Source organism: Streptomyces sp. NRRL S-1813 (genome assembly GCF_000719605.1).
Classification (GTDB): domain Bacteria; phylum Actinomycetota; class Actinomycetes; order Streptomycetales; family Streptomycetaceae; genus Streptomyces; species Streptomyces decoyicus.
Map to the genome: position 1 here is coordinate 283,855 of NZ_JOHB01000009.1, position 57,671 is coordinate 341,525.

At 71.2% G+C, this 57,671-nt stretch carries 43 protein-coding genes and 3 pseudogenes (2 of these 46 only partly in view); 22 read left to right on the plus strand and 24 right to left on the minus strand.

Annotated features, from left to right (window positions below; all coding sequences use genetic code 11):
- Nucleotides 1-1,655, plus strand: the 3' portion of a protein-coding gene (locus IF67_RS0116385) for a PQQ-binding-like beta-propeller repeat protein (RefSeq protein ID WP_063754356.1). Its footprint begins 976 nt before the window's first position; only the last 1,655 of its 2,631 coding nucleotides appear in the window; the start codon falls outside the window, past its left edge; its stop codon occupies nucleotides 1,653-1,655.
- 43 nt (nucleotides 1,656-1,698) lie between these two features.
- Here IF67_RS0116385 and IF67_RS45985 read toward each other — a convergent pair whose 3' ends face one another.
- Complete coding sequence (locus tag IF67_RS45985) at nucleotides 1,699-2,655, minus strand: hypothetical protein (protein WP_030986279.1); 957 nt, start codon at nucleotides 2,653-2,655, stop codon at nucleotides 1,699-1,701.
- Between the two features lie 188 nt (nucleotides 2,656-2,843).
- On the opposite strand from IF67_RS45985, the gene IF67_RS0116395 reads away from it, so the two are divergent.
- Entirely contained in the window at nucleotides 2,844-3,401 is a 558-nt protein-coding gene (locus tag IF67_RS0116395; protein WP_078889465.1) for a hypothetical protein, read from the plus strand.
- A gap of 1 nt (nucleotide 3,402) precedes the next feature.
- Here the strand turns inward: IF67_RS0116395 and IF67_RS0116400 are convergent, their stop codons facing one another.
- The 3 genes from IF67_RS0116400 to IF67_RS0116410 are packed head-to-tail and all read right to left on the minus strand — an operon-like array spanning nucleotide 3,403 to nucleotide 5,882.
- Complete coding sequence (locus IF67_RS0116400) at nucleotides 3,403-4,197, minus strand: enoyl-CoA hydratase/isomerase family protein (protein ID WP_030986283.1); 795 nt, start codon at nucleotides 4,195-4,197, stop codon at nucleotides 3,403-3,405.
- Nucleotides 4,194-4,676, minus strand: a complete 483-nt coding sequence (locus IF67_RS0116405) for a Zn-ribbon domain-containing OB-fold protein (RefSeq protein WP_051818147.1) — start codon at nucleotides 4,674-4,676, stop codon at nucleotides 4,194-4,196. Before IF67_RS0116405 ends, IF67_RS0116400 begins: the two co-directional genes overlap by 4 nt.
- Nucleotides 4,677-4,730: 54 nt before the next feature.
- The gene (locus IF67_RS0116410) at nucleotides 4,731-5,882 is read right to left on the minus strand and encodes a lipid-transfer protein (RefSeq protein ID WP_030986286.1); all 1,152 of its coding nucleotides are present in this window, start codon (nucleotides 5,880-5,882) and stop codon (nucleotides 4,731-4,733) included.
- A 105-nt stretch (nucleotides 5,883-5,987) separates the two neighbouring features.
- Between IF67_RS0116410 and IF67_RS0116415 the strand changes: the two genes are divergently transcribed.
- Complete coding sequence (locus IF67_RS0116415) at nucleotides 5,988-7,625, plus strand: FadD3 family acyl-CoA ligase (RefSeq protein WP_030986288.1); 1,638 nt, start codon at nucleotides 5,988-5,990, stop codon at nucleotides 7,623-7,625.
- 35 nt (nucleotides 7,626-7,660) lie between these two features.
- On the opposite strand, the gene IF67_RS0116420 is transcribed toward IF67_RS0116415, so the two are convergent.
- The 5 genes from IF67_RS0116420 to IF67_RS0116440 all read right to left on the minus strand — a co-directional run bounded on the left by IF67_RS0116420 (nucleotide 7,661) and on the right by IF67_RS0116440 (nucleotide 13,975).
- Nucleotides 7,661-8,251 (minus strand): TIGR03086 family metal-binding protein, encoded by a 591-nt coding sequence (locus tag IF67_RS0116420; protein WP_030986290.1) that lies wholly within the window; start codon nucleotides 8,249-8,251, stop codon nucleotides 7,661-7,663.
- A gap of 140 nt (nucleotides 8,252-8,391) precedes the next feature.
- Nucleotides 8,392-9,942, minus strand: coding sequence for a class I adenylate-forming enzyme family protein (locus tag IF67_RS0116425; RefSeq protein ID WP_030986293.1), 1,551 nt, complete (start codon nucleotides 9,940-9,942; stop codon nucleotides 8,392-8,394).
- 167 nt (nucleotides 9,943-10,109) lie between these two features.
- Complete coding sequence (locus tag IF67_RS0116430) at nucleotides 10,110-10,304, minus strand: hypothetical protein (protein WP_030986295.1); 195 nt, start codon at nucleotides 10,302-10,304, stop codon at nucleotides 10,110-10,112.
- A 214-nt stretch (nucleotides 10,305-10,518) separates the two neighbouring features.
- Nucleotides 10,519-10,821, minus strand: a complete 303-nt coding sequence (locus IF67_RS0116435) for a hypothetical protein (RefSeq protein ID WP_051818112.1) — start codon at nucleotides 10,819-10,821, stop codon at nucleotides 10,519-10,521.
- 211 nt (nucleotides 10,822-11,032) lie between these two features.
- A complete protein-coding gene (locus tag IF67_RS0116440) occupies nucleotides 11,033-13,975 on the minus strand; it encodes an AfsR/SARP family transcriptional regulator (RefSeq protein ID WP_030986299.1) in 2,943 nt (980 codons plus the stop codon).
- 356 nt (nucleotides 13,976-14,331) lie between these two features.
- Between IF67_RS0116440 and IF67_RS0116445 the strand changes: the two genes are divergently transcribed.
- From IF67_RS0116445 to IF67_RS0116455, 3 genes are all read left to right on the plus strand, one after another.
- On the plus strand, nucleotides 14,332-15,564 hold the full coding sequence (locus tag IF67_RS0116445) for an amidohydrolase family protein (protein ID WP_030986302.1): 1,233 nt from the start codon (nucleotides 14,332-14,334) through the stop codon (nucleotides 15,562-15,564).
- A 157-nt stretch (nucleotides 15,565-15,721) separates the two neighbouring features.
- On the plus strand, nucleotides 15,722-16,972 hold the full coding sequence (locus IF67_RS0116450; RefSeq protein WP_030986303.1) for a helix-turn-helix domain-containing protein: 1,251 nt from the start codon (nucleotides 15,722-15,724) through the stop codon (nucleotides 16,970-16,972).
- Nucleotides 16,973-17,408: 436 nt separating this feature from the next.
- The gene (locus tag IF67_RS0116455; protein ID WP_030986305.1) at nucleotides 17,409-17,741 is read left to right on the plus strand and encodes a hypothetical protein; all 333 of its coding nucleotides are present in this window, start codon (nucleotides 17,409-17,411) and stop codon (nucleotides 17,739-17,741) included.
- Between the two features lie 40 nt (nucleotides 17,742-17,781).
- Here IF67_RS0116455 and IF67_RS0116460 read toward each other — a convergent pair whose 3' ends face one another.
- Nucleotides 17,782-20,595: a toll/interleukin-1 receptor domain-containing protein gene (locus IF67_RS0116460; RefSeq protein ID WP_158713106.1), complete on the minus strand. Its 2,814-nt coding sequence runs from the start codon at nucleotides 20,593-20,595 to the stop codon at nucleotides 17,782-17,784.
- A gap of 215 nt (nucleotides 20,596-20,810) precedes the next feature.
- On the opposite strand from IF67_RS0116460, the gene IF67_RS0116465 reads away from it, so the two are divergent.
- The 6 genes from IF67_RS0116465 (at nucleotide 20,811) to IF67_RS0116490 (ending at nucleotide 28,300) form a co-directional block, all read left to right on the plus strand.
- Nucleotides 20,811-21,704: a DUF4231 domain-containing protein gene (locus IF67_RS0116465; protein WP_051818114.1), complete on the plus strand. Its 894-nt coding sequence runs from the start codon at nucleotides 20,811-20,813 to the stop codon at nucleotides 21,702-21,704.
- A 157-nt stretch (nucleotides 21,705-21,861) separates the two neighbouring features.
- Nucleotides 21,862-22,773, plus strand: a complete 912-nt coding sequence (locus IF67_RS0116470) for an LLM class F420-dependent oxidoreductase (RefSeq protein WP_037839465.1) — start codon at nucleotides 21,862-21,864, stop codon at nucleotides 22,771-22,773.
- 122 nt (nucleotides 22,774-22,895) lie between these two features.
- Nucleotides 22,896-23,681 (plus strand): SDR family NAD(P)-dependent oxidoreductase, encoded by a 786-nt coding sequence (locus IF67_RS0116475; RefSeq protein WP_030986312.1) that lies wholly within the window; start codon nucleotides 22,896-22,898, stop codon nucleotides 23,679-23,681.
- A 122-nt stretch (nucleotides 23,682-23,803) separates the two neighbouring features.
- A complete protein-coding gene (locus tag IF67_RS0116480) occupies nucleotides 23,804-24,928 on the plus strand; it encodes an LLM class flavin-dependent oxidoreductase (RefSeq protein ID WP_030986314.1) in 1,125 nt (374 codons plus the stop codon).
- A gap of 74 nt (nucleotides 24,929-25,002) precedes the next feature.
- Entirely contained in the window at nucleotides 25,003-26,742 is a 1,740-nt protein-coding gene (locus tag IF67_RS0116485; RefSeq protein WP_030986316.1) for an N-acyl-D-amino-acid deacylase family protein, read from the plus strand.
- A 100-nt stretch (nucleotides 26,743-26,842) separates the two neighbouring features.
- Entirely contained in the window at nucleotides 26,843-28,300 is a 1,458-nt protein-coding gene (locus IF67_RS0116490) for an aldehyde dehydrogenase family protein (protein WP_030986318.1), read from the plus strand.
- A gap of 354 nt (nucleotides 28,301-28,654) precedes the next feature.
- On the opposite strand, the pseudogene IF67_RS46270 reads toward IF67_RS0116490, so the two are convergent.
- From IF67_RS46270 to IF67_RS0116505, 3 genes and pseudogenes are all read right to left on the minus strand, one after another.
- Nucleotides 28,655-28,813: pseudogene (locus tag IF67_RS46270) on the minus strand (NADPH:quinone oxidoreductase family protein); the annotation flags it as partial.
- A 545-nt stretch (nucleotides 28,814-29,358) separates the two neighbouring features.
- A complete protein-coding gene (locus tag IF67_RS0116500) occupies nucleotides 29,359-30,264 on the minus strand; it encodes a zinc-binding dehydrogenase (RefSeq protein WP_030986322.1) in 906 nt (301 codons plus the stop codon).
- Between the two features lie 179 nt (nucleotides 30,265-30,443).
- A complete protein-coding gene (locus tag IF67_RS0116505; RefSeq protein ID WP_030986324.1) occupies nucleotides 30,444-31,964 on the minus strand; it encodes a CehA/McbA family metallohydrolase in 1,521 nt (506 codons plus the stop codon).
- A gap of 173 nt (nucleotides 31,965-32,137) precedes the next feature.
- Between IF67_RS0116505 and IF67_RS0116510 the strand changes: the two genes are divergently transcribed.
- The 3 genes from IF67_RS0116510 (at nucleotide 32,138) to IF67_RS0116520 (ending at nucleotide 36,543) form a co-directional block, all read left to right on the plus strand.
- Nucleotides 32,138-32,962, plus strand: coding sequence for a TIGR03619 family F420-dependent LLM class oxidoreductase (locus IF67_RS0116510; protein WP_030986326.1), 825 nt, complete (start codon nucleotides 32,138-32,140; stop codon nucleotides 32,960-32,962).
- Between the two features lie 368 nt (nucleotides 32,963-33,330).
- Nucleotides 33,331-33,729 carry a VOC family protein gene (locus IF67_RS0116515; protein WP_030986327.1) on the plus strand — a complete coding sequence of 133 codons (399 nt, stop codon included), beginning with the start codon at nucleotides 33,331-33,333 and terminating at the stop codon, nucleotides 33,727-33,729.
- Nucleotides 33,730-33,996: 267 nt separating this feature from the next.
- On the plus strand, nucleotides 33,997-36,543 hold the full coding sequence (locus tag IF67_RS0116520) for a bifunctional FO biosynthesis protein CofGH (RefSeq protein WP_030986329.1): 2,547 nt from the start codon (nucleotides 33,997-33,999) through the stop codon (nucleotides 36,541-36,543).
- Between the two features lie 214 nt (nucleotides 36,544-36,757).
- On the opposite strand, the gene IF67_RS0116525 is transcribed toward IF67_RS0116520, so the two are convergent.
- Nucleotides 36,758-37,021 (minus strand): hypothetical protein, encoded by a 264-nt coding sequence (locus tag IF67_RS0116525; protein ID WP_037839439.1) that lies wholly within the window; start codon nucleotides 37,019-37,021, stop codon nucleotides 36,758-36,760.
- 251 nt (nucleotides 37,022-37,272) lie between these two features.
- Nucleotides 37,273-37,506, minus strand: a pseudogene (locus IF67_RS44960) (D-2-hydroxyacid dehydrogenase family protein); the annotation flags it as partial.
- A gap of 430 nt (nucleotides 37,507-37,936) precedes the next feature.
- On the opposite strand from IF67_RS44960, the gene IF67_RS0116540 reads away from it, so the two are divergent.
- Nucleotides 37,937-39,058, plus strand: a complete 1,122-nt coding sequence (locus tag IF67_RS0116540) for an ADP-ribosylglycohydrolase family protein (RefSeq protein ID WP_030986335.1) — start codon at nucleotides 37,937-37,939, stop codon at nucleotides 39,056-39,058.
- 107 nt (nucleotides 39,059-39,165) lie between these two features.
- Here the strand turns inward: IF67_RS0116540 and IF67_RS0116545 are convergent, their stop codons facing one another.
- From IF67_RS0116545 to IF67_RS0116555, 3 genes are all read right to left on the minus strand, one after another.
- Nucleotides 39,166-40,746 carry a sodium:solute symporter family protein gene (locus IF67_RS0116545; protein WP_030986337.1) on the minus strand — a complete coding sequence of 527 codons (1,581 nt, stop codon included), beginning with the start codon at nucleotides 40,744-40,746 and terminating at the stop codon, nucleotides 39,166-39,168.
- A gap of 480 nt (nucleotides 40,747-41,226) precedes the next feature.
- On the minus strand, nucleotides 41,227-42,012 hold the full coding sequence (locus IF67_RS0116550) for an SDR family oxidoreductase (protein WP_030986339.1): 786 nt from the start codon (nucleotides 42,010-42,012) through the stop codon (nucleotides 41,227-41,229).
- Between the two features lie 110 nt (nucleotides 42,013-42,122).
- A complete protein-coding gene (locus tag IF67_RS0116555) occupies nucleotides 42,123-43,346 on the minus strand; it encodes a PLP-dependent aminotransferase family protein (protein ID WP_030986341.1) in 1,224 nt (407 codons plus the stop codon).
- A gap of 224 nt (nucleotides 43,347-43,570) precedes the next feature.
- On the opposite strand from IF67_RS0116555, the gene IF67_RS0116560 reads away from it, so the two are divergent.
- Entirely contained in the window at nucleotides 43,571-44,446 is an 876-nt protein-coding gene (locus IF67_RS0116560) for a hypothetical protein (protein WP_051818116.1), read from the plus strand.
- Nucleotides 44,447-44,616: 170 nt separating this feature from the next.
- Here IF67_RS0116560 and IF67_RS0116565 read toward each other — a convergent pair whose 3' ends face one another.
- The 3 genes from IF67_RS0116565 to IF67_RS0116575 all read right to left on the minus strand — a co-directional run bounded on the left by IF67_RS0116565 (nucleotide 44,617) and on the right by IF67_RS0116575 (nucleotide 46,941).
- Nucleotides 44,617-44,826 carry a DUF397 domain-containing protein gene (locus IF67_RS0116565; RefSeq protein WP_030986344.1) on the minus strand — a complete coding sequence of 70 codons (210 nt, stop codon included), beginning with the start codon at nucleotides 44,824-44,826 and terminating at the stop codon, nucleotides 44,617-44,619.
- Nucleotides 44,827-45,024: 198 nt separating this feature from the next.
- Entirely contained in the window at nucleotides 45,025-45,891 is an 867-nt protein-coding gene (locus tag IF67_RS0116570; RefSeq protein ID WP_030986346.1) for a helix-turn-helix domain-containing protein, read from the minus strand.
- A 288-nt stretch (nucleotides 45,892-46,179) separates the two neighbouring features.
- On the minus strand, nucleotides 46,180-46,941 hold the full coding sequence (locus IF67_RS0116575; RefSeq protein ID WP_030986347.1) for a GOLPH3/VPS74 family protein: 762 nt from the start codon (nucleotides 46,939-46,941) through the stop codon (nucleotides 46,180-46,182).
- A 612-nt stretch (nucleotides 46,942-47,553) separates the two neighbouring features.
- Here IF67_RS0116575 and IF67_RS0116580 point away from each other — a divergent pair.
- Together IF67_RS0116580 and IF67_RS0116585 are read left to right on the plus strand one after the other, a co-directional pair.
- The gene (locus tag IF67_RS0116580; RefSeq protein WP_234341123.1) at nucleotides 47,554-50,277 is read left to right on the plus strand and encodes a D-alanyl-D-alanine carboxypeptidase family protein; all 2,724 of its coding nucleotides are present in this window, start codon (nucleotides 47,554-47,556) and stop codon (nucleotides 50,275-50,277) included.
- Nucleotides 50,278-50,628: 351 nt separating this feature from the next.
- Nucleotides 50,629-52,047, plus strand: a complete 1,419-nt coding sequence (locus tag IF67_RS0116585) for a glycosyltransferase family 39 protein (protein WP_420708672.1) — start codon at nucleotides 50,629-50,631, stop codon at nucleotides 52,045-52,047.
- 24 nt (nucleotides 52,048-52,071) lie between these two features.
- Here the strand turns inward: IF67_RS0116585 and IF67_RS39230 are convergent.
- Nucleotides 52,072-52,460, minus strand: a pseudogene (locus IF67_RS39230) (ADP-ribosylation/crystallin J1).
- 558 nt (nucleotides 52,461-53,018) lie between these two features.
- Between IF67_RS39230 and IF67_RS0116600 the strand changes: the two are divergent.
- Complete coding sequence (locus IF67_RS0116600; RefSeq protein WP_030986353.1) at nucleotides 53,019-53,855, plus strand: isocitrate lyase/PEP mutase family protein; 837 nt, start codon at nucleotides 53,019-53,021, stop codon at nucleotides 53,853-53,855.
- A gap of 26 nt (nucleotides 53,856-53,881) precedes the next feature.
- Here the strand turns inward: IF67_RS0116600 and IF67_RS0116605 are convergent, their stop codons facing one another.
- Nucleotides 53,882-54,166, minus strand: coding sequence for a hypothetical protein (locus tag IF67_RS0116605; protein WP_030986355.1), 285 nt, complete (start codon nucleotides 54,164-54,166; stop codon nucleotides 53,882-53,884).
- A gap of 350 nt (nucleotides 54,167-54,516) precedes the next feature.
- Here IF67_RS0116605 and IF67_RS0116610 point away from each other — a divergent pair, with 350 nt between their 5' ends.
- Nucleotides 54,517-55,230, plus strand: a complete 714-nt coding sequence (locus tag IF67_RS0116610) for a hypothetical protein (protein WP_030986357.1) — start codon at nucleotides 54,517-54,519, stop codon at nucleotides 55,228-55,230.
- A complete protein-coding gene (locus IF67_RS0116615) occupies nucleotides 55,227-56,501 on the plus strand; it encodes a sensor histidine kinase (protein ID WP_037839442.1) in 1,275 nt (424 codons plus the stop codon). Before IF67_RS0116610 ends, IF67_RS0116615 begins: the two co-directional genes overlap by 4 nt.
- 183 nt (nucleotides 56,502-56,684) lie before the next feature.
- On the opposite strand, the gene recQ is transcribed toward IF67_RS0116615, so the two are convergent.
- Nucleotides 56,685-57,671, minus strand: partial view of a DNA helicase RecQ gene (gene recQ / locus IF67_RS0116620; protein WP_030986361.1) — the final stretch only. It continues 1,137 nt past the right edge of the window; 987 of the gene's 2,124 nt are visible here — the last part of the coding sequence; the start codon falls outside the window, past its right edge — the gene reads right to left on this strand; the stop codon is at nucleotides 56,685-56,687.

Below are 57,671 nucleotides of genomic sequence, written 5' to 3' on the forward strand. Positions count from 1 at the left end.
CGCCGTCCCCGCCCGTGTCGCCCCCGATGCCCGCATCACAGCCCGTCCCGGCGCCGCCGCGCCCGGAGAGCGCACCGGTCGGCGCGGAGTCCGGCTGGCCGGGCCAGATGGGCGCGGGCCCCGGCGCGCACCGCGGCGGCGATCCGCGCGGCGCCAACCCGGGCCCGATGCCGCAGCCCGCGGTGCTCGGCCCGGATGCCTCGACGGCCCGGGTGACCCCGGTCTCCGCCGCCCCGCCCGCCGCCGCGCTGTCCGCCGCGCCGCCGGCCGTTTCCGTGGACGGCGCCGCCGGTCCCGTACGCCTCGGTGGCTCGCCCGCCCCGATAGGGCCGGGGCCGCGCGCCGACTCCCCCGGCGCCCAGCCGCGCGGGCAGGCCGGTGCCGCGACGAACTGGGTGCGGCCGCCCGGTACCGGACCGGTCACCGGTGTGCCGCCGCAGGGCTCGGCCAATGGTGCCGGGGACGGTCCGGCCCGTGGCGAGGCCGCACCGCCCGCTCCGCCCGAGGCGCCGCCCGCCGAGCCGGGCCGCTGGCGCCCCTGGCGGTTCCGGATGTCGAACGATGTGTGGGGCACCCCCGCCGTCGCCGACGACCTGCTGTACGTCACGTCCTTCGAGGTGCATGCGCTCGACGTGGCCAGCGGGCGCCGTAAGTTCAAGACCCGTGACGTCGCCTGGGCGATGGCGGTCGCGGACGGCCGGATCCATGCCTCGGACGGCCCGAGCCTGTACGCGCTGGACGCCGACGACGGCACCGAGCGCTGGCGGCTGCACACCGAGGGCTGGGTCTACGCCCTCAAGGCCGACCGCGGGACCGTCGTCACCAGCACCCGTGGTGGCGGCGTCCAGGCATGGGAGGCCGCCAACGGCGAACTGCTGTGGGAGATCGGCGGCGTCCAGACCGACTTCGAGACGGCCGACGCCGGGCCCGTGGTGCACGACGGCACGGTGTTCGTCTGGGCCGACGCGCGGCTGAAGGCGCTGGAGGCGCGCACCGGCATCGAGCGCTGGTCGTACCCGGTGGGCGACGCCGCGGCCTGCGGCGGGGTGCCGGTACGGCTGCTGCCCGCGTCGGACGGTGCGGTCTATGTCGTGGCCGGGACCCGGGTGCTGGCGATCGATATCGCGCGCGGCGACGTGCGCTGGCACTTCGAGGCGCCCGCGGTGTTCCTCAGCCCGCCCGCCTTCGCGCCCGGCCCGGCCGTCACCGGCGGCGGGGTCTACCTGGCGGACTACCTCGGCACGGTCTACGCGCTGGACCCGTCGGACGGCCGCGACCGCTGGCGGATCGCCACCGAGGCGCGGCAGTCCACCGAACCGGTGCTGGTCGCGCACGGCGCGGTCCACCTGGGCAGCGGCAAGGCGCTCTACACACTGGACGCGGTGACCGGCACGCCGCGCTGGCGGTTCCAGGCCGGCGCGGAGGTCGTCGGTGCACCGGTCGTTGCGGAGGGCCGGGTGCACTTCGGCTCGGCCGACCACTGCCTCTACACGCTCGACGCGATGGGCGGCCAGCTGCGCTGGAAGCTGGCGACCGGCGGCGAGATCACCGGTTCGCCGGTCGCGGTCGGCGGTGTGGTGTACGCATGCAGCAAGGACCGCTGTGTGTACGCGCTGGACGCGGCCAAGGGGACGGGGCTGGCGCGGCGGTCGTGATGCGGCGGTCGTGATGCGGCTGTCGTGACCTGGTGGTGGCCGTCTACTGCCGGTCCTCCGGAGGCTGTTCGGGGTGTTCGGACCGGTCGGGTTGGCCGGGCTGGTCTGGCTGACCGGACTGGCCTGGCTGTTGTGGCTGCGCGGGGCGCGGCTGCCGGTGTTCCTTGGCCCACTCCACCGGAGGTGTGGGGGGCTGCTGACGGGCCGGCATGGTCGGCCGTGGCTGCTGCGGTTGTTGAGGTTGCTGACGCTGTTGTTGCGGCTGTGTCCACTGTTGCTGCGTGGGCGGTGGTGGCGGCGGGGTGACCGGCAGGGGAGCGGTGGGGGTGTCCTCCCTCGGGCCGTAGGCACCGCTGCCGTGTCCGCCGGGTGCCGCGGGGCCTGCCGGGGGTCCGGCGGGGCCGGTGGAATACGGCTCCGGGTTCCACTCCTCGGCTCCCGGGCGGCCCGCGTCCCAGGGTTCGGGCGTCCCCGGAGGGTAGGGCGTGTGCGGGTCGTAGGGCGCACGCTCGTCGTAGCGGTCGTCCGGTGCGGCGGGTCCGTAGCGTCCGTCGGCGTACCGGCGCTCGTCGTATGCGTGATGGGGGACCCGTCGGCCGCGGCCGCGCATGATCAGGGCGCCGAGCAGCAGCAGTGCGCCGCCGCCCAGGGCGTTGGCGACGCCCACCCCCAGGCCGCGGGCGCCGGCCGTCAGTTCGCTGGCGGCCTGGCCCTGGCGGACCATCCACAGGATCGTGAAACCGAGCACCACCAGGCCCGCGAGGGTGACCAGCGCCCGGGAGCGCAGGGCGACTCCGATCAGGGTCAGCAGGACGGCGAACGCCATGGGGAGGACGACGGAGCCGAAGAGGGCGGCGCTGCTGCGGGTGATGCCGTTGAAGAGGTCTTCGATCCGCACATCGCTGCCGTGACGGCCGTCGTACCAGGGACGGAAGGGGCTCCAGACGGCGGCCGTCGCTCCGACGAGGGCGATCAGCGACCCGATGACGTTGCGCACCACGGGCGTCGCCTCGCTTCGAGTCGTCCGGTCATCCTCCGTGACCGACGCTACGCCCGACCCTCTGTGCTCGCGAGAGAAGTACGCCCGCACGCGTGGCATGTGGCCCGTACGGAGTGTCACCGGGCCTTGCTAAGGTGCCGTGCACGCGTCAAACCACAGGACGACGGGTTCAGAGGTTTCCACGGGGGATGAACAAGAGAATGCAGCAGTGCACACGCATGGGCAGCCGCGGTGGCGCCCGTACGGGAATCAGGGCAGCGGTGGCGACCGCATTGGTGCTGGCCACGGTCGCCACGGCAGGTGGCTGCGCGCTCCCCCGGCCTCGTGTCAAGGTGCCGGTCTACGCGCCGAGCCCCTCCTCCACCGGCGGGTACGACGCGAGCAGTCCGACCCCGTCGTACGAGCCCACGTACTCGCCCTCGCCGACCCAGGAGACGTACGACCCGGACGGGCGGTCGGACGTCGACGGCAGCAACTGCGACTTCTCCGATTCGCTGCGCCAGTTCACGTACACGGTCTCCATCACCAATCCGTCGTCGACCGACTCCTTCTCCTATGACATGGCCGTCAACTGGATGAAGGCCAAGCCGGCCGACGGCAAGGCGTACGGGCTGCACGAGCGCTCGATCACCGTCGGTCCCGGCGACACCGAGACCTACACCGCCAAGTACACCGTCAACCAGTCCTCCATCGGGCAGTTCTGGTTCACCTGCGAGATCACGCGGGCGCACAAGTCGCGGATGTAGGTCACCTGACCGGCCGTCCGTCCTCCCGCCCGCCCTCCTGGCCGCCGTGCCGCGGGCGGGTGGCGAACAGCCCGGCCTGGCGGTCCGGGGGCAGATTGCCCAGCGCGATCAGCTGGGGGGCCTGCGCCAGGGCCTGCGTCCGGGCCGCCTCCTTGACCGTCCACAGGGCGCGCACGGTGCCCTGGACCGCCTCGGTCGGCTGGGCGGCGAGCACGGCCGCGCGGCGCAGCGCCACCTCGGCCGCGGCGCCGGGCGCGGTCAGCTCGGAGACCAGGCCGATCTCGTACGCGCGGGGTGCCCCCAGCCGCTCCGCCGTCCCCATCAGGGCCAGCCGGGCGATCTCCCCGTAGGGCATCCGCTGCGCCATGTAGATGGACTCGTATGCGCTGACCATCCCGTAGGTGGTGTGCGGGTCGAAGAAGGTGGAGTTCTCGGAGGCGATGAGGAACTCGGCCTCCCCCAGGAGATAGAAGGCGCCGCCGCAGGCCATTCCGTCGACGGCGGCGATGACCGGCTTCCACAGGTCGTTGGCCTTCGGGCCGATGCGGAGCAGCGGGTCGTCGAGGGAGTAGGGCGAGGGCGGCTGGGGGACATCGACGGAGCGGTCGAGGCCGCTGGAGAAGGCCCGGCCGCCGGCGCCGGTGACCACCACGGCCCGTACGGCGTCATCGAAGCGGAACGCCCGCCAGGCCGCGCCGAGTTCGGCGGCGGTGTCCAGGTCGATGGCGTTGTGCCGTTCGGGCCGGTCGAGGGTGACCAGCGCGACCCCGTCCTTGATCTCCGTGCGGAGCGTCATGGCCGCTCCAGGAGCCAGCGGGGTACGGTCACGCCTCCCGGCATGGTGTGGAAGGCGGCCTTCACCGGGGCGCCGATGCGCAGCCGTGCCGGGTCGACGGAGTTGAGGGGGGCGTCGGGGGCCGCGACGAGATTGCCGACGAGGCGGATGCGCGGGGCCTCGGCCAGCTCCACGAGGATCGCGTTGTAGCCCGGCCGGGCGGCGTAGGCGGGCAGCAGCGGCGGGTGCGGCAGCACATAGGACCAGATGCGGCCGCGGCCGCTCATCCGCTGCCAGTGCGCGGCGAAGGACTGGCAGTGCGGGCAGCAGGGCCGGGGCGGGAAGCGCAGTTCGTCGCAGCCGGAGCAGGCCTGGATGCGCAGTTCGCCCCGCGCCGCGTACTCCCAGAAGGGCGCTCCGTCGTCGTCGGCGACGGGAAGCAGCAGGTCGGCGGCACTGTCGGGCCGGTTGTCAGTGGCGGGTGTCACGATCGGGGACATGGCATCGCGAACGGACTCGGCGGACTCGACGGTTTCACGAGCGCTCATGGCGTATCAACTCCTCAGCAGCAGGGCCGAGGTGGGGACGCCCTCGCCCGCGGTGACCAGGCAGGTGGCGGCGTCGGGGACCTGCGCGGTGCTGGTGCCGCGCAGCTGCTTGACGCCTTCGGTGATGAGGTTGAAACCGTGCACGTACGCCTCGGAGAGACCGCCGCCGCCGGTGTTGAGAGGGAGCCGGCCGCCGGTCTCCAGCGCGCCGCCCTCGGTGAAGGCCGCGCCCTCGCCGCGTCCGCAGAAGCCGTAGCCCTCCAGCGAGAGGGGGATCAGGGGGGTGAAGGCGTCATAGATCTGTGCCACGTCGACGTCCTGCGGGCCGAGGTCGGCGCCCTTCCACAGATGCCGGGCGGCGGTCCGGGCGGGGCCGGTGAGCGGGTCGTCGTTCCAGTAGTTGACCATGCCGTGGTGCTGGGCGGGCAGGCCCTGGGCGGCGGAGTGGACATAGACCGGCCGCTGCCGGCAGTCGCGGGCGCGCTCGGCCGAGACCAGGACACAGGCCAGCGCGCCGTCGGTCTCCAGGCAGTTGTCGAAGAGGCAGAGCGGCTCGCTGATCCAGCGGGCGGTCATATACATCTCGCGGGTCAGCGGGCGTTCGTACATGACCGCCGCCGGGTTCTGGTTGGCGCGGTTGCGGCAGGCGAGCGCGACGTTGAAGAGGTGGTCGCGGGTGGCGCCGTATTCGTGCATATAGCGGCGGGCCAGCATGCCGATCTCGTCGGCGGGGCGCAGCAGTCCGAAGGGGCGGGTCCACTGTCCCGGGGTGGGCAGCTGGACCTGGGTGTTCTTCCAGGGGCGCGGTCCCGAACCGCGTTTGCGGGACCGCCAGGCGACACCGACGCTCGCCTGGCCGGTGGCGATGGCGGCGGCCAGATGGGCCACCGTGGCGCAGGAACCGCCGCCGCCGTAGCCGACCTTGGAGAAGTGGGTGAGGTCCCCGGCACCGATCGTCTTGGCTATCTCGACCTCGTCGGTCTCCTCCATGGTGTAGGAGGCGAGGGCGTCCACCTCCGAGGGGGCGATCCCGGCGTCGTCCAGCGCCGCGACGATCGCCTGACAGGCCAACGTCTTCTCGGAGGCGGGGAGATGCTTCGCGAACGGAGTCTGTCCGATGCCGGCTATCGCCGTAGCGTCCTTGAGGGTCGCCCCCATCGCCACCTCCGTGGTCGGTCGTCAGTGCTGACAGCGGAGGAGGCTACCGCTAATCTGACGGGTAGTCAGCTAGTGGCGCAGGGCTCTTCGGCGGGAGGCAACGCGATGCGCGACGACCTGGAGGCGCGGGCGGACCTGGAGTACGGCGTCATCCCCCGGCTGGTGCGCACGGCTTCGCAGCGGTACGCCTCCCGCGAGGCCGTGGTCGAGGGCCGCACCCGGGTGTCGTACGCCGGGCTCGGCGCGCGGGTGGAGGCCGCGGCGGCCGCCTGTATCGCCTCCGGGGTCGCGCCCGGCGACCGCGTCGCCCTCTGGGCGCCCAACACCCTCGACTGGATCGTCTCCGCCCTCGGGGCCGTCACCGCGGGCGCCGTACTCGTCCCGGTCAACACCCGCTTCAAGGGGACCGAGGCCGCCTACGTCCTGCGCCGCACCCGCGCCAAGCTCCTCTTCGTCACCGGCACCTTCCTCGGTACGTCCTACGTCGCCTCACTCCGCCGCGCCGCCAAGGAAGGCAGCGGCCGCGGCCCGCTGCCAGGGCTGCCGCAGCTGGAAAAGGTCGTGGTGCTCTCCGACGACGCCCCCGCCGACTTCACCACCTGGCAGGACTTCCTCGCCGGCGGTGCGGAGGTGTCGCCGGAGACGGTCCGCGGCCGGGGCGACGCCCTGCACCCCGACGCCCCCGCGGACATCATCTTCACCTCCGGTACCACCGGCCATCCCAAGGGCGCGGTGATCACCCATGCGCAGACCCTGCGCGCCTACGACGCCTGGAGCGACCTGGCCGGCCTCCGGGAGGGCGACCGCTATCTGATCGTCAACCCGTTCTTCCACACCTTCGGCTACAAGGCCGGGATCATCGCCTGTCTGCTGCGCGGCGCGACGATGATCCCGCAGCCGGTCTTCAGCGTGGAGACCGCGCTCGCCAATATCGCCGCCGAGCGGATCTCTGTACTCCCCGGCCCGCCCACCCTCCACCAGCAGATCCTCGACCACCCCGCCCGCGCCCTGCACGACCTCTCGGCGCTGCGCCTGGTGGTCACCGGAGCCGCCGTGGTCCCCCTGGAGCTGGTCGAGCGGCTGCGCAGCGAGCTGAAGATCTCCACCGTCCTCACGGCATACGGGCTGTCGGAGAGCTCGGGCGTGGTCACGATGTGCCGCCGCGGCGATCCGCCCGAGGTCATCGCCACGACCTCGGGCCGGACCCTCCCCGGCACCGAGGTCCGGGTCGTCGACGCCTCGGGCCGCCCCCTGCCGCCCGGCGACCCCGGCGAGGTGCAGGTGCGCGGCTACCACGTGATGTCCGGCTACTTCGAGGACCCGGCCGGCACGGCCCGCGTGATCACCCCCGACGGCTGGCTGTGCACCGGCGATGTGGGCGGCCTCGACGCGGACGGCAACCTCCGCATCACCGACCGCATCAAGGACATGTTCATCGTCGGCGGCTTCAACGCCTATCCCGCCGAAATAGAGCAACTCCTCGGCCGCCACCCGGACATCGCCGACGTCGCCGTCATCGGCATACCCGACCGCCGTCTCGGCGAGGTCGGCAAGGCCTATGCGGTCCGCCGCGCCGGCTCCGCGCTCACCGCCGACGACCTGATCGCCTGGTCCCGCCGTGAGATGGCCAACTACAAGGTCCCGCGGGAGGTCGCCTTCGTCACCGAACTCCCGCGCAACGCCAGCGGCAAGATCCTCAAGACCCGGCTGCGGAACGGAGCCCCGGGGCCCGCTCCGGCGTGATCCGGCCGCGCAGGATGCCGACGCCCCTACGACCCCTACGACCCCGGCGGCGCCCAGTCGGGCCGCCGGCCGCTGAGCGCCACCACCTGGTCGAGAAGCGGTGCGTCCGCCCCCACCGCCACCGGCGCGCCGAACACCGGCACCCGGTCCGGGCTCTCGGCCATCGGCGCGAGCAGCGCATACGAGACCCCGAGGCTCGCCGCGTCGGGCCGGTAGTCCTGCCCGGTGGCGCGCGCCAGGTCCCAGCCGTGCAGCACCAGCTCGTTCAGCGCGAACCGGCCCGCGATGGCGGCGGGCAGGGTCACCCCGCCCGCCTGGGTCTCGCCCTCCCAGGCCGCCGGATCGTGCCAGGCCTCCGCCATCCCGCGGAGGTTCCGGTCCAGCTCGGCCCGCCAGCCGGACTCCACGTCCGGCACCTCCGCACCCGGGTTGACGCTCGTCGTCGCCCCCAGGTTCTTGCGCGCCGAGTCCTGGAATGCCGCGGACAGGCCGACGAGGTGGCCCAGCAGATGGCGCACCGCATAGGCCTCGCAGGGGGTGGGGGCGTCGAGCTGCTCATCGGCGGTCTGCGCCGCGAGCTGCGAGACCAGCCGGGCCTGCGCAGCGAAGTCGATCGTCTCGGTCATCGTCCGGGTCCTTCCGTCCTGCCGGGGGCGTCCTGCCGGGTCGTCCCACCGGAGGCGTGCCGCGCACCCCTCCGGTGACGTTCCCAGTGAAGACTCCGCCGGCGCCCGGAACTCATCGCCACACCGCCGTAGCGCCCCGGCTACTCCGTATACCGCTCCCGCAGCACTGCCTTGAGCACCTTGTTCAGCGGCCCGCCGCGCGGCAGCTCGCCGACGGTCTCCAGCTGCTCCGGCAGCTTCTGCGTCATCAGCCCGGCCGCCCGCAGGTGCGCGGTCAGCTCGTCCAGGGTCAGCGGCGCCGCCGCCGGATCGGCGGGCGTGACCACCGCGCACACCCGCTCGCCACGCTCCCGGTCCGGCAGCCCGATCACTGCCGCCTCCGCCACCGCCGGATGGGCGTGCACCAGGTCCTCGATCTCCTGCGCGGAGATGTTCTCGCCCTTGCGGATGATGATGTCCTTGAGCCGCCCGGTCAGCACCAGATGCCCGTCGGGACGCAGATACCCCAGGTCACCCGTGCGGAAGAAGCCGTCGGCGGCAAACGCCTCGGCGGTCAGCGCCGGGTCCGTGTACCGCCGGAAGAGCATCGCCCCCTGGAGCGTCACCTCACCGGGCTCCCCGGCCTCGGCCTCGCTCCCGTCCGGCCGGGCGATCCGTATCTCCGCCCCCACCACCGGCCTGCCGACCGTCCGCGACAGCTGCTCGTCCCCGTCGTACGGCGTGCCCATCGTGATCATCGGGCACTCGGTCATGCCGTATCCGTGCACGATCGCGCACCCCAGCTCCCGCCCGGCCGCGGTGTACAGCTCCGGCGGCATGGGCGCCCCGCCGCCGGACAGCAGCCGCAACGAGGGAATCAGCCGCCCGGCCTGCGGATGCCGCTGCCGGTAGCGGCGCGACTCATCGAGAAACGCCTGGTAGAAGGCGGTGCTGCCACCGGCCATCGTCACCCCGTGCCGCCGGTGGACGGCGGCCGCGCGGCCCGGCTCGAAGGTGTCCAGGATGACCGCGGGAAACCCGCTGACCAGCATGGCGATGACATAGTCCGGGCCGGCGATATGCGCGTACGGGAAGGCGATCGAGCCGACGTCGTCCGCGGACATACCGAGCGCGGTGGCCAGCCCGATGCCGCCGGCGAGGAGAGTGGCGTCGGTGTGCTCGACGCCCTTGGGGGAGGAGGTGGTGCCCGAGGTGTAGTAGATCCAGGTGGTGCCGCCGTCGCTGTCGGACACCGCATCGGGCAGCCCGGCCGGGTCCGCCGTGGGCAGCCCGTTCCCGACCGGGACCACCCGCACCCCGTCCCCGGCGGCCTTCCGCACCATCGCGGTGTGGTCGAACCCCCGCCACACGCCCGGTACGAGCACGAATTCCGCCGCCGACTCCGCCAGGATGAACCCGACTTCGCGCTCCCGGTGCTGCGGGATGACCGGTGTCTGTACGGCCCCGAGCCTGGCCAGCGCCAGCGAGGCGATCACCGTCTCGATCCGCGTCGGCAACTGCCAGGCCACCCGGGTCCCCGCCCCGATCCCCAGCTCCCGGAACCCGGCCGCCACCCGCAGCGCCGCGTCGCGGACCCCGTCGAAGGTGACGCTCCGCCCGTCCCCGTCGTAGAACATCGGCGCCCCGCGTGAGAGCTGTGCCCGGTACTCGACCAGTTCCCAGAGCGAATGTGTGCGGGCGGGTTCGAACACGGCGCCTCCTCGCGGGTCGCGGGTGGCGTGACTGTAGCACCGCAAACTGACGTACCGTCAGATAGCTGCAAGGGGCGGAGAGATGAACTCTTTGCCGGGCCGTGGGCCCTGCGGGCCGGGTGCGGAGCGTTCCGCGGCAGCCCGTGTGGTGAGGGCTGCCGGTTGTGTCAGGGGGTGTGGCTGTCGAGGGGGGCCAGCGGCGCGTGGTTGTCGCTCGGTACCACCGGCATGTGGTTGTCCGGGACCACCACGGACTGCGGCGGGGCGGGGGTGTGGCTGTCGGCGAGGGCGGGCACGGTGGCGCCCCCGAACGCGGAGAGCGCGAGCGCGCCGACGACGAGGATCTTCTTGGTGGAAGTCATGCCAACTCCTGAGTAAAGAACGGAAATTGTCGCTGGTGTCATAAAAATAGTGGCAAGTGCGCTCAGGCGTTCGCACTTCTCGCCGGCGGCAGAACCTCGCCGGCAAAACCGAAGCGGACATGCCGCAGGGGCCGGTGTCGGTGGCTTCCCCTCCGAGCCATGGACACCGGCCCCTGCGATCCCCCGAATAGCTCCCCCGTTGGCTCAGGTGGCGCTAGTTGGGCTTGCCGATGGGCTGGTGACTGTCCATCGGCAGGATGGTCTCACCGGCACCGGGCTTGGTGCCGTTCTTCGGCGCGGCCCCCTGGCCGGGGGTCGGCTGGTGGCTGTCGTCGACGGTGGGGCTGATGCCGGCCCCCGCAATGGGCTGGTGGCTGTCATTGGGCTTGATGACGTCGCGATCCCCCCGCGACGGCACCTGGGGCGTCAAATCGGCCCCGAGAATCGGCTGGTGGCTGTCGAGGGGCTTGACGATGTCACGATCCCTCGGACCCGGTGTCTGCTTCTCGGTTGTCATGGCGATCAACTCCTGTGTGGGCGCTTTGTGCCCCGCCCGCCCGGCGACTCCCCCGAGGGCCTCCGGACGGGCGCGGCGCGGCCGCTCACCTTAACGGGGCGACCTGGTCACCGAGCCGCTTGCCCCCCGAGGCGGCGGTTCGGTAAGCAATAGAGTGGCCCCTGCCGATGAACGATCGATAAACGTCCGCTGCGGGGGCCCACAGGCGCTGTTACGCGACCACCACGGGAACCAATAGCTCCTGGACAACGGCGCTTTCTGGCAGCCCGAGACGCTCGAAGATGGCCAGCGCCTCCTGCCAGCAGACCCTTGCCCGGCCGGTGTGCCCGATCTCGTTGAGGGCCCGCCCGAGCGTGGTGAGGGCACTGGCCCGCCGGGACTCGCCACCGATGCCGCGCAGGGCTGCCAGCGCCTGTTCGGCGTGGTTGGCGGCGGCGGCCGGCTGCCGGGCCGCGAGGTCGACCTCGGCCATCCGGTAGTTGGTCATGCCTTCCCAGAACCGCTGGCGGCTGTCCTGGAAGATGGCCAGTGCGGCGGCAAGCTGCTCGGTCGCTTCGTCCAGCCGGTTGTCCTGGGTGTAGGCGAGGGCAAGGGCGTACATGCCGTTGGCGAGCCGGCGCGTGGCTCCCAACTCGCGGTAGATGGTGATCCCTTCCTCGGCCAGCTGTATGGCGCTCGCCACCCGGCCGGTGTCCAGATGGACCCGGGAGAGGTTGCACAGCGCGCTGGCCTCGGAGCTCCGGTTGCCGTCGCTGCGGAAGGCGGCCAGGGCCTGCCCCAGGTAGGCCTCCGCGTCGTCGTGCCGTCGCTGGGCGTTGGCGATGATGCCCCGGTCGTTGGGGGCATACGAGGAGGAGAACGGGTCCTCGACGGCGAGGCCGAGCAGCATGGCGGACTTGGCGTTCTCGTCCGCGTCGTTCAGCCGGCCCGAGAGCGTACGGGCATAGGCGAGTGCGGTGTGGATCCTGGCCTGGGCGTGCTGCTCGCCGGCCTTCTGGGCGGCGACCAGCAGGGAGACGCCGGCCTGCTCGTACTGGAGCGCATCGGCGCCGGACTCGGCCAGGTCCTTGGTGAGCAGCAGCAGGTCGGCGGCGCGCCGCAGGGTCGTGGGGCCCTCGCACTGGCGCGCGCATGACAGCAAGCAGCCGGCCTCGCTGAACAGCCACTCCAGCGCTGTCGTCCGGTCGTCGAACTCCAGCCCCGGGAAGGCGGTGGCCTCCATGTGGTCGACGAGGCGGTCGCCGGGGCGCTCGAGGACGTACATGTTGGCGGCCGTGGCGGAGTAGAAGTCCAGCAGTCGCGACATCGCCGCGTCCCGCTCGGACGGGGGCTGTTCGTCGCGTTCGGCACAGGCGCGTGCGTACAGCCGCACCAGGTCGTGGTAGCGGTAGCGCCCCGGTGCGGCGGACTCCAGGAGGGAGGTGTCCACGAGGGACTCCAGCAGCTCCTCGGCCGCGTCGATGTCCAGGTCGAGGATGGCGGCCGCCGCCGCCAGCGAGATGTCCGGCCCGTCGGCCAGGCCCAGCAGGCGGAAGGCTCGGGCCTGCTGGGGCTCCAGCTGGCCGTAGCCGAGTTCGAAGGTGGCCTTGACGGCGAGGTCGCCGGCACGGAGTTCGTCCAGGCGTCGGCGCTCGTCGGCGAGCTTGCGCGCCAGGATGGAGACCGTCCACGTACGGCGGGCGGCCAGGCGGGAGGCGGCGATGCGGATGGCCAGCGGAAGGAAGCCGCAGGCCCCGACGACGGCCATGGCGGCCTGCCGCTCCGAGGTGACGCGCTCCTCGCCGACGATCCGGGTGAAGAGGGAGAGCGCTTCTTCCGGGCTCATCACATCGAGATCGATGAGGTGCGCACCGGCCAGGTCGTTCATCCGGGCGCGGCTGGTGACCAGCGCGGCGCAGCCCTCCGTGCCGGGCAGCAGCGGCCGGACCTGGGAGGCGTCCCGGGCGTTGTCCAGCAGGGTCAGGACACGTCGGCCGGCGAGGGTGGACCGGTAGAGGGCGGAGCGTTCCGCCAGGCCGTCGGGGATGGAGGCGTCGGGCGTGCCCAGGGCGCGCAGGAAGGCGCCGAGGACGGCCACCGGCTGGGAGGGGTTGTGCCCGGCGCCCTGGAGGTCGACGTAGAGCTGCCCGTCGGGGAAGTGGTCGCGGGCGGTGTGTGCGACATGGACGGCGAGGGTGGTCTTTCCGACGCCGCCGATGCCGGTGAGCGCCGAGACGGCCATGACGCTGCCCTCGGCGGTGGCGAGTTGATCGCCGAGTTCGGCGACGAAGGCGGCACGGCCGGTGAAGTCGGCCACGGTGGCGGGCAGTTGTTGCGGGCGCACCACGGCGGGGCTGCTGGTGTTCGCGTCGAAGCTGACGATGACGGGTGCGTCCAGCTCCGGGTCGGCCCGGAGAATCCGCTGCTGGAGCTCGGCGAGCGAGGCGCAGGGTTCGACACCCAGTTCCTTGTCGAGCAGCCGGCGGGTGTCGGCGTAGACGGCGAGCGCCTCGGCCTGCCGGCCGCTGCGGTACAGCGCGAGCATGAGGAGTTCCCGCAGCCGCTCGCGGAGCGGGTGAGCGGCGGTGAGGGCGGTCAGCTCGGAGACCGCCTCGGCGTGGCACCCGACCTCCAGGTCGAGTTCGAGGCGGGTCTCCAGCAGGGTCAGCCGCCACTCGTCGAGGCGGGTGCGCTGGGTGTCGGCGTACGGGCCGGCGAGGCCGGCCAGCGGTTCGCCGTCCCACTGTGCGAGCGCGGCGTCGAGGAGTTCGCGGGCCCGGCCGCGGTCACCTGCGGCCTTGGCCTTCTCGGCCTCGGCCGCGTACTGCTCGGCATGGTCGTGGTCGAGGTCCAGCGGGCGGCCGTCCACCGACCGGATCGCGTAGCCGCCGGACTCGCTGACCAGGGCGGCGGCGTCATCGCCGAGCGCCTTGCGGAGCCTTGAGGCGTACGTACGGAGCGCGGCGAGCGCGGCGTGCGGCGGTTCGTCGCCCCACAACGCGTCGACGAGCTCGGGTGCGGTGGCGGTACGCCCGCCGCGCAGCAGCAGTGCGGCAAGCAACGCACGCTGCTGCGGGGACCCCGCCGCCAGCGGTGTTGCGCCGCGCCAGGCCCGCACGGGACCGAGCACGGAGAAGCGGAGCCGCTCCCGCCCCTGCCCCGGACTGTCGTCCATGTGTCCACCTGCCCTGTGCCATCCGTTCGTACCGTTCGCATCGGTTCACCGAGCGCAACGGTCAGTCTGCCTTGTCACGGCCCCTTACGTCAGTAGGGGTCCGGAGCATCCACAAAGCCTCCTCGGGTGATCAGGACGGGTATGCGCCGGCGCGCAAGGAGGCGCGAGATTCCGCTTCCATGCGCCCATTGGTCGGTAGTTGCCTCTCTGCGCTCCGAATGCGCCCCACCGAGCTCTTCCGCTCTCGCTCCCCCCTTCCCCCTCCCCATGACTTTGCGTCAGCCGCCGCCTCTCCTCCATTGAAGGCGCGCGGCTCATTGCTGACGGATCGTCAGATCGGCGCTACCGTGTCGGCCATGGAGACCTTCCCCAAGATCATCTCGGTGGACGACCACACGGTGGAGCCCCCCAACGTCTGGCGGGACCGGCTCCCGTCGAAGTACCACGACATCGGACCGCGCATCGTCCGGGCGCCTGTGAAGGAAATGACCTTCGTGGGCGGAAAGTTCGCCCCGAAGATGGGCGCCGCGGGGGATGACGGGCCGATAGCCGACTGGTGGGTCTACGAAGATCTGCACCGGCCGCTGACCCGCCTCGACACCGCCGTCGGCTACTCCCGCGACGACATCAAGCTCGAAGGGATCACCTACGAGCAGATGCGTCCGGGCTCCTTCAGTGTGCCCGAACGCCTGGCGGACATGGACGTCAACCACGTCCAGTCCGCCCTCTGTTTCCCCACCTTCCCCCGCTTCTGCGGCCAGACCTTCACCGAGGCCAAGGACCGTGAACTGGGGCTGCTGGGCGTGCGCGCGTACAACGACTGGATGGTGGAGGAGTGGTGCGGCCCGCAGGCGCAGGGCCGGCTGATCCCGCTGACCCTCGTCCCCCTGTGGGACGCGGAGCTGGCCGCCGCGGAGGTGCGGCGCAACGCGGCCCGCGGTGTACGGGCGGTCTGTTTCAGCGAGATCCCGACGCATCTGGGACTGCCCAGCATCCACACCGACTACTGGGACCCGTTCCTGCGCGCCTGCGACGAGACCGGCACGGTCATCGCCATGCACATCGGCTCCTCGTCGAAGATGCCCTCGACCAGCGCCGACGCCCCGCCCGCCGTGGGCTCCACGATCACCTTCGCCAACTGCTGCTTCTCGATGGTCGACTGGCTGATGAGCGGCAAGTTCGACCGCTTCCCCGACCTGAAGATCATGTACGCCGAGGGCCAGATCGGCTGGATCCCGTACATCCTCGAACGCGCGGACGTGGTGTGGGAGGAGAACCGCGGCTGGGGCGGCGTCGCCGACAAGGTCCTCCGCCCGCCGTCCGAACTCTTCACCGAGCACATCTACGGCTGCTTCTTCGACGACGCCTTCGGCCTGAAGAACCTGGACGCCATCGGCGTCGGCAACGTCCTCTACGAGACGGACTACCCGCACTCCGATTCGACCTGGCCCAAGTCGAGGGAGGTCGGCGAATCCCAGATGGGGCACCTGGCCCCGGACGTGGTGGAACAGATCGTTCGGGGGAACGCGATTTCGCTGCTGGGGTTGACGGGGGAGGGGCTCTGGGCGGGGCCGGGGGAGGGAGACTGAGGGAGGGAACGAGGGGTGACGGGTGGGGGCTCGGCTTTGAGCCCCCAGGGGTGATCCGCCCGGGACCCGCCCCCGCAGCGGTTTCCACAAGGGATCAACAAGGAGGGCCCGGCGCCGTACTCTGGCTGTGACGAGCTGCACAGAGAGGGGCAAGGCTGTGTCTTCAGATGCCACGCCGGACCCGTTCGCCGAGCCGGTTGCCTTTGGTCAGCGCATGCAGATCCTGCGGACCCGTAGAGGGATGAGCCGCAACGTCCTGGCCGGGCTGCTGGGGAAGTCGCCGAGCTGGGTCAAGCAGATCGAGGGCGGGCGCCTGCACATGCCCAAGCTGCCCGTGATCTTGCGTATTGCGGAGGCCCTCAGGGTCAGGGATCTCTCCGACCTCACGGGTGATCAGTCGATGGCGATCGCCATGTTCGCCGGGCCTGGGCACGTCCGACTGCCCGCGGTACGGGCGGCCCTCAATACGTTCCCTTTGACGACGCGACGGGAAGCTCCGACGGCGGCGCACCTCAGGGAGCGCCTCGTCCGCGCGTGGGGTGCCCGGCATTCCGCGCCGAACCACCGCGACGTCATCGGGGCTCTCCTGCCGGAACTCATAAGGGATGCGCAGCTGGCGGTACTGCAAGCCGACTCGGCGGGCGAGCGGCGCGTGGCGCAACGACTGTTGTCCGAGGCATACAGCCTGAGCCAGTTCTTTCTCGCGTACCAGCCGGATGCCTCGCTGCTGTGGCGGGTCGTGGAGCGCGGGATGATTTCCGCGCAGGAATCCGAGGACCCGCACACCATCGGCGTCTCCGCGTGGCTGGCGACCCAGGCACACCGCGACAGCGGGCACGCACACTTCGACGCCGCCGACGCGGTGAACCTGGAGACGCTCCGCTACCTGGAAGCGTTCTTGCCGGACGCGAGCGACGAGGTGCTCGCCATTGCCGGAGCGCTGCAATTCGAGGCGGGCTACACCGCCGCCCGCCGGGGAGACACCGGAACCGCCTGGCGCTACTGGGATACGGCACGTGCCATGGCGGAGCGGCTTCCTGCCGACTACTACCACCCCGTGACGTCGTTCTCCCGGGCCGTCATGGGAGCCCACGCGGTCACCCTCGCGGTCGAGTTGCACGCGGGGGCGGAGAGCGTGCGCCAGGTGGCCGCTGCCGACACCACGACGATCCCCTCCCGGCCGCGGCGTGCGCGCCACCGGATCGAGGAAGCGCGCGGTTATCAACTCGACGGACAGGCGGAGGCCGCCTTGGCGGCCCTCGGCAAGGCGTACGAGGCGGCGCCGGAAACCGTCCGGTACAACGGCTATGCGCGGCGCATCGTCCTCGAAGAGGCGGAGTCCAAGAGTCCGTCCCAGCGACGCAGGGCGAGCGAACTCGCCGTCAGGATCGGTGTATTGGCCGCCTGATCGAGGGGGTACAAAGTGTGCCCCCGCTACCTCCTCAGGGCCCCTACGGTCAGTCCTCGTACGACTACCGAAGACCCTCGCGACCGCGCCAACGGCGGTCCGGGGCATGGCCAACCTGAGGAAAGCAGGCCGACGTGCCGCACTGTATCGCCCGGATTTTCGAGCCGTTGTTGCGGTTATTGCTGCCGCCACCGGGCCGTCATCGGGGGGACGTTACCCATCCTGCCGAACCCCGCGGGGCCGCAGCGGCCGGGCGCCTGACGCGTGTGCCGGTGCTGCGGGGTGAGGACACCGTCATGGTCCGGCCGTATCTCGTGGCGCATGAGCGGCGACAGCAGGTACGCATGCCAAGTTCCCGACCCCGAGCCTTCTGGACGGCCGTGGCCGGTGTGCCCCTCGACCCGCGTATGAAGTGCGGAGCGGCGGTGGTCGCGCGGTGAGCGAGTCGCAGACAACGGTCCGGCTGCTGCCGTGGTCGACCCCGGACGGCAATCCGTGCTTCCTCGCGGGCGACGGCAGCGGCTACGTATCGCGCGTGGCCGACAGCATCGAGACCATGCAGCTCGACGTGGCGGACGACCTGCTCGGCCACGCCGACGACATGCTCGGCGACCCCAAGGCCACCGCGCGGGAGCTCCGCTTCCTTGCGGCTGAGCTGACCGTGGCGTTGCGGGACACGCGCCGGGTCGCGGTGAGCCGGGGTGCGCGTCTGTCGTCGTCGGTCCCTGGCTCCGAGGGGCACGGCAACGACGCGAGCGCGGGCGGATAGGCGGCGGGGCCGATCGGTCCGCGCTGGTTGTGCCGTGCCGTCAGCCGCAGGTGCGGCGGGGCGGCGGGGTGGTTCCTACGTAGCGGCGCCATTCGGCGTCGGTGAGGTTGCGGTCGGCGATCCGGCAGAGGCCCTCGATCCAGGAGTTCACCGAGAAGTCCCAGGAGAGGACCTCGCCGCCTTCGGTGGCCGTCCACAGCGTGCCCGCGCTGTCCACCACGAAGCCGGTGTGCTCCCCGATGCCGCCGATTCCGGACAGCGTATGGAGTGGGAGGGGGATGTCGGGGCCGCCCAGCCGGTCCCCGGTGTCCGCGTCCCACCCGCTCACGGCGCCGCCGTCGGAGAGGGTGATGACCGTGCGGCCGTCCGCGCTCGCTGTCACCCGGGCCCCGTTCGGCTCGGCGCTCTGCCAGCGGAATCGCTGCTCGTCCAGGTCCCAGCGGGCCAACGTCCCTTTACTGCCTTCGAGGAACAGGGCGTTTCCCGCGGCGGCCAGTGCGAGCGCGTTCACCTGCTCGCCGTCCAGGCGCACCGACTGTAATTTCCTTCCGGAGTCGACGTCGTAGAGGTCGACGGCGCCCTTGGTGTTCTCCACGGCGGCGGTCCGGCCGCCGTCGCTCAACGAGGAGAGCAACCCCTTCTGAGGGTCGCCGGTGCCAGGCGGCACCATGATCCGGGTGCGTGGCGCCGACGGTCCGGCGACATGGACGGCCCCGTCGTCCGTGGTGACGACCAGAGAGCCGTCCGCGCGCGGGGCGATCATGACGGGGTCCCGCGGGTAGCCGATCCGCTGTCCGGAAAAGGCCACCGTGCGCCGTTTCACCAGGCGTGTGTCCTGGATCTGCCATGACTGCACTGCGCCGTCCAGGCCGGCATGCAGTGTCCGGCCGTCGGGGCTGAAGGCGAGCGCGTCGTACATGAGGGTGTCCCCGCCCGCGAGCGTGGCGCCGCCTTTCGGGCTCCAGACGTGCAGCTTGGTTTCCGTGCCGAAGGGGTCGCCCTGCATGAGGTTGCTCCAGGCGACCTGGCTGTCCGGGCCGGCGGCCAGCGGCGGGCTGTAGAGCATGGTCTGGTCGTCCGAGAGGGGCAGGCCGTGGGCATGAGCCGTCCGGGAAAACTGCCCGAAGTTCCACACCGCGACCGTCCGGCCGTGTGCGGAAGCGAGCCTGCTGCCCGTGTCGGAGAACTTCAGCAGCGAGGGCCGGCCGACACCGGTGAGCTTGCGGAGCTGACTGTCGTGCTCTTTGGTCTCCGCGTCGACCACCGTGATGCCGGACGCGGTGCCCACGGCCATCCTGCCGTTGTCGGTCAGCGCCAGCGACCTGGCTTCTTCGTTGGTGAGGGTGGGGAAGTCCGCGCAGGTGTTGGCGACGGCCTTGCGGCCCTTGATCTCGGGTAGTCCGGTGCTGATGATCTGCCCGAACTTCAAGTAGCCGAAGCAGCGGCCACTGTTGGAGACGGCCGCCAGGGCCTGGCTCGCGGGCAGTACGAGCTCATTGCTGTTCAGGATCGTGCGCAGCTCGGGCACGGTGTGCAGGGCGCCGCCCCCCACGGTGTTGCGCACCAGAAGGCGGGACCCGGCGTTCTGGAAGGCGATCACGTCGCCGGAGCGGCCGGTGCGCCGAGAGCGGACCTTCTTCCCGCTCTCCTCGTACAGCACCACCGTGCCGACCGCGTCCACGACGGCCAGTTGTCCCGCCGTGCTGAATGCCAGCGAGGACACGCTCTTGGGCTGGGGAGCCAATCGTCGCAGTGTCTTGCGCGTCAGGTCATAGACCCCCACATTGCCCTTGTCGTCCCCGGCAGCCAGCAGCTTCCCGTCCTGACTGAAGCCCACTGCCGTGATGCGGCCCGGCAGCGAGGTCCGGGCGCGCAGGGTGCGGCCGTCGGCGCCCCGCACCGCCACCGCACCCCCCTCGTCCCCGACGGCGACCGCCTTATCGTCCGTACTGAAGGCGAGCGCGCTGATGTCCTTCGCGCTCGACGCCATGCTCACCAGATGAGGGCTGTCCGTGGAGAGCCGGTTCAGCGTGGCGATGGCCTCGGGTGACTGCTGCATGCGGTACGCCTCGATCGCCAGCAGCGACGCCAGCCGCAGATTTCCGTCCTTCAGGTTCAGAGCGGTCGCGGCCAGCTGCCGGGAGGTCGCCAGCAGGGCCTGCCGCTGGGCCTCGTCCCGCTGCCGGACGGCGTCCACCCAGCCCAGGCCGGCCGTCACGGCGAGAGCGGTGATGACGGCGAGCGCACCGCGCACGAGCCGTTTCGTCCTGCGCTGCCGGGTGACATCCGCACCGATGAGGTCCTCTTTGGGGCGCTCGTGCAGCGGGGCCGCCAGGTCGGCCACACACTGCTGGAAGCGAGAGTCCCGCAGTGAGCCGGGATCCTGTTCCGACATCCACCGCAGATCGACCCACCGAGGCTCGTCGCGGAACATTCCCGCCATGGTGCGCGGCAGGCAGGTGGTGCGCTCCCAGTCGAAGTCCCCCGTCCCGTGGTCCCACGTCAGCTCGCCGCCGGTGACGACGATGAGCATCCGCCGCGCCCCGGGGCCGGCGCGCCACCAGTTGATCTCCTTCTGCACCCACTCCGAGTCTGCGGACCTCGGGCAGGCGAGCAGAATAAAGGCGCCGGAATCCGCGAGATGACGCTCGATTTCGGGCCACAAACCTGGGTTCGCCGCCAGCGAGGCATTGTCGAGGAAGATGCGCAGCGCCCGTAATTGCCGCCAGCTGCTGCGCGCGAAATTCTGTAGGCCCCGCCGCAGATGATCAGCTTTGGCGCTGTCGGCCGCATGGCTGTAGGAAAGGAAGGCGTCGTATCGGTGGGTGCGCTGCGAGGCGTTCTGACCAGCCATTCCGGTTCCCCCGTCGTCAGGTCGGCACGGGGCCGCCGCACGCCCCCGTTGCCGCATCATCCACATCGCCGGGGTGGGTGGCAACGGTGCCTTGTGGCAGGGAAGTTGGTGTCACCGCAGCGTCTCGTCCTCAGTCCGGTCCCGTCCCTGAATGCCGGGGTGGCCGCCGACGATCGGCTCTACACTTCCTTCGTATTTCGGGCTCATGTTGCGGGATGCGAGGGGGCGGGGCTGCGGTGAGCGAGGGGCGAACACTCGGCGAAGAGGATTTTCCGGCGGTGTTCCGGTCGGCGGATGCCGCTTCGATTTCGGGGCAGCGCCGCCATATGCGGGGCACGAAATGGCGGCTGTTACTGGCGATCGTGGCTGCCGTCTGTGCGGTGTCGAGCCACGACGCCGCGGTCACGGTGGTGCTCCTGGCCTTCTTGGCGACCGTCTACTTGGAGGTGTGGATGCTCACGGAGCGGCCGGAGCGTGCCTGGTACGACGGGCGTGCCCTTGCGGAGTCGGCGAAGACGCTGTCCTGGCGGTACGCGGTGGCGGGCGAGCCGTTCCCGGCCACGCTGCCCGCGGACGCCGCGGACCGCAGATTCCACGAGCGGCTGGAGGTCCTGCTCAGGGAGGCGCCGGCCGACAGCATCGTCCCGGTGGGCTCCATGGCCGCCACCCAGGCCATGGGCGAGTTGCGCCGGAGCCCGTTCGCGTGCCGTAAGCAGGCGTATCTCGGCGGGCGCATCGTGGATCAGCAGCAGTGGTACGGAACCAAGGCGGCCGTGAACATCACCCTGGCCCGTCGCTGGCGGATCGGCCTCATCGTTGTGGAGGGGCTGGGTGTGCTCGCCGCTGTGCTGCGCCTGCTGAAGGTCATCGACGTTGATCTGCCCGGTGTGCTCGCGGCCGTGCTGGGCGCCGGTGCCGCCTGGTTCGCGGTGCGGCAGTACGAGTCGCTCGGTCGTGCCTACACCTTCGCGGCGACCGAACTGAGCATCGTGCACCAGCGGCTGTCCGCAACCCATGAGGAGGCGGACTGGACGCAGGAGGTGGCCGACGCCGAGGAGGCGATCAGCCGCGAACACACGATGTGGCGGGCCTCCCGGGGAGCCGTGTAGTCGACTGCACCCGGGCGCCCGCCCTTGTCTGATGGAGCGTCAGGCGCCACGATGTGTCGCGCCGGGATGTGTGACGCATCGTCAGATTGCGGGAGGGCCTGTGGACGGCGTGCGCGGTGAGGTGTGGCGGCCGGAGGACGGGCGGCTGGTGTACGGGATGCAGTTGCCGGTGCAGTCGCAGAGCGCCCTTTATGCGGAGAGCTGGGAGGCAGCGGCCGGGCCCGTCGATCTGGTCGCGATCGCACAGGCCGCCGACCGGTACGGATTCGCGTACATCGCCTGCTGTGAGCACATCGCGATTCCGCGGCGGCTGGCCGAGGCGATGAGCACCGTCTGGTACGACCCGGTCGCCACCCTTGCGCATCTGGCCGCCGTCACCGAGCGGGTGCGGCTGCTGAGCCATGTCGCGGTGGTCGGGCTGAAGCATCCGCTGGTCACGGCCAAGCAGTACGCGACGCTCGACCGGCTCTCCGGCGGGCGGCTGATTCTCGGGGTGGGGGCCGGGCACGTCACGGAGGAGTTCGAGGCGCTCGGGGTGGACTTCGAGCGGCGTGGGGCGGTGCTGGACGAGACGGTCGATGCGCTGAAGGCGGCGCTGGGGCCGGAGGAGTTCCCGACGTTCGCGGGGGAGCGGTTCGCGTTCGAGGGGCTGGGGCAGGCGCCGCGGCCCGTGCAGACGCCGCGGCCGCCGGTCTGGGTGGGCGGCTCCTCGCCCGCCGCCGTACGCCGGGCCGCGGTGCGAGGTGACGGCTGGCTGCCGCAGGGTGACCGGCGGGCGGAGCTGCCGGCGCAGATCGGGAAGCTGCGGAGGCTGCGGGAGGCGGCCGGTGTCGACGAGCCCGCCGTGATCGGCACCATCGCCGAACCGCTGTACGTCGGCGAGCCGGGGTGGGAGGTCGGCCGGCGGACCCTGTCCGGGGCGCCGGAGCGGATCGCCGCGTCGTTGCGGGAGTACGCCGCGATGGGGGTCGCGCAGATCCAGGTGCGCTTCCGCTGCCGCAGCAGGAGTGAACTGACGGATCAGATGGCGGCGTTCGGGACGGATGTCGCGCCGTTGCTCAACGGCTGACGGCTGACGGCTGACGGCTGACGGCTGACGGCTGGACGGCTGAGGCTGACGGTTGGCCCTGGCGGCTCACAGCCGACGGGCCGGAGGGGCGGGAACGTACTCACCAGCAGAGGAGTGCAGGCATGGGCAAGCTCGACGGGCGGGTTGTCATCGTGACGGGTGCGGCGCGCGGGCAGGGTGAGCAGGAGGCGCGGCTGTTCGCCGCGGAGGGCGCGAAGGTCGTGTTGGGGGATGTGCTCGATGCGCAGGGCGAGGCGCTGGCCAAGGAGCTGGGGGAGGACCGGGCCCGCTTCGTCCATCTGGATGTGACGCAGGAGGCGGACTGGGAGGCCGCGGCGGTCGCGGCCAAGGGCGCCTTCGGGAAGATCGACGGGCTGGTCAACAACGCCGGGATACTGCGCTTCAACGAGCTGGTGTCCACGCCTCTGGAGGAGTTCCAGCAGGTCGTGCAGGTCAACCAGGTCGGCTGCTTCCTCGGGATACGTACGGTGGCGCCGGAGATCGAGGCAGCCGGTGGCGGCACGATCGTCAACACCGCCTCGTACACGGCGCTGACGGGCATGGCCTTCGTCGGCGCGTATGCCGCGACCAAGCATGCGGTCCTCGGGCTGACCCGGGTCGCCGCGGTGGAGCTGGCGAGCAAGAAGATCCGGGTCAATGCGGTGTGCCCGGGGGCGGTGGACACCCCGATGACCAACCCGGCCGCGCTCGATCCGGCCGCCGATCCCGCCGAGTCGAAGCGGGCCGTGGACGAGCTCTACCAGAAGCTGGTGCCGCTGGGGCGGATCGGGCAGCCGGAGGAGGTCGCCAAGCTGGCGCTCTTCCTGTCGTGCGAGGACTCGTCGTACATCACCGGGCAGCCGTTCGTCGTCGACGGCGGCTGGCTGGCGGGGGTCAGCATCATCTGACGCTGCGTCAGGCGACCTCGGCGGCGGCTATTGACGCTCCCCGGGTGCGGTGGAACAGTCGGCACATCGAATCTGACGGTACGTCAGGAATGGCTGCACGGCTCAGGGGACGGTGAACCTCCTTGGAATTCGGGCTCTTTGTACAGGGATACGTGGGCAAGCGGGCCGAGACCGATCCGCTCGCGGAGCACAAGGCGCTGATGGAGGAGACCGAGTACGTCATCCAGGCGGACAAGTCCGGCTTCAAGTACGCCTGGGCGTCCGAGCACCACTTCCTGGAGGAGTACTCGCACCTCTCCGCCAATGACGTCTTCCTCGGCTATCTGGCCCATGCGACCGAGCGGATCCATCTGGGCTCCGGGATCTTCAACCCCCTCGCCCAGGTCAACCACCCCGTGAAGGTCGCCGAGAAGGTCGCCATGCTCGACCACCTCAGCGAGGGCCGCTTCGAGTTCGGCAGCGGCCGCGGCGCCGGCAGCCACGAGATCCTGGGGTTCCTGCCGGGCATCACCGACATGAACCACACCAAGGAGATCTGGGAAGAGACCATCGCCGAGTTCCCGAAGATGTGGCTCCAGGAGGAGTACGTCGGGTTCCAGGGCAAACACTGGCAGCTGCCGCCGCGCAAGATCTTCCCCAAGCCGTACGGGGCCTCGCACCCGGCGATGTGGTACGCGGCCGGATCGCCGTCCTCGTACGCCATGGCGGCCAAGAAGGGCCTGGGTGTCCTCGGCTTCAGCGTGCAGAAGGTCTCCGACATGGAGTGGGTGCTGGAGCAGTACAAGACGGCGATCCGGGAGGCCGAGCCGGTCGGCGACTTCGTCAACGACAACGTGATGGTGACGTCGACGGCGATCTGCGCCGAGACGCACGACAAGGCCGTGGAGATTGCCGTCAACGGGGGACTCAACTACCTCCAGTCGCTGGTCTTCCGCTACCACGACACCTTCCCGCGGCCCGACGGCATCCCCGAGTGGCCCGAGCTGCTGCCCGAGTACACCGCCGAGATCATCGAGCTGCTGATCGCCGAGGAGCTGATGATCTGCGGCAACCCGGACGAGGTGCTCCAGCAGTGCAAGCGCTGGGACCGGGCCGGTGCCGACCAGCTGAGCTTCGGGCTGCCGATCGGGGTGTCGTACGAGGACACGATGAACACGGTCAAGCTCATCGGCGAACACGTGATCCCGAAGATCGACACGGATCCGGTGCACCGGACGACCCGGTTCCGCCAGGCCGCGGGCGGCTGAATCCGCGGCGCCGGGCCGCGGCGGCTGAACCCGCGGAGTTCCGCCTATCCGCCCAGGAGAAGGGGGCACAGCCCGTGCTCGACCACCTGATCAAGGGCGCGACCGTTGTGGACGGGACGGGCGCGCCCTCGTACACCGCCGACGTCGGCATCCGCGACGGCCGTATCGCCGTCGTCGCCCCGCCCGGCACCGTCACCGAGGAGGCGGGGACGAGCGAGGACGCGACCGGTCTCGTCCTCGCCCCCGGCTTCGTCGATCCGCACACCCACTACGACGCGCAGCTGTTCTGGGATCCGTACGCGACCCCGTCGCTCAATCATGGGGTGACGACCGTGGCGGGCGGCAACTGCGGTTTCACGCTGGCGCCGCTGCACCCCGGGCGGCCCGCCGACGCCGACTACACCCGCCGGATGATGTCCAAGGTCGAGGGCATGTCCCTGGTGGCGCTCGAAGAGGGCGCGCCCTGGTCATGGAGCTCGTTCGGCGAGTACCTGGACGCGCTGGAGGGGCGGATCGCCGTCAACGCGGGCTTCATGGTGGGACATTGCGCGCTGCGGCGCTACGTCATGGGGGAGGACGCCGTCGGCGGGCAGCCGACGCCCGCACAGATGGAAGAGATGCTGGCGCTCTTCCATGAGGCGATGGAGGCCGGGGCGTGGGGCTTCTCCACCACGCAGTCCGCCACCCATTCCGACGGCGACGGGAAGCCGGTCGCCTCCCGGCACGCCGGACCGGCGGAGCTGCTCGCGCTGTCGCGGGCCGTCGCCGCGCACGAGGGCACCCAGATCGAGGCGATCGTGGCGGGCTGTCTCGACCAGTTCAGCGACGAGGAGATCGAGCTGTTCGTGGCGATGAGTGCCGAGGCGGGCCGGCCGCTGAACTGGAACGTCCTGACGATCGACGCGGCGGTGCCCGAGCGGGTGCCGCGGCAGCTGATCCCCAGCGAACTGGCCCGGGAGGCCGGCGGCCGGATCGTGGCGCTGACGATGCCGATCCTCACCCCCATGAACATGTCCCTCGGCACCTTCTGCGCCCTGAACCTGATCCCCGGCTGGGGCGAGATCCTCGGTCTGCCGGTGCCCGAGCGGATCGCGAAACTCCGCGACCCCGGCGTGCGGGCCGAGATGCTGCGGCGCGCGGGGAGCAAGGAGGCGGGGGTCTTCCGGCGGCTCGCCCACTTCGGCCGGTACGTCATCGGGGACACCTACTCCACGGCGAACGAGGGGCTGACCGGGCGCGTCGTGCAGGACATCGCGGCCGAACGCGGCCAGGAGCCCTTCGCCTGCCTGATCGAGATCTGCGCCAACGACCGGCTACGGACGGTCCTTTGGCCCATGCCCACCGACAACGACCCGGCCTCCTGGGCGCTGCGCGCCGAGACCTGGCAGCACGAGGACGTGCTGCTGGGCGGCTCGGACGCGGGCGCGCATCTGGACCGGATGTGCGGTGCGCCGTACACGACGCGCTTCCTCGGCGACTGTCTGCGGGGCAGGAAGCTGAGGGGTCTCGAGCAGGCCGTCAAGATGCTCACCGACGACCCCGCGCAGCTCTTCGGCCTGCGGGAGAGGGGACGTATCGAGGAGGGGTGGCATGCGGACCTCGTCCTCTTCGACCCGGAGCGGATCGACGCGGACAAGGCCACGCTCGTGCACGATCTGCCGGGCGACAGCCCGCGCCTGGATTCCCGGGCGATCGGCATCAACGCGGTGTGGGTCAACGGCGTCGAGACGATCCGCGAGGACGTGGTGACCGGCGCGGTACCGGGGACGGTGCTGCGGTCGGGGCGGGACACGAGGACGGTGAGCACGAAGTGACGCCGGTGGGGCGGGAGGCGCGGGCGTTGAGGCCGACGGGGTGGGGCGTGGTGGAGACGCGGCGCGTGGGGCGGGGCAGGGGAGCGGTGAGGGTGAATTGATGTCCGTGGGGCGGCTGTTCATCGGTGGTGAGTGGGTCGAGCCCGATGGCGGCCACTACGAGGTCATCGACCCGGCGACGGAGGCGGTCGTCGGGCTCGCCCCCGAGGCGAGCCGGGCGCAGGTCCACGAGGCAGCGGCCGCGGCGCGCGAGGCCTTCGGGGCCTGGTCCCGTACGTCACCGCAGGAGCGCGCCGCGGTCCTGGACCGGGCCGCGGAGGTGATCCAGCGCGACTTCGCGGCGCATGCCGAGCTCGCCCAGGCGGAGAGCGGCGCCACGACCGCGACCGCGCGCGGGATGCAGGTCGCGGTGGGGGTGGCGCGCTTCCGGCGGTATGCGAAGGGGGCGCTGGAGCCCGTCGAGCAGGGGCTGCCGCCGCAGATCAACGAGGCGGGTCCGATGGGGCGGGCGGGGGTGCTGGGCGCGCTCGCCGTACGCCGGCCCGTCGGCGTCGTCACCTGCATCACCTCCTACAACAACCCGTGGGCCAACCCGGCGGGCAAGATTGCCCCGGCACTGGCCATGGGCAACACCGTCGTCGTGAAGCCCGCTCCGCAGGACCCGCTGTCGGTCTACCGGATGGCGGCGGCGCTGGCGGAGGCGGGGGCGCCGCCGGGGGTGGTGAACGTCGTCAGCGGCGTTTCCGTGGCGGCCGGTGAGGCGGCCGTGGACTCGCCGGACGTGGACATGGTGAGCTTCACGGGCTCGACGGCCGTCGGGCAGCGCATCGCCGAGGTGTGCGGACGCGGGATGAAGCGGCAGCTCATGGAGCTGGGCGGCAAGGGCGCCGCGGTGGTCTTCGACGACGCGGACCTGGATGCGGCGGTGGCCGGCATCGGCACGACGTACTCCTTCTACAGCGGGCAGATCTGCACGGCGCCGACGCGGGTGATCGTGCAGCGAGGGAGGTACGAGGCGCTGGTCGAGCGGCTGACGCAGTACATCGGGCATCTCACGGTCGGCGATCCCCGGGCGCAGGGGACGGTGGTCGGGCCGGTGATCTCGGCCGCACACCGCGACCGGGTCGAGTCGTATGTCGAGCTGGGCAGGAAGGAGGGCGCACGGGTCGTGGCGGGCGGGGCGCGGCCGTCCGCTCCGGAGCGCGGCTTCTATGTGGCGCCGACACTGCTCGCCGACTGCACCCCCGACATGCGGGTCGTACGGGAGGAGATCTTCGGTCCGGTCGTCGTGGTCGTGCCCTTCGACGACGAGGACGAGGGGGTGGCCCTCGCCAACGACAGCGACTACGGGCTCATCGACTACGTCTGGTCCGGCGATATCGCCCGCGCCTTCCGGGTGGCCGGGCAGCTGCGGGCCGGCGGGGTCGGCGTGAACACGGTCGGCCGGAACATGGAAGCGCCCTTCGGAGGCTTCAAGAAGAGCGGGGTGGGGCGGGACGTGGGCTCGTACGCGCTGCATGCGTACAGCGAGCTCCAGGCGATCGTCTGGCCGGGGTGAGGGCGGGACGGCGGGCGGAGGTCGGAGGGCCGTCCTCGGGCGTGCGGAAGCCCGACGGACGGCGAGACTGCCCGTCCCGCCCGCGGCGGCATGGACCACCACGCTCTCACCGGGCCGCACGCGGGCGACCGACCGCAGCACATGCCACGCCGTCAGACCCTGCACGAGCAGAGCCGGCGCCGCCCCCGCGCTCACGCCCGGTGGCATGGTGACCAGATCGCGGTCGGCGGCAACCGTCTTGGCGGCGTAGCCACCCTGCTGGACGTAGCCGAGCACCCGCCTGCCGTCCGGGGTCCGGCCGACGACCTCCATGCCGGGGATGTGCGGCAACGGGCCCTTCGGCGCGTACGGACCGTCGGTGTGCTCGCCCGCCATGCGCTTGATGTCGCCGAAGTTGACGCCCGCGGCCTCCACTTCGACCAGGGTCTCGCCCGGTCCCGCCACAGGGTCCGGCACCTCGGCCTCCGCCAGGACTTCCGGATCACCGAACCGCTCGAACTGCATGGCACGCATGAACGCCCCTCCCAGGCTTGATCATGTTTCCGCGGCTGAGCAGGACTCGCGCGGCTGAGTATGTTTCCTGCGGCCGGTCCTGCTTCCCGAGACTGATCAGACTTCCCAGCAACTGAGCATGCTCCCCGTGACTGATCAGACTTGCCCGTCACTGATCATGCTTCCTCGCGACCGAGCAGGATTCCCCGCGACCCAGCAGAATCCCCGCCAAGCTACGTCGGCACCCGGCGATCACAGGGGCATTTCGCGGCGCTGCACGGCGAACGCCACCAGGGGTGTTCGCTCACGGGTCAGGCGTCGCCCGGGCGACCTGCCATGGGCGGGCCCCCTGCATCGCCGCGCGATCTGCGTCGACGGCCGGACGGTGATCCATGAGGAACCGCCTGGGGCTGTCTGCGAGGGCCGCCCGGAACCGCCTGGGGCTGTCTGCGAGCAACCGCCTGGGGTCGTTTGCCGGACCTTCGCGGGCCTGCCGCTGTCGGGCAGGCCCGTAGGCCGGTGGCCGGCCGTCGATGTCGATGAATCGGCTTAGCCGGCCTGCGTGTTCAGTCGATCGTCAGGACCGCCTTTCCACGGATCTCGCGGTTGATGAGCGCGGTGGCGGTCTCGCCGGCCTGTGCCCAGTCCGCCACCCGGTCCACGCTCGACCGAAGGCGGCCCTCGGCGACGAGGCGCACGAGATGGGCCAGATCGGGCCCGGTGTTGCCGCCCGCCTGAATGCCGATCAGCTTCAGTCGCCCGACGACCAGTTGGTACGGCTGGATCGGGGTCGGCTCGGACGAGGTGGCGCCGATGGAGATGACCGTGCCGTCGGGAGAGACCCGGCCGAGCAGCTCACCGAGCAGGGAGCCGCCGACGTTGTCCAGCACCACATCCACCGTCCCGTCGAGATCGGCCGCACCGGTCAGGACGTGGTCCGCGCCGAGCGCGGCCAGGCCCGCACCGCGTGACGGGCTGCCGACGAACGCAAACACCTCGGCACCGGCCTGGTGCGCGAGTTGGACGGCGAAGCGTCCCACGCCGCCGGAAGCGCCGGTGATGGCGACGCGCTGTCCGGGCAGCACTGCGGCCGTACGGAGCGCGCGCAGTGCCGTCAGCCCGGCCACGGGGAGGGCGGCGGCCGTGGCGAAGTCCACCGAGTCGGGCAGCACGGCCAGTTCATCGACCGGGACGGCGCGCAGCTCGGCCCAGCCGGCGTTCCAGCCCCAGGTGATGACGCGGTCGCCGGGCTTGGGGCCGCGGCCGCTGGGGGCGGCCCGCTCGACCACACCGGCGGCGTCCCAGCCCGGGACGGTGCCCTCGGCGTCGTCGTCGGACTTGGGCAGCTCACCGTAGTTCAGCGATATCGCGCTGATCTTGACCAGTACCTCGTCGGGCCCGGGGACGGGATCGGAGACGTCACCCAGGGACAGACGGCCAGGTACGGAGTGATCGACAACGAGGGCGCGCATCGGAATTCTCCCTAAGAGGTTCGGCACTGACGCTGATGCTCCACGTAACCGGTGGGTCACTCCGGTTATTCCGTCGTCGGTGCGGCGAGTTCCCGGGTATCCGGGTGTCTTGGTGGCTGGGTGCGTGGGGGCCTGCTCCCTCGCCGCGCCTCGGCCCTCTGGCCCTGCCCCGGCCTTCCTCAGCCCCAGCGGCCCAGGAAGATCGGGTTGGTCATGGCCGCCATGGGGCCCGGCAGGCCCGCTGTGGTCGAGGGGTGGCGGACTTCGGCGCGTATACAGGCCGCGTAGTCAGGGGTGGTCTGCCAGCTGATGGTGCCGTTGCCCGAGGCGGGCAGCGGGGTGGAGTACAGGCGTCCCTGATCGGTGACGAAGGAGGCTGTGCAGCCCGGGGCGCCGGAGACCTTCAGCTGCGCGGTGACCTTCGCCGTACGGAAGACCTCCAGCCGCTCGGCGATCCCGGCGTGTTCGCCGCGCTCACCGGTGACGGAGAAGGCCAGATCGACCTTCGACGACTCGGCGATCCAGACCCGGCCCGCCCGGATGCCGTCTTGCAGGGCGCGGCGCGAGAGATCGTCGGCGAGCACCACGGTCTGCGGCAGGCCCACGACGTCCGGGTCGCGATGGGCGTCGCTGTGGCCGACGGCCGGCAGCCAGTCCGCGCGGCCGCGGGTGTGCGCGACCAGGGCGTTGTCCCACTCGGCGAGGGTGATCTCGTCATCGGGGGTGTACGGGCCGTTCCAGACCTCCACCGCATCGGCTTCGTTGAGCCCGAACTTCCAGTTGCAGCCGATGCAGGTGGCGTGCGGATGCGCCGGGATGACCAGGCCTCCGGCCCGCCGGATGGCGCGTGCGTACTTTCCGAAGGCGTTGTCGCGGGCCCGGTAGCGCCAGTCGATGAAGACCCCGGGGTCGGTGCCCATCGCCACCACGTGCCCATTGCGGGTGGTGACCTCTTCGCCGGTCAGGATCAGCAGGTCATCGCCCCACAGTCCGTCCCAGGCGCGGTGCGCAGAGGTGGTGTTGTGCTCGGAGGTGTTGATGAAGTCCAGCCCGGCGGCGCGGGCCAGCGCGGCGATCTCGGCGGGGGTGCGCTTGCCGTCGGAGTGGACGGAGTGCAGATGGCTGTCGCCGCGGTACCAGGCGCGGCCGCGGCCCCGGGCGCGCTCGGGTGGATGGACGGGTGCCGGGGTGTGCCCCTGGGGGCCGTACCGCAGGGTGATCGTGACCTCGTAGGACAGCCCTAGCGGCGCGACCGTGTACGGGCCGAGGGCAATGTGCCAGGTGCCGGGGTTGACGGGGCCCGGCAGATATCCGGGGGTGGCATCGTCGGCGCTCAGGAAGAACTCCGTACGCGCCCCGCCCGACCAGCCGCGGAAGCCGACGCCGCCGAGGTCCGTGCCCCGCTCGTCGAAGATGCCGATGTCGCAGGCGTTGCCGGGTGTGCCCTCGGGGACGACGGGCTTGTCGTAGCTGTAGGCAACGGCGATCTCGCGGACCCCGTGCGGCACTTCGACCGGCAGATACACGAAGTCCGGCGCGCCCGTGGGCAGAAGGCCGGTGACCCGCCGGGTCCGCTCGCCCGGTCCGCCTCCCGGCTGCCCGGCCGAGGGCGCTGCGTCGGCGAAGCTCACACGTCCGAGCGTAAGCGCGCCCGTCGCACCCGCAACCGCCGAAAGTCTCAGAACGCCGCGTCGTTCCATCCCCGCCCCCCGTGCCGCCTCGTATCCGTCCAGTTCCGCCGCGCGGCCGGCTCGTTGCGCCGCGTGAAAACTGTTGTACGCGCGTGTGACTGAGAGGGAAAGGCCTGTGGATAACCGTCGGGCGGTGAGGCAGCATGCGGTCACTCACACGCCCGACGCGGAGGTGTCCTCGCATGCGCATCGCGACCACGATCTTCCTGACCGACGAGACGATCCGGCCGGACCGGCTGGGCCGCGAGCTGGAGCAGCGCGGATTCGCCGGCCTCTACCTCCCCGAGCACACCCACATCCCCGCCAGCCGGGACACCCCCGCCCCCATGGGCGGTCCGCTGCCCCGCGAATACGGCCGCACCCTCGATCCGTTCATCGCACTCGGCCAGGCCGCCGCGGTCACCGAACGGCTCGCCCTGGGCACCGGCATCACCCTCGTCGCCCAGCACGACCCGGTCGACCTCGCCAAGCAGATCGCGACCCTCGACTTCCTCTCCGGAGGCCGCTTCACCCTCGGCATCGGATACGGCTGGAACGTCGAGGAGGCTGCCGACCACGGGGTGGACTGGTCGACCCGGCGTGCGCTGACCCGCGACCGGGTGGCGCTGATGCGCGCGCTGTGGGCAGAGGAACCGACCGCGTACGACGGCGAATTCGGGTCCGTCCGGGCCTCCCTCGCCCACCCCAAGCCGGTGCACGGCGCACCGCGTACCCTCCTGGGCGGCGCGGCCGGGCCCAAGCTCTTCGCGCAGATCGCCGAGTACGCGGACGGCTGGCTGCCGATCGGCGGCCGCGGGCTGACGGAGACCCTTCCGGTGCTGCGGCGGGCGTGGTCGGACGCCGGGCGTACGGGCGAACCGGTGGTGGTGCCCTACGCGGTCCACCCCTCGCCCGGGAAGCTGGCGCACTACGGCGAGCTGGGCCTTCAGGAGGTGGTAGTGCAACTGCCGGCGGCCGGGGAGGCCGAGGTCCTGCGGACGTTGGACGACTTCGCGCAGTACCTGTGACAGGTGACGTACGGGAGTCTGCCGTGCGGGATGGGTGACGGGCGGCGGAGCCGGGGGGCGCGTGCCGGGGCGGGGCTCCTGCGGCGAGGACACGGGCCGGGGCCTCGTTCCAGACCTAGGGCCATAGGTGTACGGCGCACCCGCCCGGGTCGGGACCCGGGACCGATCCGCGCCCGCCGCTCCGGACGTAGCGTCGAAGGTGAGGGCCGCGGATCTCGTTGCGGGGAACAGCGGTCCAAGGAGAACCGTCCCAGGCCAAGAAGATCAACGGTCCATGAAGGTCAAAGGTCAAAGGTCAACGGTCCGAGCTGATGTAGCAGATCAGGGGCCACGCTGATCACGCGACCAGAGAGATCAAAGGAGATCCCATGCCTCGCCTCGACCACACGATCGTGCACAGCACCGACCGTTTCGCCTCTGCCCGGTTCCTGGCCGATCTGCTCGGCGCGCCCGAGCCCAAGGCGTTCGGCCCCTTCGCCGCCCTCAAGCTGGACAACGGGGTGGCCCTCGACTACGCCGAGCATGTCGCAGGCGGCGAGTTCGTCCCCACGCACTATGCGTTCTTGGTGACCGAGGACGAGTTCGATGCGATTTTCAGTCGCATACAGGAGCGCGGGCTGTCCTACTGGGCCGACCCCATGCACACCAAGCCGCAGGAGATCAACACCCTGGACGGCGGCCGCGGTCTCTACCTCAACGACCCCGACGGCCACAACATGGAGTTCTTGACACGGACGTACTCCGACGAGCTGCTGGCCGGCATGTAGGCGTACTCCGACGAGTGCCGGCCGGTATGCAGGCGTGTGGCGCGACGCCACCGGGAAGTGCCCCCTGAGCGCCCGGACGGAACCCCCGTCCGCAGTGATCAGTGGCACATCAACCACTCGATCTCCGGCGGCGGCGCTGTCGGTGTGCGCTCGTATCCTCGGAGAATGACTTCCAGCGCACAGGGACCTGACCAGGCATCCGACCAAGGGACCGACCGCGAAACGGGCGCCGGAGCGGCCCCTCAGGGCAGGCCGACGGCCAACGCGATGCGCCGTGCGCTCAAGCGGGCCCGCGACGGTGTGGCGCTGGACGTCAGCGAGGCCGCGGTGCTGCTCCAGGCGCGCGGCGCGGACCTCACGGACCTGTGCGCCTCCGCGGCCCGGGTGCGGGATGCCGGTCTGGAGGCCGCCGGCCGCCCCGGAATCATCACGTACTCGCGCGGGGTCTTCATCCCCCTGACGCGCCTGTGCCGGGACAAGTGCCACTACTGCACCTTCGTCACCGTCCCCGGCAAACTGCGCCGTGACGGCCACGGGATGTTCATGTCGCCCGACGAGGTGCTGGACATCGCCCGCCGCGGTGCCGAACTGGGCTGCAAGGAAGCCCTCTTCACCCTGGGCGACAAGCCGGAGGACCGCTGGCCCGAGGCCCGTGAGTGGCTGGAGGCGCATGGCTATGACGACACGCTCTCGTACGTCCGCGCCATGGCGATCCGCGTCCTGGAGGAGACCGGTCTGCTGCCGCACCTCAACCCCGGGGTGCTGTCCTGGACGGACTTCCAGCGGCTCAAGCCCGTCGCCCCGTCTCTGGGGATGATGCTGGAGACGACAGCTGAGCGCCTGTGGAGCGAGCCCGGCGGCCCCCACTACGGATCGCCCGACAAGGAGCCCGCCGTCCGGCTGCGCGTCCTGGAGGACGCCGGCCGCTCCAACGTCCCCTTCACCACGGGGCTGCTGATCGGTATCGGCGAGACCTACGAGGAGCGCGCCGACTCCCTCTTCGCGCTGCGCCGTATCCAGCGTGCCTACCACGGCATCCAGGAACTGATCATGCAGAACTTCCGCGCCAAGCCGGACACGGCCATGCGCGGAATGCCGGACGCCGAGCTGGAGGAACTGGCCGCGACCATCGCGGTGGCCCGTCACATCATGGGTCCCTCGACGCGCATCCAGGCGCCGCCCAACCTCGTCGACGGCGAATATGCGCTGCTCATCGACGCCGGGATCGACGACTGGGGCGGCGTCTCCCCGCTGACCCTCGACCATGTCAACCCCGAGCGCCCCTGGCCGCAGATCGACGAGCTGACCGATCGCTGCGCCGCGGCCGGCTTCGAGCTGCGCGAACGGCTTCCCATCTACCCGGAGTTCCTCCAGCGCGGCGAGCCCTGGCTCGACCCCCGTCTGCTGCCCCATGTACGGGCGCTCGCCGATCCGGAGACGGGCCTGGCGGTCGAGGACGCCCCGGTGGTGGGCCGCCCCTGGCAGGAGCCCGACGAGGGCTTCACGATGAGCTCCTCGGGCCGTACGGACCTGCACCACACCATCGACACCGAAGGCCGCACGGCGGACCGCCGCGATGACTTCGACGAGGTCTACGGCGACTGGGAGGCGCTGCGCGAGGCCGCCGCCCCCGGGATGGTGCCGGAGCGCATCGATGCCGACGTACGGCAGGCTCTGTCGCAGGCCGCCGACGACCCCACCGAGCTCACCGACGCGGAGGCGCTGGCGCTGCTGCACGCCGACGGGCCCGCCCTGGACGCCCTCTGCACCATCGCCGACCAACTGCGCCGCGACACCGTGGGCGACGACGTCACCTACATCGTCACCAGGAACATCAACTTCACCAACGTCTGCTACACCGGCTGCCGCTTCTGCGCGTTCGCCCAGCGCCGCACCGACGCCGACGCCTACACGCTCTCCCTCTCCCAGGTCGCCGACCGTGCCCAGCAGGCCTGGGACGTCGGCGCGGTGGAGGTGTGCATGCAGGGCGGCATCCACCCCGACCTGCCCGGTACCGCGTACTTCGACATCGCGCGTGCCGTGAAGGAACGCGTCCCCGGCATGCATGTGCACGCCTTCTCGCCCATGGAGGTCGTCAACGGCGCGTCGCGTACGGGGCTCTCCATCCGTGAGTGGCTCACCGAGGCCAAGGCCGCCGGTCTGGACACCATCCCCGGCACCGCCGCCGAGATCCTCGACGACGAGGTCCGCTGGATCCTCACCAAGGGCAAGCTGCCCACCGCCACCTGGGTCGAGGTCATCAAAACCGCCCATGAGCTGGGTATCCGATCGTCCTCGACGATGATGTACGGCCATGTCGACCAGCCGCGGCACTGGCTCGGCCATCTGCGGCTGCTGGCACAGATCCAGCAGGAGACCGGCGGCTTCACGGAGTTCGTCACCCTTCCCTTCATCCACACCAACGCCCCCGTCTACCTCGCCGGTATCGCCCGCCCCGGGCCCACCACGCGCGACAACCGCGCGGTGACGGCGATGGCCCGGGTGCTGCTGCACCCGCACCTCACCAACATCCAGACCAGCTGGGTCAAGCTCGGAGCGGACGGCGCCGCCGAGATGCTCCGTTCCGGCGCCAATGACCTGGGCGGCACGCTGATGGAGGAGACCATCTCCCGTATGGCGGGATCGAGTTACGGCTCCTACCGGTCGATCCAGGACCTCGTCGCCATCGCCGACCAGGCCGGCCGCCCGGCCCGCCCCCGCACCACGACCTACACCCCGGTCACCGAGGACCGCCGGACCGTCGCCCTCGCATCGGACGGGCAGCTGCCGGAACTCCTGCCCCTGGTCGAGTAGCGCGGGCGGGCGGGCGGGCGGTCGGGCAGAGCAGGCGGGCCGCGGGCTCCGGAGTTATCCACAGCCCCCGGTCCGCCACTCCGCACACGGCTAATCTGCGGAGGCGGGGTGGTGATCCGGCAGGCCGATGATTCGGCAGGGCGGTGATCCGGCGGGGCGGCGACCCGGCAGGCGGCGAGGCCGGCCCCGAACCTGTCGTCGGCCGCCAGGTTCCTTACTCGCCGCCCTCGCCCTCGTACTCGGCCTCGTGCTGGAGGATGCACTGCTGCCACTGCGAAAGTGCCTCTTCGCGGTCGCCTCCGCTGTCCTGGGCGGCCACGATCAGTGCGTCGGCAGCCATGGCGGCGAGCCGCACCGCGATATGGCAGACATCGCTCTGGGGGAGCGGACGGAGGAGTTCCACCGCGCCGTCGCTGTCTCCGGACAGTGCGGAGGCGACGACAGCCATGGTGGTGCGATCCCACTCGTACTCGGACATGGGGAGAGCATGCCCAGCGCGCGCCGCCGCCATCATCGAACGAATGAGCCCCCCGACGGGGCGGGGCGGGAGGGAGTGGCAGGTGTGGTGCCGGACCCGCCCATCCCGCTGCCCCGCTCGCTTCAGCCCAGTTGGCGGATCGGGCTGCCCGCCAGGAAGGCGGTGATGTCTTCGACGGCCTGTTGGAAGTAGCCCTCGTAGTTGCGGTGGGTGACATAGCCGAGGTGGGGGAGGGCGAGCACGTTCGGGAGGGTGATCAGGAGCCGGAGACGGGGCAGCCGGGCGAGGAGCGAGGCGGGGAACGGGGTGCGCTCGCGCATCGCGACCACGATCTCGCAGTCGCCGGTCGCCGCGACCACCTCGTCCTCGGAGCGGAAGGGCTGCCGCAGCGTACGGACGTCGACGGCACCGGCCAAGGCGGACCAGTCGGTCATGGAGGGGGCGACGTCCTGGTAGTCGTCGAGTACGGCGCAGCGCGGAGTCATACGGATTCTCCCGAGAGGCTTGACGGATGGCATGGCGGTGCTCAGCCCGGACGGACGGTAGGGCCGACACGATTCGTGCCGACGTACCCGAGCCGACCCGTACGGCCCCGTACCCGTACGGCCCCGTACCCGAGCCGCCCCGTGCCCGAGCCGATTCGTGGCGCCCCGTATCGCCCGCTACCCGAGCCGACCCGTACCGCCCCGGGCCGGCGAAGCCGTATCGGTCGATCGAGCGGTATCGATCGAGCCGTTTCGGCCAAGGCCGTATCGGCCGAGCCCGGACTCATCGGGACCGTACCGGTCAAAAGCCGCCTTGCGAGTGACTATTCGCAATACTCACCTGGCCGGAAATTGATCAATCCTGGTCGATTACAGTGCTGCGCCAGGGGCCCCGCAAGGCCCCGGGACGTAGTGAGTTTGGGAGGGCGCAGTGAGCGCAGCGGGAGGCGGCGGCGCCATCTGGGGCCGTGCGGAGCAGCAGGACTTCCGCAGCCGGGTACGCGGCTGTCTGCTCGGCGGCGCCATCGGCGATGCGCTCGGCGCCGGTATCGAATTCGACTCGCTCGACGCGATCCGCGAGGCGCACGGCCAGGAGGGCGTGTCCGATTTCGTACCCGCCTTCGGGCGGCGCGGAGCGGTCACCGACGACACCCAGATGACTCTGTTCACCGTGGACGGGCTGATCCGGGCCCAGGTACGTCGCGACACCGGCGCCTGGCATCCGCCCACCGACGTCCACCGCGCCTATCTGCGCTGGGCCGCCACCCAGCACGACTGGGGCCCGGACGAGCGCAAGAAGGACGACGGCTGGCTCGCCCGCGAGGAGTGGATGTACTCCCGCCGGGCGCCCGGCAGGGCCTGCCTGAGCGGCCTCGGCGACGAGGTGATGGGCACGCTGGAGGCCCCCAAGAACCCGGACTCGAAGGGCTGCGGCGCGGTGATGCGTTCCGCGCCGTTCGGGCTGCTGGTCGGCTGGGAGCCGCAGCTGGTCTTCCAGCTCGCCGTCGAGTGCGCGGCGCAGACGCACGGCCACCCGACCGGCTATCTGGCGGCCGGCGCGTTCGCGGTGATCAGCCATTCGCTGGCCCGCGGTGAGGACCTCGACGGCGCCGTGCAGAAGGCGCTGGCGCACCTGGCCACCCGCCCCGGCCACGAGGAGACCACCGGCGCCCTCAAGCGCGCGCTCGGCGCCGTACGGCAGGGCATGCCGACGCCCGCCCGCGTGGAGTCGCTGGGCGAGGGCTGGACGGCCGAGGAGGCGCTGGCGATCGGTGTGTACTGCGCCCTGGTCGCCGAGGACATCCGGCACGGCCTGCTGCTCGCCGTCAATCACAGCGGGGACAGCGATTCCACCGGCGCCATCTGCGGCAACCTGCTGGGCACCCTGCACGGCGAGACGGCGCTGCCGCCGGTGTGGCTGGTCGAGCTGGAGGGCCGGGAGACGATCCTCCAGCTGGCCGACGACTTCTCCATGGAGATGACGCAGGGGCCCGCGCTGCACGGCCCGGCCGGTTCGTCACCGGGGTGGCTCGCCCGGTATCCGCGGGCCTGATCGACTGCCCGCTTGGAGCCGGTCCGATCCGAACCGGTCCGATCCGAACCGCCCCTAACCAGGCCGGGCCAGGCCGGACCGACCTACGCCCCGACCTACGCCCCGACCTACGCCTCGCCCCTCGCCCCGTCCCTGGCCCCGGCCCCCGTCCCGTCCCCCTGCCCGGGAATCGCCACCGAAGCCGCCGCCCCCGCCTGCCCCTCCGGCCCGTCGTCGTCCGAGTTGATGCGCGCCAGCACCGCATCCCGCTCCGGCGTGTCCTCCGGTCGTACGAAGCCGAGAAGGACGAAGAGGACGAGCGAGGTGGCGACCGGCGAGACGATCTGGATCTGCAACTGGACGCCGCTCAGGCCGTAGTTGGTCAGCCAGAAGGCGGACAGGCCCGCCGCCCAGGAGCCCAGCGCCGCCGTGGGGCCGGACTTGCGGAAGAACCGCAGCATGCCGAGCAGGAACGGGATGGAGATCGGGCCGACCAGTCCGGCCACCCACTTGATGACGATGGTGATGATGTCCTTGAACGTAGGGGAGTTGACCTGCGTCGCGATCGCCATCGAGAGCCCCAGGAAGGCGACCGTGGACAGCCGCGCGGCGAGGAGCCCGGCCCGGTGCGACCAGTCGCGCGCCTTCGCCGAGAGAGCCGGCGCGATGTCCCGGGTGAACACCGCGGAGATGGCGTTGGCGTCAGAGGAGCACATGGCCATGGTGTGCGAGAAGAAGCCGACGATGACCAGGCCCAGCAGACCGTGCGGCAGCAGACGTTCGGTCAGCAGCGCATACGCGTCGGAGGCGTCCGGCTTCTGCGTCTCGACCAGCAGCGGAGCGACCCACATCGGGAAGAAGAGAACCGCGGGCCAGACGAACCACAGCGCGGCCGACAGCCGCGCCGACCGCCTGGCCTCCCGGGCGTTGCGGGTGGCCATGAAGCGCTGGGCCTGGTTCCACATGCCGCCGCTGTACTCGAAGGTCTTGATGAAGAGGTAGGCGAGCAGGAAAGTCAGGGTGTACGGGCCGACGGTCGGCTGGGTGTGGCTGTCCGGCAGCCTCTCCCATACGGTCCACAGCGAGCTGAAGCCACCCAGCTCGCCCATGACGGTGACCAGCATCGCGACACCGGCCAGCAGCTGGATGACGAACTGCCCCAGCTCGGTCAGTGCGTCCGCCCACAGCCCGCCGACCGTGCAGTAGATGCCGGTGATCACGCCCGTGATCAGGATGCCCTGGTTGAGCGAGATGCCGGTGAAGACGGACAACAGGGTGGCGATCGCGGCCCACTTGGCCCCCACGTCCACGACCTTCAGCAGCAACCCGGACCAGGCCAGCGCCTGCTGCGTCGGCAGGTTGTAGCGGCTCTTGAGGTACTCCAGCGGCGAGGCGACGTCCAGCCGCGAACGCAGCCGGTTGAGCCGCCCCGCGAACAGCTGGGCCCCGATGGCGATGCCGATCGCGATGGGGAAGGACCAGGTGACGTAAGAGGTGATGCCGTATTGGTAGGCGATGCCGGCGTACCCGGTGAACATCACCGCGCTGTAGCCGGACATGTGGTGCGAGATGCCGGACAGCCACCACGGCATCTTGCCGCCCGCGGTGAAGAAGTCGCTGACATCGTCCACCCGCTTGTGCGACCACACACCGATCGCGATCATCACGCCGAAGTAGCCGATGAGCACGGCCCAGTCGAGACTGTTCATGCCCCCTCCAGGGGTCCGCCTTGTGAACGTGCATCACTTCGCCGTGGCGTCCTGTGGGGCGGTATCCCCTGCGGGAGTGGGGACTTGGAGGATTGAACCGCCCAACGAGCGGGCCGGTCAAGAGTATCGATGGTCATGGATGTGAACAGGGATCAGCAAAGCGAACGATTTTGCCTTCTCTTGACCTTCGGGGGCGTTGTCCCGGGCGCGACGCCGAACACACGATGAGCGCACACGTCGCCGGGCGCCGTTTGCCCGAACACACGCACTGACACCGGCACCAAAACAGCCGCACGGGGTGCGGGATCCCGTACGGCTGCCGAGCCCGATCCGGCCCGGTTCAGTCCATCCCATCCCATCCCCAACGCCACCCCCGCCCCGCCCGCCCTGCCGGAAGCGCAACGCGCGCGGCCCGCAGGCGCCGTCCGAGAGGAGGCCGCCCAGAGAAGACAGCCCAGAGAAGACAGCCCAGAGGGGCCGCTACCGCATCAGCTCTCCGGCGTTGACCAGCAGTGACTGGCCCGTGATGGCACGCGCCCGGTCCGAGGCCAGAAAGACCGCCGTCTCGGCCACGTCCGCGTCCGTCGCCAGCTCGGGCAGCGCCATCCGCTCCGTGAGGCGGCCCAGCACCTCGGCCTCCGGGACGCCTTCGTTGTGCGCCTGGAACCGCACGTACGCCTCCACCGGCGGCCCCCACATCCAGCCGGGCTGCACGGTGTTGACCCGTATCCGGTCCGGCCCCAGCTCGCGTGCCAGCGAGTACATCGCCGAGACCAGCGCGCCCTTGGACGCCGCATACGCCGCCTGCCGCACCTGCGAGGGCGCGGCGACCGACGACTGGGTGCCGATCATCACCACGGACCCGCCGCCGCGCGCCACGAGCGAGGGCAGACAGGCGCGGGTCATCCGCAGCGTGCCGAAGAGGTTGACGTCCACGACGCCGCGCCAGGAGTCGAAGTCGGCGTCCCGCAGGCCCCCGAAGAGCGAGTCCAGCGCGGCGACATGGATCACCGCGTCGATACCGCCGAACCGCTCCACGGCCAGCGCGGCCAGCGCCTCGCACTGCGCCTCGTCGCTGATATCGGTCGCCCGCCAGGCCGTACGCGCCCCCGAAGGGTCGATCTGCGCGCCCGACTTGGCGAGATTCGCCTCCGTACGGGCGCCCAGCACCACCGAGGCGCCGTCCCGTACACAGGCCGCCGCGACCTGATGGCCGAGCCCGGCCCCTACGCCCGAGACGATGACGGTCTTGTTCCGCAGCAGCATGTGTGCCTCCCGGCCGGGCCGCCCAGCTCACTTCTGATGAAGCGTCAGGTTAGGCCCGGGGGTTCGGGAAGACCAGGGTCATTCACCGCGATGGCGGGAGTCTCCCGGGCTCAGCCGTCCCGTCGCACGCCCTCCAGCGCCTTCCTCAGCCGCCCCAGCCCCTCGCGGATCTCCTCCGGGGAGTGCGTCACGAACGAGAGCCGGACGGCCGTGGCGTCCGGTGGCCCGGCGAAGAACGGCGCCCCGGGGACATAGGCGACGTCATGCCGCACCACCTCGGGCAGCAGCGCCGTCGCGTCGTACCCCTCGGGCAGCGTCGCCCACACGAACATGCCGCCCGCGGGACGGTTCCACCGCGAGCCCTCGGGCAGCGCCGTGGACAGCCCGTCGACCAGCGCGTCCCGCCGCTCGCGGTAGGCGTCGCGCACCCGCCGCAGATGCCCGTCCAGGTCCGCGACCGCCAAGTACTGTGCCGCGGCGGCCTGGTCGACGGTCGAGGTGTGCAGATCGGCGGCCTGCTTGGCGAGGACACAGGCGCGCCGCAACGCGGCCGGCGCACGCAGCGAGCCCAGCCGCATTCCGGGCGCCATCACCTTGGAGAATGAGCCGAGCAGCGCCGTACGGTCCTCCGCTCCGGGGAAGGACGCAACCCACGGCACCGGCTCGCCCTCGAAACGCAGCTCGCTGTACGGGTCGTCCTCGGCGATCCACAGCCCACGCCGGGCGGCGACCTCGGCGACCGCGGCCCGGCGCTCGGCGGACAGTGTGCGGCCGGTCGGATTCTGGAAGGTCGGCACGAGGTAGAGCAGCTTGGGCCGCTCGCGCGCGGTGATCTCGTCCAGCGCGGCCGGGTCCAGACCCTCGTCATCGGTCGGCACCGGCACCACCCGCGCACCGGTGAAGGAGAAGATCTGGAGCGCCGCGAGGTAGCAGGGGTCCTCGACCAGCACCACATCACCCGGCTCCAGCAGAGCCGTGGCCAGCAGCGTCAGTCCCTGCTGGGAGCCGGTGGTCACCACCAGGTCATCGGCGTCGGTGGGCAGCCCGCGCGCGGTCGTACGCGCCGCGACGGCCGCGCGCAGCGCCGGATCGCCCTCGCTGGTGGAGTACTGAAGGGCCCGCATCGGGTCCTCGGTCAGCACATGCCGGAAGGCGGCCGCTATCCCCGTCGCATCGAACAGCTCGGGCGCGGGCAGCCCACCGGCGAACGAGATGACCTCGGGACGGGCCGTGAGCGCCAGGATGTCGCGTACCGGCGAGCTGCGGGTCCGCGCCACACGCGCGGCAAGCTCCGGGACGGCAGTGGCTGCGTGGGCAAGGATCGCGTCCGACATGGCGGCTCCCATCGCTCGTGTCTGCGATTAACCGGCGTCAGCTACAGACAACAGGCAGCCTAAGCGGGCCGGCGAGCGGTGTGCAGGGGTGTTCGCATGGTGGGCCGTCCGACGGCCGCGCGCGTTCGGGCTCGGGCGGCCCCGTGCGTGCCCCGCTCAAGTCCGAGGGTTTGGGTGCCCGAGCCTCTCCTCTTCTGACGGCTAGTCAGCTAGACCTGTCTGCCATGACCGCAGAGAGCGAAGGAACGCCGGACGCCGCAGCCGCCGCCGACACCGGAATCGCCACCTACGCCGAGCTGGCCGCCGTCGGCCCCTACGGCGTGCACCCCGGCCACGCGCTGATCACCATGGTGGAACCGCATCCAGGGCATGAACACGCCTACAACCGCTGGTACGAGGACGACCACTACATCGCGGGCGCAATGGCGATGCCCTGGATATACGCAGGCCGCCGCTGGGTCGCCACCCGCGAGCTGCAACTGCTGCGCCGCCCCGAGAAGTCCGCCGTTGCCCAACCGGTCACGGCCGGCTGCTATCTCTCCACGTACTGGCTCACCGAAGGCCGCTACGACGAGCACATGAAGTGGACCGTCGGCATCAACAAGCGCCTCAATCGGGACGGCCGGGTCTACCAGGGCCGTACCCATGTCTTCACGGCCTTCCAGGACCATGTGGCGACGGTCTATCGGGACGGTGCGGCCGGTCCCCGCGACTTCCATGCGCTGGACCACCCGTACACCGGTCTGGTGCTGGAAGTGATCGACGCGAACGGTCCGGAGCGGCGGGCCGAACTGCTGGAGTGGCTGCGAGTCCGGCATCTGCCCCGCCGGTTGGCGGGTTCACCGGCGGCGATGGTCACCGTCTTCCGGCCGACGCCGTTGCCGGGGGACCGGATGTCGTATGTGAAGCAGGTCGAGGGCGTCGATACCCGGCTGACGCTGCTGTGGTTCCTTCAGCAGGATCCGCGGGAGGGGTGGGCGGCGCACTTCGCCGGCCTGCCCGAGGAGGTCGCGGAGTCGGGGCTGGGGCGGGTGGAGTTGATGGCGCCGTTTCTTCCGACCGTCCCCGGGACGGACCGGTATGTGTCCGAACTGCGCTGAGGGGCGGGGCGCACGGGGCGTCGGTTATGCGCGGGCGATCGGCCGTGCGCCGGAGCAGGACTTGGCGTGCCGCGGGGCAGGGGGCTCGGGCATGGCCGAGCCCCCTCGGCCGGGACGGCGATCCAGTCGAGAGGGCTCAATCTGCGCGCTGCGGACGGTGACGGGTCAGGTCACGCCACGTCGAACGCGCCACCGGCGACGTCCGACACAAAGTGGCTCCAGGAGGAGTTGTCGAACGTGAGGCGCGGACCGTCGGGGTCCTTGGAGTCCCGCACTGCGATGGCGACGACGGACGGCACGGCGATTTCCACGCAAGCGCCGTTACCACCGGAGTACGAAGACTTGGTCCAGGAGAATGCGGAATTGGGCTGCACGGCCATGTTCACTCCAACTCACTCTGAGCTACCGCGGATTCGGTAGTGATGACGCTACGCGCCAACATCACGAGCCGCAGAGGTCGTTCACCCGTCCGCATGGCATATTTTTTGATCTCTTTTCATCGGGGTGGGGGCAGGTGTACCGTGCCCCAGCCCCTTTGCCGGAATGCCGGATTCCGCACCCTTCTCATTGGTGCGGCGTCATCGTGCCCCATCGGCATGCGATTTCGCCGCGGCGGCGATGAACTCCCGGCTCTGCTCCGCACTCAACGCCTGCGCACGCAAATGCTCGTACATGATCGTGTACTTGTGCACATCATTGGTCTTCTCCAGGTAGAGGTCGCTGGTGACCCCCTCGATGTACACCACGCTGGAATCGGCGGCATCGTCGAATTCAAGGATGGAGAACGTTCCCGACATTCCGGCATGCGCACCGGTGTCATAAGGAAGAACCTGGACCGTCACATGCGGCAATTGACTCATCTCGACGAGGTGGTCCAGTTGCTCGCGCATGATCAGGTGGCTGCCGACCACCCGCCGCAGTGCACTCTCGTCCAGCACCACCCACAGTCGCAGTGGGCGTTCGGTGTCGTTGACCCGCTCCTGGCGACGCAGCCGTACCTGGATGCGTTTGTCCAAATGGTCGGGCGCCAGCTCGGGGACCGTGCCGGGAATGACGGCCTCGGCGTAGCCGGGGGTTTGGAGCAGGCCGGGCACCAGCAGGGACTCGTAGATCCGCAGCGAAGCCGCCTCGGTCTCCAGTCCGATGTAGACGCTGTACGGGATGTCGCCGAAGGCGTGCCACCAACCCTGCTGGCGGGAATCCTTGGCCATCTGCATCAGCGAATCCGCGATGCGTTGATCCTCGACCTCATAAACCCCGCACAGATCGCGGACATCGCGCTGGCTGATGCTGCGACGTCCGTTCTCCAGTCTGCTGATCTTCGACTGCGAGACGAGCAGCCGGTCCGCCACCTCTTCTGCCGTCATGCCTTTGGCCTCTCGGAGCCTGCGCAGCTCCTGGCCCAATCGGCGTCGCCTGACGGTGGGGTTGACGTTGGACGCCACGCTAAGTGCACCTCCGGCTCCGTACTGCTGTTTTCTGGTCAGCAGACTGCCACCAACGGTCCGCGCCGCGCTGGCAAATGGCCGGACGAGGTGGTCACGATGGAAATTTGGGACCGGAATTGCGAAAGCGCGACCACGCATGTGCGCGGGGTGGCGGGCCGGCCGTCGTCCAGAACGGCCGGCCCGCCACCCCGCGCTTCTTGCTGCGGCTCCCGAACGGGATCGTGGGGACGGTGGTGCGGGTGCTGTACCGGTGGTGCGGGAGACGCCTTGCGGCGCCTTACGGCGTCAGCGGGCGCCCACCCGGGCCATCCGGCCGTGGCCGTGCCGTGACTGGCCCGGCGCGCCGGCCGGCTCAGCCGTGGCCCGGGCCACCGGTTGCCCTACGGCTCCCGCGCCGGCCGCCTGCGGCCGCCGAGGCTGGACCACGGCGCCGTTCTGCACATCCATGACGGCGTGTGCGACCAGCCCGCCCATCGGGTCGTGTCGGATCAGATCCCGGAGACGGGAGCGCGATGAACGCCCTTCGTTCCCTGGATACAGATGCTTGCCAAGGCCGACCGCATGGGCCAGCGCGGCAAGCGCCGCGGTCCGCGGGTCCGGGGGTACGCCGGTGCGGATCGCGTTGTCCAGCCGGACCCTGATTTCCCGGCTGATGGCTGTCTCCGTCGCTTGGTAGCGCGTCGTCGGCAGCACCCCGCACATCTGTCCCGCCACGGCATGCACCATGCCGCACCGTTCGAGGTGCGTGAGGTAGGTCTGGCGCAGCCCCAGCCGGGGCCCGCCGATCCAGTGGACCGCGCGCACCGGACTGCCGCGTCGGCGCAGCAGTTCGAGCGCGGAGTCCAGAGTCGGATCTCCTGTCGGCCGTGCCATCACCACGGCGATACGATCCCCATCTGGGGCTATCCGTCCTGCCAGAGCCAGCTCTACTAGCTGGGCCCCGGCCAGGCCGAGGTCGAGCGACTGCGGCTGCGCTGTGGTACCCGTCGTCGGGTCCAAAGCGAGCAACAGAAGCTCCTCCGGAATTGTTCTACGGCTCCTGCCCATCCATGCCTCCCCGCGTGGATGAATGACAGGGTGACCCCTCTCACATTCATCTGTCGAGGGTGCGTGGGGGGTTCGATAGGGAACCGGTAGGTATGTCGTTCTCGTCTTGCACGTCGGCGACATCTTTCTGTGGGGTGCGGCGCCTTCCGGTACGCGTGGCGGCGAGGTGGTGCCACGCGGACACAGGACACTTGGAAACACTGGGCCAGGCAGGCAGTGCGACGTATGAAGGAGACATCGGTGGCGGGCGAGTCCCCCGACAAGTCGGACAAGAAGCAGTCGTCGGGGAAGACGGCGCGGAACACACGTGATCCGCGCCTGTCGGCCTTCCGCGGGGAGCCGGCCGAGCCGGCGAAGGAACCGGGGGCCGGTACGGACTCGAAGCCTGAGAAAGAGCCGGAGGCCGCCGCGGCGCCGAAGTCTGCGGCGAAGCCGGAATCCGGGGCGGAGCCGGGGTCTGGAGTGACGTCGGAGCCTGCGGCCGGGGCGGAGTCTGTGGACTCGTCCGAGGCTTCTGGGGAGTCCGGGGCATCCGAGGCTTCCGGGGCGTCTCAGGGCGGCGCTGAGGGCTCCGGTGGTGCCGAGGGCGGAGACGACCGCCTCCGGGCCGCTGTGGCCGCCTGGGTCGCCGGGAGCGACGAGGAGGACGCCGAGGCGGGCGACGGCGCAGGCGAGGGCGCGGCCGGTGACGGTGAGGCCTCCGTGGTGTCGGGCGCGCGCGATGCGGACGTGGAGGGGGCCGACGGCGTGGACGGGGATGCTGACGGTGCCGTCGCAAAGCCGGATGCAAAGTCGGAGGCGAAGCCGGACGTAAAGCCGGACGCCAAGTCGGAGGCGAAGGGTGGGGCGGGAGCTGACGCAGCTGAGGTGAAGGCCGCGGACGTCGCCTCCTCGGGCGCCGAGGCCGGTAAGAAGGCCGCGGAGAAGGCCGCCGCGAAGGGGAAGGCCGCCCCGCAGGCCAAGGCCAAGGCCAAGGGTGACGGCGAGGTCGACGGTGGTCGTGGTGGCGCCGAGTCCGCCGAGTCCGCGCCCGGGGCCGAGTCGAAGGGCGGGGCGAAGGGCGGGGCGAAGGCTCTGTCCGGGGGCAAGGCTGTGTCCGAGTCCTCGGCCGCGCCTGAGGGCGTCGATCAGGCGACCGCCGTCTTCAAGACCGTCGGGCCGCAGAAGGGCAAGTCCGACGAGCGGGTCGGCGCTGCCGCTGAGGGCAAGCCCGACGGCGAAGGCGGCGAGGGCGAGGCCGATGGGTCGGCGGTGGATGACGCGACCCGAGTGTTTGCTGTCGCGAAGCTGAAGGGGAAGGGTGCGGCGGCCGGTGCCGTCGACCAGGCGACCACCACACTCAAGATCAACCCGCCCGCCAAGGCGACGGACGCGGTCAGGGCCAAGGGCGCGGGCAAGGCCGAGGACGTCACCAAGGGCAAGGCCGCGAGCCAGAGCAAGCCCGAGAGCAACGGAAAGACGGAGAGCAAGCCCGAGGGCAAGGACAAGGCCGACTCCAAGGCCGACGCCAAGGACGCGGCGAAGGCCGATGCCAAGGCTGACGCGAAGGCTGACGCCAAGGCGGCGGTCGCTCCCGAGCGGGATTCCGAGCGGACCAGTCAGTTCGTGGCGCTGAAGTCGGCGGACGACGGTACGGCCGGGAGGTCGCTGGGCAAGACGGCGCCCAGGACGCCCGCCCGTACGGCCGACAAGGCCGTGGAGAAGCCCGCGGACAAGCCGGAGGGCAAGACGGCCGACGGGACGGCCGAGAAGGCAGCGGGCAAGCCGGAGGGCAAGGCCAGCGGCGCGCTGCCCGCCGCCGTGCCCGCGAAGCCCGCCGTGCCCGCGAAGCCCGCCGTGCCCGCGAAGCCCGCCGTGCCCGCGAAGCCCGTCGAGCCCGCCAAACCGGCGAAGTCCGCCGAGCCGGCGGCCGCGCCGGCCAAGCCCGACGGCCGCCCGGGTGCGATGCCGCCCGCCGCCGCGGGAGCCACGGCCGCCGACGCTCCCGCCGCGCTGCCCGAGTCGGAGCGGACCAAGCAGCAGCCGCTGCCGCCGCTCGACCTCCTGGCGAAGCTCACCAACACTCCGCCGCCGCCCGAGACCCCGCTGCGTACGGTCGCCCGCCGGTTCAAGATCTGGACCCCGCTGGCGGTGCTGCTGGCGATCATCTTCGTGGTCGCCCAGGCGGTGCGCCCGCTGCCCAACCCGACGCTCACCCTCGGCGACGCCGCATCCTCGTTCACCTTCGAGGGCGGCAAGCTCGCCATCCCGTGGCCCGCGCACGGGCAGGCGGCGGTCAAGGTGGTGGGCTCCGGTGACCTGGGGGCGTTCGGCAAGCAGAAGCCGGTGCCCACCGCGAGCGTGGCCAAGATCATGACGGCCTATGTCATCCTCCGGGACCACCCGCTCAAGAAGGGCGAGACGGGCCCGAAGATCGAGGTCGACGCCAAGGCGGTGGCCGAGGGCGGCTCCACGAGTGAGTCCCGGATCGAGGGGCTCAAGGCGGGGCAGAAGTTCAGCGAGCAGGACATGCTCAAGATGCTGATGATCCCGTCCGGCAACAACATCGCCCGGCTGCTGGCCCGTTGGGATACCAAGTCCGACACCGAGGCGGCGTTCGTCAAGAAGATGAACGCCGCCGCCAAGGACCTGGGCATGAAGAACTCCACCTACACCGACCCCAGCGGCCTGGACCCCAAGACCGTCAGCACCGCCGTCGACCAGCTCAAGCTGGCCGAGGCCGTCATGAAGTTCGACGCCTTCCGGCCGATCGTCGCCATGACCAACGCCGACATCCCGGGCCTGCCGGGGCGGATCAACAGCAACATCGACAACTTGCTGCTGGCCGGGCTGAGCATCAAGGGCATCAAGACAGGTTCCAGCACGGCGGCCGGCGGCACGCTGTCCTGGGCGGCCTACAAGACCGTGGACGGCAAGGACCAGCTGGTACTGGGCACGATGATGGACCAGCACTTCAAGGGCCTGGACCCCAACGGCTCCAACAGCCTCACCCTGGTCAAGAACAACAGCCAGAAGGTCATCGAGGCCGTGCGCAACGCGCTGACCTCGACCACGGCGGTGAAGAAGGGCCAGGTCGTCGGCTATGTCGACGACGGCCTGAACGGGCGCACGCCGGTCGTCGCCACCAAGGACCTGAAGGCAGTCGGAGTCCCGGGCCAGAAGCTGGAGTTGAGCGTCGGTGACGGGGGCAAGACCGTCCCGCACACCGCGAAGGCCGGTACCGAGGTCGGTGTGCTGACCGTCGGCAACGGCGAGAGGAGCCAGAAGGTCCCGGTCGCTCTGCAGAAGGACCTCGGCGAGCCGTCCTTCGGCGCGAAGCTGGTCCGCATCACCTGAGCGGGCCGGGGGCCGCGGGCGTCCGGCCCGCGGCCCCCGGATCGCCGCCCGCGGCCCCTGGTTCACCGGCACCGCCCGGTTCCGGGGGCCTGATCCCCTCATGTCCCGCGGCCCGCGTGCGTCCTTCCCCGGTGGCCCGCCCGTGGCCGCCGCCCTGCTCGCCCGTCTGGTCGTCCACCGGCCGCCCGCTTTATCGTGAGCCTGCCTTTCTGACTGTCTGTCCGTCCGTCCCGTGCGTGACCGGAGCCCGTCATCCACGTAGCGCAAGCGCAGAAGACGTACGTGTCCCCCGTCGCCGCCCGCGGTACCCGGGCGGCGCAGGCCGTGGTGGTGCTTTTGCCCTCCGGGCTGATGCTGTTCCTGGGGGCGTGGGGTATCCGCCGGCAGGACGCCATATGGCGGGACGAGGCCGTCACCTACGACATGGCGCACCGCGGCCTGGCCGATTTGTGGGCCACGCTCCAGCATGTCGATGTCGTGCACGGCCTGTACTACGTGCTGATGCACCTCTGGTTCGCCGGCTACGACGCCACCCTCCGCGGCGCCTTTGGTGATGCGGTCGGTCTGCGGCTGCCGTCCGTGGTCGCGATGACCGCCGCCGCCGCGGGCGTCGCCCTGCTGGGGGAGCGCCTGGTCGGCCGGCGGGCGGGGCTGCTCGCGGGCTGCACCTTTGCGCTGATCCCGGTCGTGCAGCAGTACGCGCAGGAAGGCCGCTCGTACGCGACGGTCTGCGCGCTGGTCGTCTGGGCCAGCTTGCTGCTGGTGCTTGCCGCCGTCCGCCCGCGCCGAACGCTGTGGCTCGGCTATACGGCGCTGATGCTGTTCGCCTGCCTGCTGCACGAGTTCGCCTCACTCGCACTGCCCGCCCATGGCGCCGCGGTGATCCTCGCGCGCCTGCCCCGCCGGGTACTGCGCTCCTGGATGCTCGCCGCGGTCACCGCTCTCGCCGGTCTGGCCCCGCTCGCGGTGTTCAGCACCCGGCAGTCGGCGCAGATCAGCTGGCTCATGTGGCCGGACCCCGTTCAGCTGCTGACCTTCGCCGTGCTCGCGGTCCTCGGCATCGCCTGCACCCGCGTCCGGATCCGCTCCCGCGGCCCGATCGGACTGCGCGCCCTCGGCCTCCCCCTGCTGCTCCTGCCCACCCTGCTCCTGCTGCTCCTCTCCCATGTCGAACCCGCCTACGTGGACCGCTATGTCCTCTACTACGTCGTCGGGTTCGCGCTGCTCGCGGGCGCCGCACTGGCGCGGCTGCTGCGGCCGCCCGGGGAGCTGGGCCAGACCCGTGGCCGGCGGCTGCGGTGGACGATGACGGCGGTGCTGATCGTGGCGGTGCTGGTGCCCGTCAACGTCCATCTGCGCAGTCCGGACAGCCGGGTCGACGATGTCACCGCGATCGCGCATGCCATACGGGAGGTGGCCGAGCCCGGCGACGGACTGCTGTTCATGCCGTCCCGGAGGCGGATCTGGCGGGCGACCCTGCCGCGCGACTTCCGCGGGCTGCACGATCTCGCCCTGGCCGAGAGCCCGTTGGCCTCGCACACCCTCTACGGCACCGAGCGGTCCGGCGAGGCGATCCGGTCCCGGATGCTGTCCGTCCGCCGGATCGTCGTCGCGGGCGACCCGGACGGCCAGCCGGTCGACGACAACGACCAGGAAATCGCCAAACGGACCACTCTGCGCGAGGCGTTCGGGATCTGCCGCAGCACACAGGTCCGGGGCGCCCGCATCACGGTGTACGCGCGGCCGGGGGCTTGCGGCGGGGGTGGGTAGCTTCCTGCGCACCCCCGGGCGCCGTTATTCCCCTTGTGGTGGGTGGAAACTGCGTACGAGCTCGATGCGCCCGACGATGTGCCGGTTGAACTCCGCCAACTCCTCCGCCGGAACCCAGAGTTCGAGGATCGTCTCGCCGCCCGCCTGACGCACCGGATAGCGCTCGGCGAAGTCCGCCTCGATCTCGAAGCGGGTGACATGGCCGACCCCGGAGGCCGGCACGTTCCAGTCGCGGGCGATCCGTATCGCATAGTCCTCGTTGAGTACGGGATAGAAGATCGGCTGGTCGGGCAGGCGCGGCGGCCAGGCGCGCCAGCCGGACGCCTCGACAGGGCGAGCTCCTCGGGGCCGGTGGGGCGCCAGAGGGTGCGGGTGGCGGGCGCGGCCTCGTCCGGGCGCGGTGTGTCGATCATGCTCGTACGGTACGGGGGAGGGGCCCGGCGGGGCACGGAGATTTCGGGGGCGGAGGGCGCGGGGAACCCGGGGAGCCCGGGGGCCGGGGGAGCTCCGGGTACGGGGGAATCGGGCGGCCCGGCGGGAGGGGCGGGTGGTGGTGCGGGCGCTGGTCGCCGAGGGCTCCGACGGGACGGGACGGGCCAGGTCGAGTCGAGCCCGGTCGGGCAGCCGAGCCAGGTCGGGCCGGGTGGGCGCAGACGCTCGCGCTCGCCGCGGGCCGCAGCTGCCCCGCCCGGCGTCGGCGAGCGCGTACCCGCCGTCCCGGTGGAAGGACGTACCCGCCGCCCCAGTGGGGGCGCGAACCCGCCGCCCCGGTCGAGCAGCCCCCGCCCGGGCACCGCATCGGTGACCCTCACGCCCCAGCCGGCCGCGTCCAGGCGCCGTCAAGGGGTGCGTTCCGTGAGCGGCGCGGCCAGCCGTGCGGGCGGGGTGCTGTACGCCGGAGTGGTCATGACTGCCATGTCCGCCGCGAGTCTTCGGCGCCTACCGAAGGGACTCCGGCCTACGGTGCCCGTATGAGTACCTCCCCGGAGTACGCCACCTTCCACTTCCATGCGCTGCACCATGCCGACCAGCCGCTGCTGCTGCCCAACGCCTGGGATGTCGTCTCGGCTGCCGCGCTCGCCGGGGCCGGATACGCGGCGGTCGGCACGACGAGCCTGGGCGTCGCGGCGGCCCACGGGTACCCGGACGGGCGCGGGCTCGCCGAGGTCCGGGACGCGACGCTGGCCCTGGCGCTGCGGCTCAATGGCCGGCTGCCCTGCCCGTACACGGTCGACGTGGAGGGGGGATTCGGTGGCGGCCCCGGCCAAGTGGGTGATCTCGCGGCCGAGTTGGCGGAGGCCGGGGCCGCCGGGCTGAATCTGGAGGACGGTCTGCCCGGCGGCGAGGGGCTACAGGATCCGGTGCGCCAGGCCGAATTGATCAGCGCGGTGAAGGAGCGGGCGCCGGGCCTGTTCCTCAATGCCCGCATCGACACCCACTGGCTGACGGACAGCCCGCCGCCGCTGTCGGTGGCGCTCGAGCGTGCCGAGACCTATCTGGCAGCGGGCGCGGACGGCATCTTCGTGCCGGGCGTCACCGCCGACGAGGACGTATCGGTCCTGGTCGCCGAGATCCCCGCGCCGCTGAACATCCTCTTCGCCCCCGGCCGGCACACCGTCAGCCGTCTGGCGGAGCTCGGCGTACGCCGCATCAGCACCGGTTCGCTGCTCTTCCGTACCGCCGTGCAGGCCACTCTCACGGCGGCGGACGCCATCCGTACGGGCCGGCGGCCGACGGATGCGGCCGGGGCGGGCGGCGAGGTGCTGGGCTATGAGGAGGTGCAGCGGTTGGTGGCGGGGGAGGAGTAGGGGCGAGCGGGGAGTGGAGCCGTGGCTCAGGCCTGGCGTCCCCGGCTGCCGTGGCGCCGACGCTGTACGACGACGATGGCGCCCGCCACGCCCAGCGCGCCCGCACCGCCTATCACCCCGGCCTTGGGCAGATGGCCGGCCTTCTCGGCCAGGCCGGCCAGGCCGTTGTCGGGCAGCATGATCGACTTGCGGCTCTCCGTGGGCACAGTGGAGTCGGCGGCGAAGGCGGCGCCCGCGGGAAGCAGCAGGGCCGCCAGCGCACCGGTCGCGACGGTGGCGGTACGGATCACGGAGCGGCGCTGGGCCGGCATGGGTACTCCTCGTCGTGGGCGGCTCGGGCCGCCGTAGGGGCGCGGTTCTGAGAACCACGCTACGGAGTGTCCTTAACGGTAATCCGTACGTTGTGTAACAGTCGCCAAGATCTCTGGGAGCGGTCGTGTGAAGGAAGGCCCACCGGCCGGTGCAAAGGGCTGCAAAAGCCGTCAGAATGGCCGATCTGAAGATTCCGCCCGGCATCATCTTGGATAGCGTTGTGTCAGGTTACGTCCGCATATAAAGCGCTTCCCTCGCGGGTGGTCACCCCGAGTGATCGGTTCCGGGGGACCTTCGGGCCGGGCGGTGCACGGGCCCAGTGGCAAGGCGTAAAGGCGGTGGCGACGACATGCGACGGTGGCGACCCCGCACGGCTCTGCCTCCGCTCTCCGCCCGCAACGCCCGCTTCTCCCTCCCCGGCCGCTCCCGCCGCTCCCCCCGCTCGTCCCTCCTCGTGCTTCCCGTCTGCGCCGTCCTCACCTCACTTGCCCTCCTCGCGGGATGTGCGGGCGTGGAGGGGTTGCAGAGCGAGGGGCGCGCCCGGGACGTGGATGCGCCGCTGGTGCTGTGGCCGGAGTATTCGCCCGCCCCGCCCGGCCGGGACGAGAACCCGGTGGCCCTGGTGCCCGTACCGAACGTCCCGCGGATCCCCAGCGGCACCATGGCGGACGCGAACCCGCTCGCCGTTCTCGATGCGGACATCGCCGCGCAGGGCCGTACGCCGCCCGCCCCGAAGGCCGTACGCCGCCCCGAGCTGCACGACATCACGCGTGACGGCAAGGCGAACCTGATCATGGCCGTCGACCTCGATCCCCGCACCAGCGAACTGCGTGTCTACAGCGTCCGGCGCACGGTGGTGACCCGGGTGCTCGTGCTGCGCGGTGTGCTGGCCGGTGTCGACCTGGCGGCCGGGCATCTGGTCATCCGTGAGCCCACCAAGGATCCGCGCTACGTCAGCGTCACCGACTATGTCTGGGACGGCCACTCGATGAGCTTGTGGAACCTCACCCTCGACGACGCCCGTACGCCCCAGACCCCGCGGGCCGGCGGCGGCAGCCCATGAAGCGCCCGGCGGTCTCCCTCCGCTGGAAGATCGCGCTGACCGTGATGGCGGTGAGCTGCGCGGTCGCCGCCGTCCTCGGTGTCCTCGTCCACAATGCGGTGGCCCGGCAGACCGTCGGCGAGGTCCGCAAGGAGACCCGCGCAAACCTCGACAGCGCCCTGGAACTCTTCGAGTACGGCACCTCGCGCGAGGGCCTCAACTCCCTCCTCGACCCGCCCGAACTGCCCGCCGAACTGCGCCGGCTGGCGCGCTCCGGGCAACGCGGCACCATGGTGGGGACGTACCGGGGCCGCCCCGCCATGTGGGCGGCGGCACCGGCCGACGGCCAGGTCATGGCCACCTGGTTGCCCTTTGGCAACACCCGACGCTCCCTCGAGATACTCGACACCGCCATCCTCGGCTCGGCCGTGCTCGCCGCCGCGGTCGTCGCGCTCGCCGGTCTGTTCCTGGCCCATCGCATCAGCCGACGGCTGGGCAGCACGGCGGCGGTCGCGCGTCGTATCACCGCCGGAGACCTGGACGCCCGGGTCGGCGACCGCGCAGATCAGGGGCAGGGCGGCGGCGCGGCGGGGCGGGACGAGGTGGCGGCGGTGGCCGCGGCGCTGGACTCCGTGGCGGGCTCCCTACAGAGCCGTCTCCAGGCCGAACAACGCTTCACCGCCGATGTCGCCCATGAGCTCCGTACGCCGCTCACCGGCATCCTCGCCTCGGCCGAGCTGCTGCCGGAGGGCCGCCCCAAGGAGATGATCAACGATCGGCTGCGGGCGCTGCGTCGTCTCACCGAGGACCTGCTGGAGATCTCCCGGCTGGACTCCGGCACCGAGCACGCCGACCTCGCCGCGTATGCCCTCGGGGCGCTGGTCGAAGGCTCCGTACGCGCCACCGGCCTCGACACCGTCGTGCGGATCGGCGCCGACACGGTGGTCGAGACCGACCGGCGCCGACTCGACCGCATTGTCTCCAACCTCGTCATCAACGCACACCGGCACGGCCGCGCTCCGGTCGTCGTCACCGTCGACGCCCCGCCCGGCGGCCCACCGACCATCGAGGTACGCGACCACGGCCCCGGTTACTCCGTCGACCTGTTGCACCACGGCCCGCAGCGCTTCCGCACCGACGCCCCGGGCCGCGGCAAGGGGCACGGCCTGGGCCTGACCATCGCCGTCGGCCAGTCCGCCGTCCTGGGCATCGACCTCCGCTTCACCAACGCCCCCGACGGCGGCGCCCGCGCGATCCTCCGACTGCCTCATGGCGCCCCCGCCGCTCCATGACCCGTCGGCCCGTCGGCCCGTCGGCTCGGCCGGTTGGCTGGTCGCCTGGCTGTTTGGTCGCCTGGCCGGGGGAGCTTTTGTCTGTCGGTCAGCCCGTACCACTGGCCTCCTGGGCGATTACGCCCGTGGGCCGGCGATCGCACCGGCCTCGGTGGGCGCTGTCACCGGCCACGGCGGGCGCCGTCACCAGTCAATGTCATCCGGCGGCTCCGGCAGCGCCTCATCATCGAACGGATCCGGCGCGGCAGGACCGCCGACGGCCGCCCCGGCCGGCCCGGCTGTCCCGCTCGGCCTGGCCGCTCCCGCACTCCTGGCCGGCCCGGCAGTCCCGTTCGCTCCGGCACTTCTGGCCGCCCCGGTTGCCTCGACTGCCGCTGCCCCGCCGGAGCTCTCGCCTCCGCCGCTCTCGCCGTCGGGGGCCGCTCCGTCGGGCGCCTCCCGGCCCGCCAGCACATCCAAGATCTGCGGGCCGTACTTCGCGAGCTTGTTCTCGCCGACCCCGTTGACCGAGCCGAGCTCGGACGTGGTCGTCGGCCGGAGGGTGGCGATCTCCCGCAGCGTCGCATCGTGGAAGATCACATACGCGGGCACGCCCTGCTCCTTGGCCGTACGGCCCCGCCAGCCGCGCAGCGCCTCGAAGGCCGGCAGCGCCTCCTCCGGCAGATCCGCCGGCACCGCACGCTTGCCCTTGGCCTTCGCCTTGGCCGCCCGCGCCGCCTTCTCCGGCTCCCGCCGCATCAGCACCTCGCGCCGGCCGCCCAGCACCTCGCCGCTCGCATCCGTGAGCACCAGCGTGCCGTAATCGCCCTCTACGGCGAGTAGCCCCTGCGCCAGCAACTGCCGTACGACACCCCGCCATTCGGCTTCCCGGAGGTCGTCCCCCACCCCGAAGACGCTCAGCCCGTCGTGATCGAACTGAATGACCTTGGCGGTCTTCTTCCCCGTCAGAATGTCGATGATCTGGCCCGCGCCGAACTTCTGCCCGCGCTCACGCTTCAGCCGTACGACCGTGGACAGCAGCTTCTGCGCGGCCACCGTGCCGTCCCAGGTCTCCGGCGGGACCAGGCACGTGTCGCAGTTGCCGCATGCGCTGCTCTCCTGGCCGAAGTAGGCCAGCAGCCGGACCCGTCGGCATTGCACCGTCTCGCACAGCGCCAGCATCGCGTCGAG

Coding starts and splice junctions, on each gene's coding strand:
- IF67_RS0116395 (WP_078889465.1), top strand. CDS start 2,844: ATGAACAAGAGAATGCAGCAGTGCACACGCATGGGCAGCCGCGGTGGC.
- IF67_RS0116400 (WP_030986283.1), bottom strand. CDS start 4,197: ATGACGCTCCGCACGGAGATCAAGGACGGGGTCGCGCTGGTCACCCTC.
- IF67_RS0116405 (WP_051818147.1), bottom strand. CDS start 4,676: ATGTCCCCGATCGTGACACCCGCCACTGACAACCGGCCCGACAGTGCC.
- IF67_RS0116410 (WP_030986286.1), bottom strand. CDS start 5,882: ATGGGGGCGACCCTCAAGGACGCTACGGCGATAGCCGGCATCGGACAG.
- IF67_RS0116415 (WP_030986288.1), top strand. CDS start 5,988: ATGCGCGACGACCTGGAGGCGCGGGCGGACCTGGAGTACGGCGTCATC.
- IF67_RS0116420 (WP_030986290.1), bottom strand. CDS start 8,251: ATGACCGAGACGATCGACTTCGCTGCGCAGGCCCGGCTGGTCTCGCAG.
- IF67_RS0116430 (WP_030986295.1), bottom strand. CDS start 10,304: ATGACTTCCACCAAGAAGATCCTCGTCGTCGGCGCGCTCGCGCTCTCC.
- IF67_RS0116435 (WP_051818112.1), bottom strand. CDS start 10,821: ATGACAACCGAGAAGCAGACACCGGGTCCGAGGGATCGTGACATCGTC.
- IF67_RS0116440 (WP_030986299.1), bottom strand. CDS start 13,975: ATGGACGACAGTCCGGGGCAGGGGCGGGAGCGGCTCCGCTTCTCCGTG.
- IF67_RS0116445 (WP_030986302.1), top strand. CDS start 14,332: ATGGAGACCTTCCCCAAGATCATCTCGGTGGACGACCACACGGTGGAG.
- IF67_RS0116460 (WP_158713106.1), bottom strand. CDS start 20,595: ATGGCTGGTCAGAACGCCTCGCAGCGCACCCACCGATACGACGCCTTC.
- IF67_RS0116465 (WP_051818114.1), top strand. CDS start 20,811: ATGCGAGGGGGCGGGGCTGCGGTGAGCGAGGGGCGAACACTCGGCGAA.
- IF67_RS0116470 (WP_037839465.1), top strand. CDS start 21,862: ATGCAGTTGCCGGTGCAGTCGCAGAGCGCCCTTTATGCGGAGAGCTGG.
- IF67_RS0116475 (WP_030986312.1), top strand. CDS start 22,896: ATGGGCAAGCTCGACGGGCGGGTTGTCATCGTGACGGGTGCGGCGCGC.
- IF67_RS0116490 (WP_030986318.1), top strand. CDS start 26,843: ATGTCCGTGGGGCGGCTGTTCATCGGTGGTGAGTGGGTCGAGCCCGAT.
- IF67_RS0116500 (WP_030986322.1), bottom strand. CDS start 30,264: ATGCGCGCCCTCGTTGTCGATCACTCCGTACCTGGCCGTCTGTCCCTG.
- IF67_RS0116505 (WP_030986324.1), bottom strand. CDS start 31,964: ATGGAACGACGCGGCGTTCTGAGACTTTCGGCGGTTGCGGGTGCGACG.
- IF67_RS0116510 (WP_030986326.1), top strand. CDS start 32,138: ATGCGCATCGCGACCACGATCTTCCTGACCGACGAGACGATCCGGCCG.
- IF67_RS0116515 (WP_030986327.1), top strand. CDS start 33,331: ATGCCTCGCCTCGACCACACGATCGTGCACAGCACCGACCGTTTCGCC.
- IF67_RS0116520 (WP_030986329.1), top strand. CDS start 33,997: ATGCGCCGTGCGCTCAAGCGGGCCCGCGACGGTGTGGCGCTGGACGTC.
- IF67_RS0116525 (WP_037839439.1), bottom strand. CDS start 37,021: ATGTCCGAGTACGAGTGGGATCGCACCACCATGGCTGTCGTCGCCTCC.
- IF67_RS0116545 (WP_030986337.1), bottom strand. CDS start 40,746: ATGAACAGTCTCGACTGGGCCGTGCTCATCGGCTACTTCGGCGTGATG.
- IF67_RS0116550 (WP_030986339.1), bottom strand. CDS start 42,012: ATGCTGCTGCGGAACAAGACCGTCATCGTCTCGGGCGTAGGGGCCGGG.
- IF67_RS0116555 (WP_030986341.1), bottom strand. CDS start 43,346: ATGTCGGACGCGATCCTTGCCCACGCAGCCACTGCCGTCCCGGAGCTT.
- IF67_RS0116560 (WP_051818116.1), top strand. CDS start 43,571: ATGACCGCAGAGAGCGAAGGAACGCCGGACGCCGCAGCCGCCGCCGAC.
- IF67_RS0116565 (WP_030986344.1), bottom strand. CDS start 44,826: ATGGCCGTGCAGCCCAATTCCGCATTCTCCTGGACCAAGTCTTCGTAC.
- IF67_RS0116575 (WP_030986347.1), bottom strand. CDS start 46,941: ATGGGCAGGAGCCGTAGAACAATTCCGGAGGAGCTTCTGTTGCTCGCT.
- IF67_RS0116585 (WP_420708672.1), top strand. CDS start 50,629: ATGCTGTTCCTGGGGGCGTGGGGTATCCGCCGGCAGGACGCCATATGG.
- IF67_RS0116600 (WP_030986353.1), top strand. CDS start 53,019: ATGAGTACCTCCCCGGAGTACGCCACCTTCCACTTCCATGCGCTGCAC.
- IF67_RS0116605 (WP_030986355.1), bottom strand. CDS start 54,166: ATGCCGGCCCAGCGCCGCTCCGTGATCCGTACCGCCACCGTCGCGACC.
- IF67_RS0116610 (WP_030986357.1), top strand. CDS start 54,517: ATGCGACGGTGGCGACCCCGCACGGCTCTGCCTCCGCTCTCCGCCCGC.
- IF67_RS0116615 (WP_037839442.1), top strand. CDS start 55,227: ATGAAGCGCCCGGCGGTCTCCCTCCGCTGGAAGATCGCGCTGACCGTG.